The following is a 52,308-nucleotide window of genomic DNA, read 5'->3' as shown; positions in this document are numbered from 1 at the left end:
ATCAGGAAAAGCAGGATGTCCTTCTTAAGTCCGCTTGCGGGATAGTGCATGATGGCTTCCAGCAGTCCGTTGGATACCTTTGTAAAGCCCCTTTCAAACATTTGTTGTGACATTTTCAGCATCCTCGGTTATTTTAAGGTCGTCAATTGTCATTCCCAGAATTTCGGCCAGCGTCTCAAGCCTTTCGGCTGTCTTTTTGTCATAAGTAATGTATTCCCATACCTGAATTTCCCTGCATACCCTGATGAATGTCGATAAATCCGTCTCCTGATGAAAATACTCTGCCATGGAATCAAGGTTTAAGGGGTAGCCTGAACGCAGGATGCGGCAGAAACCCCTGAATACCTCGCGCAGGAAAGGATCAAAAAAGTCATCAGGCATAAGCCGGCTTAATAATTCCGCCTGGTGAAGACTGTCACCCGCCAGTGATAGGACGGATGTGAGGAATTCTTTCTCCTCGTCACCGGCATCTTTCATAGCGCCCATTCCATGCCTCCGGTGTTTTGAGACAATCCATAAAATTAAGATTAGGAAATGGTAGAGTATGATCCGATAAATTTTTCCTTAAATTTCTTTAATTCCGGTTATTGCTGAAAGATGAGGCTTTATAAAACTTGTACCCCGATTGGAACTTTACTGGTCTCAATATATAGATAAGCCTTTCCCGGCTCAGAGTAAACTTCTAAAATTAGGCTTTTTTGTGATATGCCGAACTGAAAGAAAGATATGTGTGCAGATGGAGGGGGTCTTTATGCATTAAAGCCGGTATGAGTTGGCGATAAAGTATATTCCTATGGCTAGAAACGACAGTCCCATCACGCCGGAGCTTATCTGCCTGACCCTGGTGTGGAAACCTTTTTTTGAGCCGTTGAATTCTTTAATTATTTTTGCATCCCTGCGGGCTGCCAGTCCGTCGAAGAACATGAATAAGCCCGCAATTAAAAAGAGAAATCCGGAAAACATAATATTACCCTTTTAATTTATCAGGACAGTGGAATTATCATATTATTTCTAACAGCATTAGTACTCCCGCTATGACCCACATGCTTCCGATACCAATAAGCTTTTTTTTCTGTACCCTGGGCGGGATGCCGGTCCTTACCCTGTTGTACTCTTCATATGCTTCTTCGTCGGCATGTGTGAACATTCCGGTTACGAATGTAATTATACCTATAATTAAAAAGGACACCACAGCTATTTTATGAGGATCCATAATAGATCTTATAATTTATTTTTTGGCTATTGAACGCTGTTCTCCCCGACAATGGGGCCCAAATGGGGAACAAGCATAAAAAATTATCTTTACACTTATATATATGGTGACGGAGGGCGTTTTCGGAAAATTTTTTTAATTTTTTTTGAAATTTATGAAAAACCCGCCAAAGGGCGGGTTTTTGTTTATTCACTGTCGTATGTGATTAGCGAACGGATGTCGTATTTGGAGAGCTTGTCGCGGCCTTTCAAGAATGCCAGCTCTATAAGAAATGATATCTGGACTATCTCCCCGCCTGCTTTTTCCACCAGTTTGCAGGCCGCCTCCATTGTGCCCCCGGTTGCCAGAAGGTCATCGTGAATTAAGACCTTGTCCCCTTTTTCAATGGCGTCTTCATGCATCTCAACGGCATCAACGCCATACTCAAGGACGTAGTTTTCCTTAAGCGTTGTTGCGGGCAGTTTACCCGGCTTTCTTACAGGCACAAAACCGGCATTCAGCCTGTCTGCCAGCATGGCTCCGAATACAAAGCCCCTCGACTCGACTCCAACCACCTTATCGATGTGAGTTCCTTCAATAAAGCTGTAGAGTTCGTTAAAAGCGCTTTTTAGGCCCTCTTTGTCCTTCCAGAGGGTTGTAATGTCACGGAACACGATCCCCTTTTTCGGGAAATCGGGAATGCTTCTGATCAGCTGGGATAAGTCTGTTGTCACCAATTTTTTCCTCTTATTATCTGTTGAAATGGCAGGAAAGTATATATAAAAATATTAACTGCTCTTTTGTTTTTTAAAACATAAAGCTATTTCTCTTTAGAATCAATAAGAAATATCCCGCTTTACCTTTCTCAAAAGAAACTTCCTAAAGCGCTCCAGGTCCATGCAGTTAATGACCTCTTCGGGCTGAAGCCCGCCTTTTCTGGCCACCCTTATGCCGTAATTGATTTCCTCAATTCCAAGTATTGAATGGGCATCGGGATTAATTGAGAACATGCACCCCTTCTCACGCGCGTAATAAATCATGCGCCAGTCGAGGTCCAGCCTGTAGGGACTTGCGTTTAATTCAATAGCCACGTTGTTGGCCGCGCAGGCGTCTATTACCTTTACAAGATCCACATTATAAGGCGATCTCTGAAGCAGAAGCCTTCCCGTAGGGTGGCCCAGGAGGTCCGTATACGGGTTCTCCACGGCTTTAATTATTCTGGAAGTCATTTCATCTTCACTCAGCTTAAAGCGGCTGTGGACCGAGGCCACAACGAACTGGAAGTTCTTCATGAAATCAGTATCATAATCCAGCTCCCCGTCTTTTAAAATATCGCTTTCAACGCCGTGGAAGATCGGGATATCAAGGCTGCGGCTCACCTTTTCAATTTCCTTTTTCTGCTCAAGTACTCTGGCCTCAGTAAGCCCGTTTGCATAGAAAGCCGCCTTGCTGTGGTCGCATACGGCAAGGTATGTAAACACGTTATCCTTTGCCGCCTCGGCCATTTCTGTCAAAGTGTTCTTGCCGTCTGAATAAGTGGTGTGAAAGTGAAGGAGCCCCCTGAAGTCCAGTATCCCGAGCTCCGAATTTTTCCTTAGTTTGTCCGGAGCAGAAAAGTATTCCTTCTCACGCATCTCAGGAATTACAGGCGGCATATTAAGATCGCTGAAAATTCCGCCCTCATGCTCGTGGTTAAACACCCTTCCTTCGGCATCTGCCATTTTCAGGAATTCAGGGCTTCCTGTGGTAAGGAAAAGGAAATTCTCATAATCCCTCAGGCTTTCAGTTACAATGAAATATACAGGAACGTAATATTCCTCCTTTATCAGAAAGCACTTATGCGTAAGGCTCTTATTAAGGTTATTTATTTCCAGCAGGCAGTCCTCTGCAACGTCTGTGTCGTCAAAGAAGTAGTGATTCTTAAGCTCAAGCCTGAAGTCTTCCAGGCTTGTGGTAAGAATTACAAATTCCAGCTTCGAAATGACCTCCATAGAGCGCCTGTATTCGCCCGAGGGCTCGGCTTTCTTAATCGACTTAAACTCGCCCAGAGCGGTCAGTATGAGGTCCGTTTTCTTCTTCGCGTCGTCAAGAAGTGTTAAGTTTCTTGTGGATTTAATTCGTGTAATTTCCTGCAGAATAGACTCTTGCGTCTTTTCACCGAAGCCCTTAAGTGAGGCCAGGCGGTTGCTTTTGCAGGCGTCTTCCAGCTCCTCGAGTGAGCTGATGCCGAGGCTGTCGTAGATTAATTTGACTTTCTTAACCCCGAGACCGTGGATATTCATAAAGTCCAATATCCCGGGGGGAATTTCTCCAATCAGGTTCTCATAGTCCGTGGAGAAGCCTTTTTCATGAATGTCGTATATAACGGCAAGCAGGCCCTTGCCTATTCCTTTAACGCTTTTGATGCTGCCGTCTAATATCATCTCCTGAAGGTCGCCCTCCAGGTCGCGCAGTATAGCCGCGCCGTTTCTGAAGGCGTTAATCTTAAACGGGTTATCGCCCTTGAATTCAAGGATGTCGGCAAAACTGTCAAATGTCTGAGCTACTTTTTCCTTTAATGACATAAAACCACCCGGAATGATTAAAGAAATAAAAGAACTAAAAGCTGCCGTGCTGCTTTAAGAAATTAACAATAAGCCAGATCTGCAAGTATGTGAAAGTAAAGCCCACAACGACGCCTGCAATAACCTGGGCGGGAGTGTGCATTTTGAGTTTAATTCTGGCCCAGCCTATTATTAATATAACTATTAAAAACAGTAGTCCGCCAGTACCTGCCATATACATTACAACTCCGAAAGGCCCTGCGGCACCCAGTGCGTGGGCACTAATTTTCCAGAATTTATTTATGCCTATAACAAGTAATGTATTGGAAATATAGCAGAACCAAAATGAAATAATAACAGGATCCGCCTTAGCCATGGATAAAACTATGAGGCCAAGCGTGTAGATGCCTATTGCAACAAAGAACGGGACGGTTCTTTCTTCCTTTACGGATGCATCCATATCTGCAATCATGCCTCTTTTATGGAAGTAGAAGAACATCATGATCTGGAAAGCAAATCCGAATGTTAGAGCCACGCCTATAACGAGAAGTTTCTGCCACAATTCATGTTCAAGCGCAAGGGCCAGCCATGAAAATATTATTATTGTAAAACTCGGAGGCACGCAAAGTGTGGAAATGAATCTTGCAGTTCTGTAGGATAAGGGTTTGTCGGTCAATGTAAAGAGTCCTCCAATTAAAAGTTCAAAGTTCGAAGTTCGAAGTTAAAAGTTCAAAGTTCGAAGTTCAAGGTTCGAAGTTCAAAGAGTTACCGCTTTCGGCCATTGAAGTTAACGTAGAGCCTCGGAGAGGCGTGTTATCTGTAAAAATGCCGAGCAAAGAAAAAAATTCAGAGCTCCGGAGGAGCGATTTTTAAAACGGGAATTAACGCGTATACCCTACATACAAGTCGCCTCTCCGAGGCTCTATTGGAGATTTTGGATCCCTGGTTTTCTACAAACAAGTCATCCCTCCGGGACTCTTTTCTCAAGTTAAATGCACTCCCCGCCTTCAATTTTACTTTCTTCTATGACGCCTTCGTCCTGCATTGCGGGGGCGGAATTAAGGTAATCCAGGTATTGCATCAGCCTCAATTCAACACCTTCATAATCCAGTATCTTCATCAGCTCCTGCCTTATGGCTGAGACGCCGTGGAGTCCTTTTAAGTATGATGAATAATACTTCCTGAATTCTAAAATTGCACGCCTTTCCCCTTTTACTTCGATAGATTCCTTAAGATGCCTCAAGGCAGTTTCAATCCTGACCTCGGGCGTAAGGACGAGTGAGATATAGCCTTGAGTTAAAAGCTCCTTGCTTTCCTTGAAGATCCAGGGGTTTGCAATTGCACCTCGCGCAATCATAACACCGTCGGCTTTGGTGTTCTTAAAAATGTAGTCCACATCCTGAGCCGTAAAAACCCCGCCGTTTAATACTACAGGAATTTGAATTACTTCTTTAATCCTGTCTATCCACTCCCATGCGGCGTCTCCCGAATGCCCCTGCTGGCGTGTCCGGCAGTGGACGGTAAGAGCCTTTGCTCCGGCATCTTCAACCATCTTTGCAATGTCCAGGATCAGAATATTATCGCTGTCCCACCCTATGCGGGTTTTCACCGTTACAGGCAGGCTAACAGCGTCCACAATGGACTTAACCATCTTCTGCATATACGGGGGATCTTTTAAGAGCCCCGCCCCGGCGCCGCGGTTTGCAACTTTCTTAACCCAGCATCCGGCGTTAATATCTATCATATCAGGGTTTTCTTTTTCGGCTATTCTTGCCGCCTGCACCATCGATTCTATGCTTTCACCGTAGATCTGTATACCAACGGGCCTTTCTTTATCTGTAATTTTCAGCTTTTTCTGCGTCTTCTGGACCGAGCGGATGAGCCCTTCGGAGTTGACAAATTCCGTATAAACCACGTCGGCACCGAAGCCCTTGCATATATTTCTGAACGAGAGATCTGTAACATCTTCCATCGGAGCCAGTAACAGTGCCTTTTCTATTTCAATATTCCCAACCTTGAACATACTTACATACCACTTTCAATGTTATTATAAATTACTTTATCCTTTGCCATTTTGGCATATTTCTCTGCATTTATGAATTTAATGCTGAAGAAGAAAGTCAGCACCATGAATGCAGCACCCGTTAAAAACGGGAACGGGTAGCCTAAGAACTCGAATGCAAATCCTCCCCATAAGGGTCCAAGAACTCTTCCCAGGGCTGAAAGCGACTGGTTGATTCCGAGGATTGCGCCCTGCTCGTGCTCTGAGGAGTACTTGCTTATCATGCTTAAGACAACCGGCTGTATAATGCCCGTTCCAATGGCAAGCACCGAAATTACAATTGCCACTCCCAGGAAATTCCCTCCGTATGGAAGAAGCCCCAGTCCGAAGATCATTATAAAAGTGCCGATTAAAATGAGCGTTTTCTCTGTAAACTTTTCCGTCAGCATCTTTATAAATCCGCCCTGGATTACGGCGCCCACAACGCCCATAATTCCAAAGAGGTATCCCAACTGCTGGTTCGAAAACTGATAGACCTTATATCCAAGAAGAGCGAACGTACCGTAAATTGTGGCGCCCGAAAAAGTAAGAATAAAGAATAGAAGAATCAATATCCCTACATCGGGATGTTTTAAGGTCTGGAACAGCCCTTTTATGTCCAGTATCTTTGTGCCTGAAATTTTTATCTGTTTTGTCTTTTCAACATCAATTGTTTCCTTAAGGAAAAGGAATGCAAAAGTAAGCGCCATTGTTGAAAAGGCGGCGCTGGCAAATCCGGTAAAAGCGTAACCGTAATGGGAAAGGAGTCCACCTATCATCGGGCCGAATACAAATCCCAGGCCGAATGCCATACCGATCATGCCCATCCCCTTGGAGCGTTCTTCCTTTGTTGTAATATCGGCAATATAGGCCTGTGCAACGGCAATGTTGCTGCCGCCAAGCCCCCCGAGGATTCTTGATACCAGCAAGAGCCAGAAGGAATGTGAAAAGCTGAAAATTACGTATGAGCTTGCCGTTGATACCAGTGAGAGAATTATCACCGGACGCCTTCCGTACTTATCAGAAATTCTGCCCAGAATGGGATTAAAAATAAACTGGACGAATGAGAAGCTGGCAAATAAAATTCCTATTGCAAAGTCGCTTATACCGAGGTCTTTTGAAGCAAATGTCGGAAGTATCGGTATAAGTATTCCAAAACCCATTAAATCTATGAACACAGTCATAAAAATGACTGAAAGTGACGTTTTCTTCATATTTATTGTTTATCCAATTCCCTTATTATTGCGTTTGTAATTTCCTTAGTTCCGACGTAGTTATCGGGATTTATGTCGCGTGTGACATATTTCCCTTCGGCTATAACGGCTGCAACGGCTTTTTCAATTCTCCCTGCTGTATCCATTTCGCCCATGGATTCTAGCATCATTACGCAGGCCAGAATAATTGCGCACGGGTTAGCCAGGTTCATTCCTGCAATATCAGGTGCGCTGCCGTGCACGGCTTCAAAAAGCGACACATCGGGCCCGCGGTTTGCACCCGGGGCCATACCGAGGCCGCCAACAAGTCCGCTTGCAAGGTCAGAAAGTATATCCCCGAAGAGGTTTGTTGTTACAATAACGTCAAACTGGTAAGGGTTTAAGACCATCTGCATGGCCATATTGTCAATAATTTTGTCGTTAAACTGAATATCCGGGTATTCCTTTGAAATCTCCCTTGCAATATCGAGGAAAAGTCCGCTCGTATACTTCAGAATATTAGCCTTATGGACTGCGGTAACTTTCTTTCTTCCCCTGTTTTTAGCGTATTCAAAGGCAAATCTCAGTATTCTTTCGCATCCGCGCCTGGTTACAATTCCTATTGTCTCTGCAGCAGAACGCGAAGAATCGATATAATGTTCAATTCCCGAGTAAAATTCTTCCAGGTTTTCACGGAAAATTACCATATCAATATGGTCGTAGAGAGTTTTAATGCCCTTGTAGGTTTTAGCCGGGCGTTCATTGACATAAAGGTCGAATTCTTTGCGCAAAGCCACATTTACACTCCTGAAGCCCTTGCCGACGGGAGTAGTCAGGGGTCCTTTCAGGGCAATTTTATTTTTAGCAATAGAATCCAGAGTAGCCTGAGGCAAGGGGTCCTTATATTTATCGATTGCGGCCATACCGGCCGTCTGAACGTCCCAGTATATTTTAACTCCGGCGTGTTCAATAACCTTAATTGCGGCCTCAGTAATATCGGGTCCTATTCCGTCACCCGGTATCAGTGTAAACTCGTAGCTCACTTTCCCTCCTAAAGATAGTTTTTGAGAATTCTTTCCGGATCAGTGCCCTTAATACATAGATCTTCATAATATAATAATGAAAATCCTGTATACCAATCCAATACCGAATAAAAGATATGTAATCTGTAAATTTACGAAAAAAGGGGCTCGATTTCTAGTTTAACGTTCGACGTTCGACGGAAAGACAGGTTCGACGTTGAACCTTCTTGAACTTCTCGTTTATATTTTATATTCTACTATAGTTACCCTCTATCCGCCGGATGAATATAATCAAATTAGAAAAGGAGAAGCTGTTATGAAAAGGAATAAGGAAAATCTGATAGTGGGAGTGATTGTTGGGAGTATAGCAGGCGGTGTTTTAGCCCAGATTTTAACCCCTGTCTCTGGCAGGCGCGTCAGAAGGGAAATTAAACGCGGTATGAATACCTATATGGACAAAGCTAAAACCCAGAGCCGGAGGCTGCTTGATGAAACAAAAAGCGTCACTTCAAGCTGGGTCGACAGGGCGCAGGACGTATTTACTCAGGCTAAAAGATACGCATCAGGGAAAGTTGACGTTCCGAGGGATACTATTGAAAACGAGATCAGCAGGCTCAGAGATGCACTGGCTGCCGCAATTGACGCATATAAGAATTATGAAAAAGAGACCGAAGCAACACCGCCAACCGCTGCAGGTGAAACAAGACCCTCTTCTATCGAGGTAAAAGACCAGCTTACGGCTGAATATGAAAATGAAACCCTTCCCAAACGCGAAAGCATGGGAAGAAGATATGAAAATGAAAAACCGCGCTAAAACCCGGGCCATCCGTTTTTAAAGAAAAAGGATTGAGGCTCCACCTAATGGCGCCTCAATCCTTAAATAATTATTGCAGGGCGGCTATTATAAAGAAGCCGGCCTGTGTTTCGAAGCAATATTAATTCTGTTCAGGGCACGCGAGAGTTCCGCCTGTGTCTGGTCAACTTCAAACTGCTGGCTTCTGTCCTTAAGACGCTGCTGTGCTCTTTCCATCGCCTTTTTAGCTCTTTCGACGTCAATTTCCACAGCTTCTTCAAAGCTTTCGGCCAGGGCAAGGATTTTATTGTCCTTAACCTCAACTGTGCCGCCGCCTGTAGCAAAGAAGCGCGTGCCATTGTTCTCATCAACAACTTTAATAAGGCCTATTTCAAAAGAACTGATCAGAGGAGCATGGTTATAAAGAACCTGGAAGCCCCCCAGGGTCCCCGGAATAGTTACAGATTTAATATTACCGGCGTAAGCAACCTTTGAAGGTGTTACAACCTCTAAGAATAATTCTTTCATATTTTACTGCATTTTTTTGGCTTTTTCTACTGCTTCTTCAATTGTACCAACATACATGAAAGCTGCCTCGGGAAGGTCATCATATTCACCGTTGATGATCGCCTTAAAGCTCCTTACGGTATCTTCAAGCTTAACGTATCTTCCCTGATAGCCTGTAAACTGTTCGGCTACGTGGAAAGGCTGGCTGAAGAACCTCTGGATTCTTCTTGCACGTCTTACAGTAATTTTATCGTCTTCTGAAAGTTCGTCCATGCCAAGAATATTTATAATATCCTGAAGGTCCTTATACGACTGCAGGATTTCCTTTACTCTCATGGCTACATCATAGTGTTCCTGTCCCACGATGCCCGGTTCAAGTATACGTGAAGTTGATTCAAGAGGATCAACTGCAGGATAGATACCGAGTTCCGAGATCTGGCGGCTTAACACTGTTGTAGCATCCAGGTGGGCAAAAGCTGCTGCAGGGGCAGGATCTGTAAGGTCATCTGCAGGAACGTAAATTGCCTGAACAGAAGTAACAGACCCCTTATCGGTTGAAGTAATTCTTTCCTGAAGGCCGCCCATTTCAGTTGCCAGGTTCGGCTGGTAGCCTACGGCCGAAGGCATTCTGCCTAAAAGAGCACTTACTTCACTTCCCGCCTGTGTAAAACGGAATATATTATCGATAAAGAGGAGCACGTCTTTACCTTCTTCATCGCGGAAATACTCAGCCATTGTAAGACCTGTTAGTCCAACTCTAAGTCTTGCTCCCGGCGGCTCGTTCATCTGTCCGAAGACGAGGCAGGTTTTAGCCAGAACGCCCGACTCCTTCATATCGAGCCAGAGGTCATTGCCTTCCCTGGTTCTTTCACCTACACCTGTAAAGACAGAATAGCCGCCGTGCTGGGAGGCAACGTTATGGATAAGCTCCATAATAACAACGGTTTTACCCACGCCGGCGCCGCCGAAGAGGCCTGTTTTACCGCCTTTTGAATAAGGTTCGAGAAGATCGATTACTTTGATACCTGTTTCGAAGAGTTCCTGGCTGGTAGTTAAATTTTTGAATTTCGGAGCAGGACGGTGTATCGGGTATGAGAATTTTGTTTTAATTTCACCAAGCCCGTCTATGCCTTCGCCAATTACGTTAATAAGACGGCCTAAAGTTTCAGGACCTACGGGAACTGTAATCGGGGCCCCTGTATCGATAGCTGCCATGCCCCTTACAAGTCCGTCTGTTGTATCCATAGCAACAGTCCTGACCCTGTTTTCACCTAAGTGCTGCTGTACTTCAACAACTAAAACATCTTCTTTACCTTCCACGTTAATACGCGGAATTTTTATTGCATTAAAAATCTTTGGTAAGTATCCATCCTCAAAATCAACGTCAACAACAGGGCCGATGACTTGAACAATTTTTCCTTCTTTGCCTTCGATATTGCCCATTTTTCTCCCTTAATGTTCGATAAATAAATGTTAAATTAACTAAATATCCATTTCTTTTCAATAAAACAGTAAAATTTATTCAGTTTGAAAAGGAATTTCCTGTCAGAATTAAAACATAATATGCAGAAAATCAGTTCATAGTAATTACAGCATCTGAACCCGTTAAACAGATTTTAGCTAAAACAAAGCTGCCCGCACGGGGGCAGCAAAACATATTTACAAGTCTGTGGAAAGAACAAATCTCAAGATGCGGTTATTATCCGTATCGGCCACATAGACGATCTTGTTATATACGGCAACGGCATACGGATGCTTAAAGACAGCACTTCCTCCAAATGACTGAAGCTCTTCGCCGTAGGCATTAAACTTAAAGATGCTGTCTTTAGCCGCATCGGCAACATAGATATTTCCGGAATTATCCACCGCCGCGTCCTCGGGCTGAAGGAAGCGGTTTACAGCCATCATCTTTGCCTGTGAATTTGACGGGTCAAGTTTGCTCTCATAGCCCGTATACAAATTAGTGGAAACAAACTTAAGCCATTGTGTCTTAAAGCTGTTGTCACCTATAAGCGTAACAACAAAATCCATATTGCTCCGGTTTGTAGAGCTAAGGGAGCTTATTTTATTGGCCGAAAGCAATCCTGTACCTTCTGCTGCAATGTTCGGCAGTGTACCGATAAGTGTATCTTTTTTTGCAGCTGTTTTCTGGAAAATCAGTATCGAATTATCGGGCTCAAATGTGTTCTGGTTTTCAGGGCCTTTTCTGCTTACGTAGAAAGAATTATCATAAAATACGCAGACGCCTGTATACTCGCGGCGCTTGATTTCATCAATAAACCTGAAGTCGCTGTTTGTCGGCAGGAGCCTTGTAATAGGAGCCGATGCAATGTTGTGCCCGCTTGCATAAAGGTCAATTTTGTAAACCGCACTGACGGAAACAGCACTCCCCTGGATTGTTGTGTCGAGTGAAGCGCATACGATGAGGTTATCCTGAAAGTCCTGTGCAAGTGCCACAGGATGCTTAACGCTCTTTGTGCCCAGAACGTCGCCGTTAAGGTTCATCATTACAATGCGGTCGTTGTATGTATCGGCCACATAAACAAAAGGCTCATGCCCGATAATAATATCCATCGGCCTGTTGAAGCCTTTCCAGTCGGGGTTCTGCTTTATATAAACTGTATCGCCGATTTTTCCTGCATTCTGGTCCGACTGTGAGTTAATGATATCGCTTACATCCAGCTTATTTGAATCGCACTCAACTGCGATAAAAGAAAACAGTGCCATAAAGGCAGGCAGTATAAATTTCTTATAATTCATATTTACAAACCCAGCATTAATGAAAATCTGTGAGCCGACCCGAGTCGTGTAAAGTTCGAGAAGGCATAATCAAAAGTAACGTCAGCCACCCTGAGCGGCATTCTTACGCCGGCGCCCAAAGAGTAGTTCTGTTCTTCAACATTAAACTTATATCCGCCGCGTACGAAGAAGATATTCTTCCATTTGTATTCAATACCGGTCGAGACGTTTTCGCTGTTGTCGTTCGGATGGTTAAGCTGAATTGATGTTGTAACCATCTGGTCCTCCGACTGGTAAGGCTCGAATGCAAAGCCGATGCGGAAAATTGTAGGAGGAGAAAACGACTGCCACTGTGATTCCTTCCTTCCGCCCCACAGGACAACTTCACCGTCGGGGGCCATATTGTTACCGAAATTGCTTACGGTAACGGCAAATCTTGAACTTCCGAGGCCGGTATAGTAGTAGGTTCCAAGGTCTATCATCACGCCGCGCATTTTCAGCTTATCGAGAGTCTCTTCGACGTATCTTACGGTGCCGCCGAAGGAGAACTGTTCTGTCATCTTTCTTGAATAAGAAACCGCAAAGGCAACGTCTCCGAAAGTGAAGTGTTCACCCGTTCCGAAAGGCTGAGTCTCAGTAGTTACGTCCATCTCCTTCGTATGAAGCGAGGTCAGTGCAACGCCCACTGCATCATTTGACGAGAAGTGGTAAACGCCTCCAATAAAGTCGTGCTTTAAGTCCACGAGCCACTCGTTATGAGAGAACATGACCTGGTCCGCTGGAGCCTGTATGAGGCCTGCGGGGTTCCAGTAAAGAGCCGAGACATCGTTTGCAACTGCAACGAATGCATCTCCCATTGAAGCGGCTCTGCCGCCAACGCCCACTTTAAGGAACTGGACTGCCGAGATGCCGGCCCTCTGGCCGCCGAGGGTTGGGAAAAGCTGTGCTTTAGCTTCAAAGCTCAGCATACAAACAAAAAATATTATTAATAATTTCTTCATATCAGAATTTTAAGCTTAAACCAAATTTAATATTTCTTCTAGTTAGATATCTTGCCGGATTATCCGGGTATGGATTAAGTGGAGCCTGGAGGTCCGGATACCTGGGATCGTTCCATGAGTTGGGAACAGGGTCCCCGTATTCATAAGCGCGCCCGGTTACAGGGTTAATAATTGCCGAGTTTTTGGTATCCAGGAGATTATTTACCTCCATGAATACAGACATTTTAAGTCCCGCTAAAGTAAAATACTTTTCAACGTTCAGATCCACCCAGTACCAGTCCTTTGCAATCATACCGTAGCGGTTGGAGATGTCGGTCCTGTATTCAGGTTTTCCATCCTGTGCGTAGCTGCCTGTAAAGAGTTCTGCAGTATATCTTTTGCCCGATTCATAGAAGAACTTGAGATAGATGTTGTAGTCATCCAAAAGTCCCGGTGCAAAGCCGAAGAGCGGTTCGTCCTTCTGGACGTAGAAATTCATAACCAGTGATCCGGTCAGAGGGCGGTCCCATCCGGTATAGTTTTCCTTGATCGATTCATTCAGGTCGCCTCTTACAACAAGAGCGCCTTCGTCGGCCGAAGAGCTCTTGCCTGTAACAATTGCATATGAGAGTGAGCCGACGGCATTAAATGACTTCCCGATTCTTTTCTTATACTCAAACTCAAGGCCTCTTGCGCGCGCATAATCCTGGTTTGTATAAGTTATAAAGCTCTGCGAAGCAAAGCGGGCCGAAGTAATTACGGCTGAGCGCGTTGAGATATAGTCGAAGATATCTTTATAGTATGCCGTAACTGTCATTACGTCGTTTTCCGAGAACTGTGTCTTAAGACCGAGCTCGTAGGCGACTGTTGTCTCAGGGTTCAGGTTCGGGTTGCCGAATTTCTGGAAACTGGACTTTGCGCTCGAAGGGCTCAGCTTTGCATAAACGTACTGCGGCTTGGGCCATTTGCTGAAATGCCCGTATGAGAAGAACAAGGTCTGGTTATCCGAAATCGGGTGCGATATACCAAGCCTCGGGCTAAGGCGTGCCTTGAAGCGTCTGTTGCCGAAGAACTTATATGTATCTTCATAATATTCTTTTCTTATCTGATCCGGAATTGTAACTACATCGGGATTGGCCACTGCGTCATCGACGTATTTGCCCGGGAACCAGTAGTCCATACGAAGCCCGAAGTTAAGTATCATACCCGAGAAGTTAATGTTATCCTGCGCATAGAAAGCGCCCGTTGCAGGATAGACTTTATAATAGTCGTTATTAAGACCCATCGTACCGATCCACGGCTTATATATATCCAGAAGCTGCATTTCGGTAAGCGAGAGGTTAAAGCCTGCCTTGAATTTATTCTTTTCATCAAAGAAGCTTGTAAGGTCTCCCTTAACGGAAAATTCTTCAAAGTAGTGGTCGTGCCATGTGTACGGGTTTCCCACGTCCCAGAATCCGTCACCCGGAATAACGCCGATCGTATCGCGTCCAGTATTATAGTATTCCAGCGGGAAGTTTGTAATATCTTTTGGTTCAATGTAGTCTTTCCAGTTAAGCCCGTTTGCATCAGAGCGCAGGTGAGTAAAATATTTACCCATCTTAAGCTCATAGAATGTCTTCGAATTTAATGTGTGCGTCCAGGTCAGAGTATTATAAATATTGTCGTGCGTATAGACGTTTGCATTATCCAGGATATTCTGGAATTCGTACTGGTAGCCCGGGCTCGGCTCCACGTATTCAAGGTTCGACTGCAGCGACTGTGAGTTCTGGTTAATGTCCACCGAGCGGTTATAAGAATATACCAGTTTCATGGTAGGAGTCAGCTTATAAGTAAGTTTTCCCATACCTGACCATGAATTTTCCTCCCTCGGGGAGAATCTGCTGCCGTAGAATATTGAAGAATAGAGCCTGTCGGCTGAGGCCTTTTTGTAGCCCTGGGTAATACCGTCGCTAAGGCCCATATAAAGGCTTCCGAAGAATGAGAGTTCACCTGGCAGGTTAATGCCAAGGGCCGGAAGGAGCATTCTTGTAAAGGGCTCGGGGCCTGACAGGTTAGCCTCAAGAATATCTATGTTAAAAACGTGGTCTGAAACCTTATTGCCGAAATTATCTTTTTTATACGAAACATACCCGTGGAACTTGTCACCGCCTTCTCTAGTCCTGACGTTCACGACGCCAGAGGTAGCCTGGCCGAACTCGGCGTTATAGCCGCCCGTAATAACCTCAACTTCCTCGAGGGCGTTTGAAGAAAGCTGCAGGCCGAAGCCGGTGCCGGACAAGGGGTCCTGCACGGAAACGCCGTCAACAAGAAGCGCGTTCTCGTAGGAGCGTCCGCCGCGGATGTGGATTTCGTTATCAGTTTTAATAACGCCTGCCTGCTGAGTCACGAGGTCCGATATATTTTCAACGGCAGCCATTTCAATTTCGTCACGGGAGAGAGTTTTCTTGCTCTGTGTTTCCTCAACGTCAACCAGCGGTTTCTCGCCTATAATGACTACGTCCTTATCGAGCGTGAGGGCAGATTCTTCAAGTTTAACGTCAAGAGATTTTGTTTTATTTGCTTCTATTTTGATGCCTGTAAACTGAACAGTCTTGTAGCCTATAAAAGAGACCTCAATTGTATAGGTACCGGTTGAAACGCTGTTAATTGCAAATTTACCCGAGGCATCACTCTGGGCGCCGTAGTAGGTGCCTTTAACAATAACGTTCACGCCGGGAAGCATTTCCTTTGTTTTGGCATCAGAAATCTTTCCCTCAATTCTCCCCTTTTCCTGTGAGAAGAGCTGAAATGAAAGCAAGATTGAAAAGAAAGTAATTAGTATAGTTTTTTTCATAGTGATAAACCAAAGTCCTCAAAAAAGATCTTTTCCAATAGCAGTTTCACATTCCCCTGGTTGCCGTCAGCTTTGGCAAGAGGAAGCGCGATAAAAAACAATTTCTTCTCAAGATCCCTGACACCAATTATCTTGTTGCCCGAGAGCTGTGTAGTCTCAAGGTTGTAGATTGGTACGGAGTAAGATTCCTTAGGATAAATGCTCCTTACAGAGTAAATAGATGTAATAATCTTGAGGTCCGGGTACAATGAATTGATTCCTGTAACTTTACCGTTAGAGGAAAAAAGCGTCGTCAAATAGTCTTTCTTGTAAGTACTTCCTACCGAATCGACCGGAAGAAAAGATTTCAGCAGGTTGTTGAGTAATAGACTGTTTTCTGCTGCCGAAACGGATTTATCGATCTTTTCCGGCAAAGGCATCGAAAATGCAATTTTTCCTCCAAGGTCAATAAATTTCCTTGATGAAATACTTGCCTCATTGAGGTTTGGAGCATCATCCGAATACCAGAATATATATTTAAAGAATTTAATGGTTTCAAGGAATGTCACGTTTTCGTACGGGACCTTGTTTGCACTGATATCCCACACTTCATATTTATTTGCGAGCGCCCCGCCGTGCATCGTATTAAAAACATTCTTAAAGAAGTCAGCTGCAGCAGGATCGCTTTTATTGTCATCGATAATAAGTACGCTGCCTGCAGGCTTTTTAACGTACCACTTTCTGGATTCCGAAGGAAGAGCCGTAAAGGCGCTTTTTGCTCCGGAAATGTCCTCGGCCTGGATGTAAACCTTATTGTAATCATTCAGCTTAAAGCCATCCAGTTTCTGCGAGTAAATATTTCCCTCAGAAGCATTAATTAAAATTTCTGTCTGAGCTCCGGAAGTATTAAAATCTTTCATGCGCAGCATGACAAGCCTGGTATTTCCGGGCAGTGTAACAAACTTTGTTGTATCGTTAAGTGCAATGTTGATCTTAACGATTGTCTCAACCCCATCAACGTCCGATGCATCCCAGCCGAGAGTCATAACCGGGTATGAAACCTCAGGCAGAGTAGTCAGCTGATTAAATTCCAGCTGCGGAGCCGAATTTTTCAATGGGTATTTGAGGCTTGCAGGTTTCGGGTCTATAAGTCCAATATCGTAGAACTTTTCACCGGGAGTATATTTGCCGTCGCCGTTCTGGTCAACGAATGGTTCGGGTCCGAAATCAATACCATTCTGGACAACTGAATTATCATAGACGCCGTTTCCGCCGTTATCCACTGCGGCGACCTTAAAATTGTAGCTCACATCAGAGGCTCCGATTTTTAAGGCAAATACGCTGTCATTTTTTGTTGTATATGACCAGTGTACGTCATCCCACGAAAAATAGTATCCCACGACGAGACCATCGGGGTCATCGCCCCACCAGCTGACCTTCAGTTTGCTGGGCTGTTTTGATATATCCCCGTCGGGCATGAGCGACATAAAAGTATGCGGAGCCTCATTGGGCGAGAGGATATCGGTAATCTTTTCGTTACATGCCGTAATAAACAAAGCAAGCAATAAGAAAGGTGCAAAACGTAAAAGTTTCTTCATTTTTTTATAAATGGTATTGAAAAATTATCCTTAAAATTCAACGCCCGGCAAAAAAGCCGGACAAAAGCTGAAAGTCATCTAACTCCCCTCCCCGCTTTCATCAGTTGAAAGCGGGGATAAAAGGAGGTAAATACTTAAAAAGAATAAAAGAAGAATTACTTCAGGAGAAGCATTTTCTTTACGGAATTCATGCTGCCTGAATTTAACTGGTAGAAATAAATTCCTGAAGGCATATTTGAAGCATCAAAGGTTGCCTTATAAGTGCCGCCGTTCTGGAACTGATTAACCAGAGTTTTAACTTCCTGGCCCATCAGGTTAAAGATCTTAAGGGTAACCATTCCACCCTTTGGAACAGAGTATTCAATTGTTGTAGAAGGGTTGAACGGGTTCGGGTAGTTCTGCTTTAAGCCAAAGCTCTTAGGCTGGCTGCTTACAGATTCAACTCCTGTTGTGTAGCCCTGGTAGTCGTCATTTTTTCTCGGGACAATCTTATAGTTACCGCCCGTGTAGATGAGGACACCGGTTATGCTGCTGAACTTGTCGCCCTTTGCAACTTTTGTCCAGTTAGGATAAGTAACAACAGTAGCGTCCCAACCGTTATGGTATGTACCGGCACCATCGCCAAGTTTAACTCTTGTACCCACGCCTGATTCATCAGCCACGAGCATTTCAGCATCATTATATGATGTATTGTCGTCGGCATTATCTTTTAGGACAGTAAGGTTTTTATATTTAACAAGCATGCCTTCATATTTTTCGGCATCAACCGTTCCGTTAGTTTTGGTTGCTATATCGCTTGTTAAAAGTTCAACCGGCTGAGGAACGGGGTTATTTGAAGAGCTGATAGTAATAGATGTAATAGAGTCGAGTCTAGTCAGGTTATAATCTTCAATGATGGTTCCGCTTACAGTAATCTTGTCTCCTCTTTTTACTGCCACGGTATCATTACCTGTTATTACCTGAAGAGCCTTAATTCCGTAGACCCAGATTCCGCTCCAGGGTGTTGAACCATCCTGCATGAAAATTCTCTGCAGTTCAAGATAAGTTTTCTGGTCTCCCGGGATATCAGATGTATCGGCAGTAACTACGCCCGTAAGAGAAACTTTATAGCCTGAATAAGGGCTGAAGCCGCCGCCAAGCGGATTGTACTGTACATCCCTGATTGTAACAGGCCTGTTAAGAACCATATAGAGGTAGTTGCTTCTTCCGGTATCTGCCGGGAAGTAGGATACCTGGTCATCGTTATCCTGAGCCCATACATAGAAATCTACTAAAGCTGAATCTTTTTGTATTGCAGGAACGGTTGCTTTGAATATTGTGGTATCTGCAGTCTTTGTCATTGGAACATTGCTGTAGCTGCCGCCGTTTACCCTGTAATAAATTTTTGCATCCTTTATGCTGCCGCCTTTCTGCGGGAGAATTGTAGCAGTAAGGTCTACAGATTGGCCAGGGCTGACAAGGTCAGTATTTCTTTTAAGTTTAGAGATTGCAGGAGGCTGTGAACCGATTTCCATGTCGTTCGGGTATAAAGGAGTAATTGTATAACCTGTAATTGTTCCGCTCCAGCGGTCCTGAATAACGCCTCTTATATAGTTAAGTTTTGCGTTATTCTGCGGCAGGACGTAACCGCTATAGTCCTTAAATTTATATCCGCCTATAGCATTATACCCGTTCTGGGCATACATATAGATCTGATTTCCATTTTCGTCATTTATCTTAAAAGATCCGTCGCTGGTATTTCTGTCGCTTACCCTGACATTACGGAATTCAACGTACATACCCTCGTACTTTTCAGCCAGGGGATCCATAACGCCGGCATTTGTAAAGTCACTTATCTTCATCACTTTGGCAGCAGGCCTGTTCGGAGCCTGATCAAGTGTGTTTATAGGAACCGGAACTGGCTTGGAAATAAGGACGAATTCAGTTGAAGTGAAATAATCCTTAGCATATCCTGTAAACTCAACATACTGGGCCGAGTCAACCGTCCAGAGGTTTGTTCCGCTATTCTGGTCTTCCTGGTAAACCTGAAGACCTGCCCATTCGCTGCTGGAATCCTGCACGAAAAGCACATATTTGTTTGTGCTGCTGCAGAAAATCATCGGCTGTGAAGACGAGCTGGAGGGATCCTTCAGCGTACTGTGCAGTGCAACTGCACGAATCCTCACGGTATCAGTAATAGCCGGGGATTGTTTACCTGCTTTGAGGTCTTCATCTGTACGGTACTGAATATCCTTAATGGTCTTCAAGGGATATACTTTCTGCGCAAATGAAGAAGCGCTCAACAGAATCAGAGAAATCAATAAGTATCTAAGTTTCATATAGGCCTCATAATATGTTATTAACTAAAACAAAGTATCCGGGAAAAACGCCCGGAGAAAAACTGGATTCAGGGAATAAGCATTTATTTAACGATCAGGAATTTCCCTTTTTTAATTTCGCCGGTCTGGGAATCCTTAACCGTAAAGAGATAGAGTCCGCTTGCGATTGCCTGGTCGTTGTCGCTGATAATATCCCATGCGTGTTCGCCGCCTGCCATAATCTGTGTCTGGTCCTTGGCATAAGTTTCAAACCATCTCAAGTCGCTTCCGTTACTGTTTTGGTCATGCTGTATTCTTTTAACAATATCCCCGGCAAGTGTATAAATTGTAATTTCGCATTGAGCCGGAAGATTATAGAAGTAAATTTTCCTCAACCTTTCAGAATTGCCGTCCCAGTAAGCGTTTCCGTAATAAGGATTCGGATAAACGCCAACCTGGGCCTTCTCGTCCGAAGTAGCAGGAGTGCCGGGTATAACGCGCTTTGAAGAAGCGAGCACACTGGACTCCAGGCTTTCGAGGTTATTTACCGGGTCCCCTTTGTCGAAGGCGGTTACAGAATATGTATACTGCCAGCCGTTTAAGAGGTTGTCAATTTCAAATTTATAATAGTATTTGTTTGTATCGCCCGGGAAAGTTACAGGATCGCTTAATCTTACTTTTGAAAATCCTGTATTATAGCCGACAGTGTTATTAAGGCTGTCGAATTCAGCCAGTGTAACAAGCGAACCCAGGACGTCCTGTGTTGCAGTAAGGTCGTATCCGGCGTTTGTCCTGTAGAGCCTGTAGCCTTCAAAATCCTTCTTTGAAGAGATAGGATCCACAGAGTTTTCAGCGCGTTTATCCCAGTAAATTGTTACTTTCCTGTCCTCAGGCACAACCTTAACTTCAGGTGAAGCTGGAGGTGCAGGCAGAATAAATCTTTTTATTTTTCCGTCGCCGTCGAGGTCCTCGCCCGGATCCAGGAGGCCGTTGCCGTTTTTATCCTCGCCGTTATAAGCCCTCAGGGCCCAGCCGGCGTTAGTAAAGAGGTTTTTCTTCTGTTCTTTTGTATCAAGAGCGGCGGGGTCATATCCCGATTTCTTTGCGCACACGATAGCAAAGGATACATTAATAGAATCGCCTGGGGCAATAGTTGAGAATGGGCCGGAAGTCATTAAAATTGAACGGTTGCTTGAGGCTCTGAGTGTTGCCTGGTTAATATTCTGGAATTTAATGCCATCGGCAAAGAAGCCGTTCATTTTTTCATACCTTTGCATGTCGTCCATCGGGGTAAAGAATATAAGGTCGCTCGTATTGGAATGGGTCCAGCTTACAAAGTTTGCATTGTTAACTGCCGGCGTAGCGCCCAGGTACTGAATGCCCACGTAGCTGTCTGTAAAGCCGACGTCGCCGTCGGCGTCAAATTCATAGCCTATTTTTAATGAATCTGCATAGCCGTTACCACCGTGAGTAAAGAAGTTGCTTGTTCCGGGAGGTGAAACAATTGTATTTCTAACTACGGTATCTGTCCAGAGGCCAACAAAAACGCTGTCTATATATTTATCCGAAACGTTTTTAATCCAGTAGTTCATAATAACGAAGAAGTTGGCAAAAGAGTAGTTCCAGACGTAAGATTCCTGGTGGACCGCGATGCCGAGAGGTGTATGATCGGGAATAGGTTCATTGTTTGAGCCGATAAGCACGCGGTTAGTGTCCACAAAATCCATTACAAAGTCCTGATGAGAGACTGCCTTAGGGCTGAAATTCTTGGAAGTCAGAAGGCTGGAGCGTTCAACGATACGGCTTCCCGGCAAATTGGTGTATTCAAAGCCGCCGCCGCGAGAAGAGACTGAGGACTTATCGACGGCGCCAGTAGTAACGAAGGGGCCGCTTTTTCCGGATCCCGAGGCATCCTTGCTTAAATAACCTCCCACCCACAGGCCGCCGGCAAAAATGTGTTCGATGCCGCTTCCCAAGGGGTATTCGCAGGAAGGCTGCTTGGGCCACGTTCCGCTGAATCCGTTGCCGTACATACCGAAATTTGAGAGCGTAAGGCCAAGGTTTCCGATATTGGTAAATTTGGAGTTATCGTCGTCAGTTGTCTTATAAATTCTTTTCTGATTTTCCTGCGCAAACAAAGAGCATGAGAAAAAGAATATTACTGAAAGGACTAGTATAAATTTTGTTTTCATTAAGCTAATTCATTAATGGTATATTTTAAGGCACAAAAAAATAACCATTATGATTGTCTATAGCAACAAAATTCTTTTAACTTTAGAAAATATCGAGAGGCGGTGTAAGATGCGTGGAAGTCTTTATTCTGTAAATATTTACTCGTCCACGAGGAAGAAGTAAATAAGGGCGCCGAAATTGACCTGAAGGGCGCCGAAGGCTATGCCGCTGTAGAGGTCATACCTGTTTGTCCTGTCCAGAAGAGTGTTGTCACCGGACTGGTTATACTGGTCGAAGGATTTATTTGCCTTCATTTTATAATAAGCCGCCGTTGTCCCCAAGGCCACGGCTGTACCGAGGAGGATCTTGAACATATTTGTCTTAAAGAAGCTTTCCTGCGGCTTTTTCCCCAGGAACTCCAGGTCTATTACGGGGCTATGTACCAGTTCATCTGAAGATAAGAATACAGGCTTGTAATTTGTCTTTCTAACCTCAACCTGCGGGAGGGTTCTTAGAATAGATAAGGGAGTACTTCCAAGGAGAGAATCCCTGTAGTAAACGTCGGCATTGTCGGGATTGGTTCTAAGGAAAGCTGTTTTCTTAAAGCTGTATTCCAGGTTTTTAGTCAGTCCGCAATCAGTGACAGAGATTGAATCATGTATCTCCTGCGCCCCCCATTTGCGGGCTTCATCCTTAATAAATATCTTATATCTCCCCTTTTCCACCTCGCGTGAGGCGCGGCCGCTTCCGATAAATGAATCATTGAGGAATATTGCAGCCGAGGAATCCCCGGTTGAAATATTCAGTATGGAGGTGCATTCCTTATTCTGGGCAGATGCCGCAAGAAAAGGGATGAAAAATATTAAAAGGAGAAAATATTTATTTAGCGCGTTCATAAGCCATTACCTTGCCGTTATCAACACCCAGATAAAGAGTTTCATTGTAATATACCGGGGAGAGGCGGGCCCGTCCCTCGAAGTACATTGTTTTTGCTATCTGTCCGTTTTCAACATTTATGAAATAAAGCTTCTTATTCAGATCGGGCTGCACCAGAAAATCTTTAAAAAGCAGGGGTGTAGTGTTTATCACGCCATCTGTGGAAACTTTCCAGAGGAGTTTGCCCGAACTTCCAAGAAATTTATAGATCTCGCCCCTCAGGTTCCCGATGTAGACGTATATGCCGTCATAGACCGGGAAGACGTTTATTTTGTATCCCGTCGGGTATTTCCAGAGGACGTCACCCGAGGTTAAATTCATGCAGTAGAGGACTCCAGTGTTATCTGCCGCAAAGACCGTGTCGCCTGAGGCAGTAAAGCCCCCTTCAAATCCGCTCCCTGTTTTTTTCGCGTAATTTAAGGAGCCTGTATTGGCATTTATGGAATAAACATTTCCCTTGTCGTTTCCGAACACGAGCCTGTCGCCAGAGAGTGCGGCCTGGGAGTGAATGAACCCTTTTGTATCGTATTCCCACACTTTCTGATTCCCATTGTCATATTTAATTGCCTTACCCTGCTCGGTAAGGAAAACAATCCCGTCTTTTGTCTTAACGGGTTCGCTTTCCACCTTGCCCTCAACTTCGTATTTGGCCGCCTCCTGCCCCGAATGGAAATTAAAATTATAGATAACAGAGTTATTATCCTTGTAGCCCGTAAGGGGGAAAGTGAGCACGAACTCATTTATTACGGGAGCGGGAACAATGGAGCCCCTGTATTTAATGAAGCCGATTTCTTTTCCTTCATCCCCATCAAAAGCGTAAATCCTCCCGGACAAGTCGGGAACAAATATATAATTTCCGAATGCTGTAACCGAAGTAGGGCTGAATCCCCCGTTTATATCCCCTTCCCACTTAAGGTTTAATGTGTCGCCAATACTTACGGGAACAAAAAACCTGCGCGAGGAGCTTTCGCCGAACATTGAATATGAAGGGCTTCCGAACTTTGCCTTTGGAATTGCTATATTGCTTGAGCAGCCCCCCAGGAGCATGGTAAGAATAGCAAAAGCCATATTAAGGCCAAGTATTTTCAGTTTCCATGTATTCATTAGAAGTCCCATCCAATAAAGAACTGGTAGAAAAGTCTGGGCTGCAGGCTCTTAAAGTTATTTTCTATCTTTTTACCTATATCGTAACGGAGTGTTATGATGTCAAAAAGGTTAATTCTTATTCCGCCGCCAAGGCTTCCAAGTGTCTCCTGGTATGTTTTATCCCAGGCGCCGCCGCTATCGAAGAAAAGAGCGCCGCGGATGTTCGGGAAAACGAAGTCGATAAATGGGAATCTTACGGCAAAAAGGTCAATTAACGGGAATCTCAGTTCAAGCGATGAGATCCAGAGCTTCTGTCCGCGTATGGACCATCTGGGCCAGCCTCTTAAGTCCCAGCTTCCTCCCATAAAGTAGCGCCTTGCCTCCCGTCCGTCGTTATAAAGGAGTGCGGTTCTAAGTGCAAGAGCGCTTTTATAGCTCAGGCGGAAATAGTTTCTGAAGTCAAAAATGAGCGTATAGTAGTTTACGTTGCTGTATTTAATGTCGTTCGTAAAGCTTAAGAGCACGCGGAAGCGTGTGCCGTCTACAGGTCCCGTAGGCCCCCAGAGCGAGTTATCCATCACGTATGAAATGGAATTTGTAGCCAGGAGCGCCTTTCTTTCTATGACGTTCTGTATGACCTCTTTATCTGAATTGGCCAGTGAAACGCTGGCTTCAATTCTGGAGAATTTGCTGAAGGGGTAGAAAAGCGTAAAATACCCTCCGAAGCTTCTTTCCCAGTAGTATTCATCCGAATCCATTATGTCGTAGCGCCTGCCCGAGTAGTTAAAAAGCCCGTAGGCGTAGTTAGTCCTGTTCCCGATATTTATTCTGGATATAGCGACGTTAAAGCTTTTTAATATATCGCTTTGAACCTCAGCCGTGTTATAGATGAGGAAATAATAGTTATCGTTGCTTAGAAGGTCGCTTAAGGAAAAAAGTGCTCCGCCCTGCGTTCCGTAGACGGGGTCTGTAGTAACCTGGCTCTGCGCGTAGTCGAGTGTGTACTTATTCTCATATTTAAGTTTTTCCTTAATTGAGGCGCCCTCGAGCTTTTTAGCAACCCACTTGCCGTCTGTAAGCGTAAAATCGAAACCTACGAATTTGTAGAGCGAGTCGGCGGGAGCCTTCAGTTTAATTCTGTAGAGCTGGAAAGAGAACTTCTCAAATGCCGAGGCTACAACTTCATTATTATTGATGAAGGAGTAATCGAATACGCTTGTAACAAAATTTGTCATCTGCGTCATGCCCGAGGGTTTTCCGTCCCTCATCTCCAGTTTCCAGAGGTTCTGTATGCCGTCATAGTCGGAGGTAAAATAGAGACTGGAGAAATCGGGGCTGAACTCCGGGCTTTTGTTATTTGCGTCGCAATATGTAAGATAGCGCGTGGAGTGATCGTTTAAGTTATACTCGAAGATGTTGTATTTTTTCTTAAAGATCCCCTCACTCCTGTCGGAAGAAAAGACGACCGTAGTATCGTTTTTGCCGAAAACGGGGTTTATGTCGCTATAGTAGTCGTTAGTAATTCTTTGGAGGCTGCCGTCCTGGTAGTTATAGACAAATATATCCGAGTACCCGCGTCTGTCGATGGACTGGAAGACAACTTTCTTTCCGTCGGAGGACCATCTGGGGGAAGACATGCTTATAAGTTCATTATTCTGGTAATCCCTGAGCATTTTCCCCTCACCAATTGAGTAGAAGTGCAGGGCGTCTGTGCCTCCGGTTTTTGTAATAAACGTAATAATGCCGTCTTTTGATACGCTCAGCGAGGCATCCAGGAGGTGGAAGGCCTCAAAGACCTCTTCTTTTTCACCGCGGATGAGAATATCAGGTTTCGGGCGGTCTTTTTCCTTCTCGAAATCTTTTAACGGCATCTCATAGATTGAAGAATATCCGTCCCTGTTGGCTACAAAGTAGACATTGGGCTGGCCGTTTTTATTATAAATCGAAGGAGAAAAATTAAATCCGAAGTCGGTTAATTTCTGCGCCCCATTTTCCGGCGGAATCTTATTTTTCATCAGCGGGAAGTATCTCTGCTTCAGGTAGTAGTTCCAGTCACGGTCAATTTCCTCAATTGACTTCCCTATTACATATTCCATTAGGTCGTTAAAGTTTTCGTACTGCCAGAAGTTTTCCAAGAGAAGGCCAATTTTCTCCTTACCGTAAGTATCGGAAATAAACTCCAGGAGGTTCTGCCCTTCCTTGTACATCTGGAAGGTGCCGAAAATCATATAGATATCCTTTAGGCCTACGAACTGGTCGTTAATTACAGCGTCACGCATAACCATTTCCGCCTGTTCATCCCAGGTAGTGGACCAGTACTCAGCCAGACCCTCAGTAAACCACAAGGGAGGGTATCGTTCTGTTGTAACCCTGTGGTCCGTAAGGACGCGGTAGATCTTATTGGTCATAAATACGTGCACTAGTTCGTGCCTGATAACGTGGCGGAATGCGTCAATTGAGCCCAGGTAAGGGATTACGACCCTTCCTTTTAAGAACTCGAAAAAGCCTCCTACGCCCTCGGGGATAAAGCCCGGGGTTGTATTTGTCTGCTGGAAATGGATGTGTGTGTTATAGAAAATAAGGGGGATTCTGCCGGTAACAATGTTATTGAATTTAACCTTAAGGTCGCCGAAGGCTTCCTCGGCAAAGTTTGCACCGATTTCGGCCATTTCCTCGAAGTCGTCATAAAAATAAATATCGAAGTGTTCGGTCTTGAGGACCTTCCAGTTGAAGTTATCGTACTGGACCTTATTCCTTCCGAAGAAATAAAACTGTGCCTGTGCCGCAGCCGGCAGAATGAGCAGGAACAGGACTAAGTATTTAAGTTTATTTATAAGCAAGCCATTCATCAAAATATTAATATTTTAATTGAAGAAAGACAGATGCTGATTACGAAGCCTTTACATTATGGACGGCCTAAAATTTGTCATCGTAAGGGCGAGCGCCGCCCGCCCCTACAGAAACTGGATTCAAAAGGCCATAAGGCATATGAAAACAGCCTATACCTACAGTATAAGGAAAAAATATATCGTTATGAAAGGATATTTTAGGGAATATCCCCGTTTATTTTTCCCTGCCTTACAAAAAGTTATTGGTCTGCTCAATTAAATTCTCCGAGAAGAACTTTTCAATTCTTTCCGATACTTCCTGGAGCGAGCCGTAGCCCAGGCATTCGTTAGCCATCTCCTGCGCCTTTTGATAGCTGAGGCTCCTGATGATCCTTTTAATGTACGGGATTGAAGAAGGAGAAACGCTAAGCGAATCCAGCCCCATTCCGACAAGAAGTGGTATTGCAATTGTGTCGCCTGCCATTTCGCCGCACATGCTTACAAACGCGTGGCCTCTCTGGCCGTTTTTAATTATCTGATTGATAGTTCTTATAACAGCCGGGTGGAACTCCTGGTATAGCATGGAAACAATTTCATTTCCACGGTCGACCGCCAGGACGAACTGAATGAGGTCGTTTGTGCCGATGCTTAAGAAATCCACCTCGTCGGCAAACTCCTTTGCCAGCACGGCAGCCGAGGGCACTTCTATCATAATTCCGAGCTGAAGATGGGAGTCGTACTTCAGGTGTTCTTTTTTTAATTCCTCTTTGCACTCTTTGACAAGCGCCTTGGATCTTTTGACCTCTTCCAGGGAGACCACCATTGGGAGCATGAGTTTAACGTTCTTGTGAACGCTTGCCCTTAAGACAGCCCTGATCTGTGTCTTGAAAATTTCGGGGTTATCCAGGAGAAATCTTATCCCCCTCCAGCCTAAGAAGGGGTTTGGCTCCTTGACGTCGTGCGGGAGGAACTTATCGCCCCCGACGTCAAAGGCACGGATAATGACATACTCGGGATAAATTTTCTCGGCCAGTTCGTGGTAAGCCAGGTACTGCTCGTCTTCTCCCGGGAATGTGTCCAGGCCTCCAAAGACCTGTTCAGTTCTTAGTAGACCTATTCCCTTGGCCCCGTTTTCAATTAAATAGTCCACTTCGTCTGTAATATCAATATTGCCGCGGATAATGATCTCATGGCCGTCCAGAGTAACGGCGGGCTCATCTTTCAGTCCAGCCAGTTCCTTGTCGAACTGTGTGAGCTTTTCAATTTTATTCCTGTAGAAGTTAAGCTGCGTCTCATCGGGCTTTAATATGACAATTCCGTGGAAGCCGTCCATAATAACCAGGTCGCCGTCTTTAATTTTTGCCGTTGCGTCGTGTGTTCCGACTACAGCCGGAATTTTAAGCGAACGCGATACAATTGCGGCGTGCGAGGTAAGACCGCCGAAATCTGTAATATAGCCTTTAACGTTACTTTTAGAGAAAAGTATTGTATCGGCCGGCGTAAGAGAAGAAGTAACGACAATAACCTGGTTTGTGATCTTGGACTGGAGCCTTTTTTTCTGGAGGTTCCTTATAATCCTGTTTTTAATGTCCTCAATATCCTGGCTTCTTTCCTTCATATAGAGTTCGTCAGAAGCGTTCATGAGCTCCTGGTAGCGGGTAATCTCGTCGTTTACAATAAATTCAGGGAGTCTTCTTTCAGATTCAATTCTTTTTACAATCTGATCGATTAAAACAGGGTCGTCTAAAATCATGAGCTGGGCTTCAAAAATGGCGGCCCTGTTTTTCCCCATTTTTTCAATAGCTATATCAAAGACCTTTCTGAGCTCGTACTTGGATCTTTCAATTGCCTCTTTGAGGTTTTCAATTGCCTCAGGAATATCTGTTACGATACCGTCCTTGATCTCAAGCTTTTCCTTCTCATAGAGGTAGGCATGGGCAATTGCAATACCGGGGGCGGCAGCAATTCCATTTAATATATTTGAATCCGCAACATTTAACTTTTTCACAGTTCGTCAAAGCCCCTGTTAAAGTAATTAGATATTTCCTCGGCAGCTTCGTTTTCATCTTCCCCTTCAAAAACCAGTGTGAGCTCAGAGCCTTTTTCGGCAGCCAGTGTCATAACACCAATAATGCTCTTGCCGTTTATGTTAAGTCCGTCCTTATTGATAAAAAATTCCGATTTGTACTTAGCCGCAAGTTTTACAATCGTAGCCGCAGGGCGCGTATGGAGTCCTGCGTTATTAACAATTACAACTTTCCTTTCAACCATTTTATAAGTGAAACCTTTAATGTTAAAATAATTTAAAATAATCTTTAAAAATCCGTTTAACTATAAATTTCAGTCAATATACTGAAACTATCAATTTATTTATTTCTCTTTATAAGAGATTCAGCCAGCCATTCCAGGGCGCCGCGGGCTTTTTCATCCTTAACTGCCTTAAGGCTTTTTAAGGCGAGCTGTGTATAGTGTTCAATCTCCTTTTGAGTCTCCTGGAGGACGCCTAGCCTTGAATAGATCTCTTTATATTCACCGACCCTTTTTTTCTCAATTCCCTTATTTTTTATTACCTCGAGGAGCATTTTCTTATCCTTTCCGCCTGCTTTTTCGAGAGCCTTAATAAAGAGGAAAGTTTTTTTGCCTTCGACCAGGTCGCCGCCGATAATTTTCCCGAATTCTGTCTCCTTTGCCGTAATATCGAGGAGGTCGTCCTGGAGCTGGAAAGCAGTTCCGAGGCTGCGGCCGTATAAAGAGAGGGCTTTAACCGTTTTCTTATCCCCTCCTGCAATCTGGGCTCCTACAGAGCAGCAGACTTCAAGAAGAGCAGCCGTTTTTTTATTTATCATCTCCAGGTATTCATCTAAAGATACGTCCTTTCTTACCTCAAAATCCTTATCCAGGCTCTGCCCTTCGCAGACCTCAATAACGCCCTGAGTAAAGGCAGCAAGGACAGACTTGTCGTTTTCCCTGCAGTCCTTGAGTAAAGTCAGGTACGCCACGGCAAGGAGGTTATCGCCGGTTAAAATAGCCGTTGAGAGGTCGTACTTTTTATGAGTAGTAAGCCTGCCGCGTCTTTTGTCGGCGTTATCCATAATGTCGTCGTGCACGAGTGTAAAGTTATGCAGCAGTTCCACGGCAACGGCAGCATTATAGGCCTGGTTAAAGCTGCCTCCGGCAGCGCGGGCTGAAAAGAGCACCAGAAGCGGTCTAAGTCTTTTTCCTCCGCTCTGCATAATATATTCACACGGGGCATAAAGAGATTCAGGTTTACGTTTTAACAAAAGCCTGGAAATTTTATCTTCAATTTTAATTCTCTGCTTTTCATAAAGTCCGGCAAATTCATTTTGATTAAGTTTCAATACAACTCCTCTTTATTAATCAGTTTTTGGTTCCTTAGCTCGTCCGGACTCTCAGAGCCGGTAAGATACATAACATTTTTCACGGTATTAAACCAGTCTCTAACGAGGTCTTTAACGCCCTGTATTCCATCTTTATTAAGTTTCTGAAGGACAGTCCTGGCCGAGGCAGTCATGTCTGCCCCGAGTGCGATAGCCTTAGCCGCGTCCATCCCGGAATTTATGCCGCCGGAGCCAATAAGGATGAAATCAAACTCATTTTTTAATTTTCTAACTTCCTTAATGCAGTACGAGGTTGGAAGGCCCCAGTCCCAGAAGTCTGAATTTTTCTCTTCTTTATTTCTAAGGATTTCCACTCCGGCCCAGCTTGTGCCGCCGGCTCCTGCAACGTCAATTGCCTTAACGCCTGCCTGAAGGAGCTTTTCCGCAGCTTTCAGGCTTATGCCTGCACCGACTTCCTTTGCAATTACGGGTGTTTTTACGCCACCAGCAATCCATTCAATTTTCTTCAAGAGCCCCTTAAAATTTGTGTCCCCGTCTTTCTGCATCAGTTCCTGCAGCGGGTTAAGGTGGATTACGAGCGCCTGTGCCTCAACGAGGTCTATCAGGTACTGGACGTCATGAATGGAGTTCATCTGTACAACCTGGGCGGCACCGATATTGGCTAAGACCGGGACCTTAGGCGCGTTTTTTCTTACAGTTTTGTAGGATTCGGCAAACCGGCTGTTTTCGAGCGCCTGGCGCTGGCTGCCGACGCCGATCGGAATATTAAGTTCACTGGCGGCAACGGCAAGCTGAGCGTTAATATTTTCAGCTTCGCCAGTACCCCCGGTCATGCAGGAGATAAGAAAAGGATAGTTAATCTTAAAGCCGAAGAAATCGCGGCTTAAGTCGAGTTTTTCTAGTTCAACCTCGGTTATTGCGTAATGGATAAACTCATAGCTCCCGAGGCCGCTACTTTTTTTCCTAAAGGCGACTTTATCTGTCAGGCACAGCTCAAGATGCTCTTTTTTTCTTTTTGGGATCTCTCCCGAAGAAGCATTATCCATCAGGCAAAAATATTGTTAGTAATAATAATTGAATGGAAAATATAAAAATTATCCGATAAAATCCTTATTTTGCGCGATTTTTTTCGTGTTTTTAGAAACCCGGAGCCTTGAGGATAGAGCTTAAAAACAATTTTTTTAAGAAATCCCGCGCCTAAAATTTGATTTGGAGGTTAAAATCAGCTAAATTTTCTGCCACTAAAAAATGTGTTCTTTGGGTTCAAACTTCATAAAAAGGACCGGTAAAATGGAAAAAAAGCGGTTAAATTTCTGGCAGATCTGGAATATGAGTTTTGGTTTTCTGGGAATACAGTTCGGTTTTGCGCTGCAGAATGCAAACACGAGCAGGATTTTTCAGACCTTAGGGGCAAGTGTAGACAATATTCCCATACTGTGGATTGCAGCTCCAACTACAGGTTTAATTATTCAGCCTATTATCGGTTATATGAGCGACCGCACGTGGGGGCGCTTAGGACGCAGGAGGCCTTACTTTTTAACCGGAGCCATACTGGCTTCACTTGCGCTTCTTATAATGCCTAACTCGCCTTACCTCTGGGTTGCCGCAGGCATGCTCTGGATAATGGATGCATCCATAAATGTTTCAATGGAGCCTTTCAGGGCTTTAGTAGCAGATCTTCTGCCCTCAGAGCAGAGAACGATGGGTTTTGCAATACAGAGCTTTTTTATTGGCATTGGCGCCGTTGTAGCCTCGGCACTTCCCTATATATTTGACCACTGGTTTCACGTCAGCAATGTTGCAGCTGAAGGTGAGATTCCGGCATCAGTAAAATATTCATTTTATGCCGGTGCCGCGGCCTTTATAACGGCAGTTGTATGGACTGTTGTAAAGACAAAGGAATATCCGCCAAAGGACCTGGAAGCCTTCAGGAAAGAGAAAAGTGAAAGCGCAGGCATTATGGCAGGCGTAAAGGACATATTTAAGAGTTTTGTACAGATACCGAAAACCATGGCCCAGCTGGCAGTGGTGCAGTTTTTTACGTGGTTTGCCCTCTTTGCAATGTGGATCTATACCACTCCAGCCGTTACAAAGCACATTTACCACACAGTTGACACGGCCAGCGCCGCGTACAATGAAGGCGCCAACTGGGTTGGAGTCCTTTTTGCAGCCTACAACGGTTTTGCCGCTGTATGTGCATTTCTGCTTCCATTGATTGCAAAGCATACAAGCCGCAAGTTTGTACACATGCTGAGTCTTGTAATTGGCGGCCTCGGGCTGGCATCTTTTTATGTTGTAGGAGACCCTAACATTCTCATAATTTCGATGCTTGGAATAGGGCTTGCCTGGGCTAGCATACTTTCAATGCCATATGCCATTTTAGCCGGCGCGCTTCCGCCGGAGAAGATGGGTGTTTACATGGGAATTTTCAACTTCTTTATTGTTATTCCGCAGATCCTGGCCTCAGCCATACTGGGATTTTTCATGAAGACCTTCCTTCAGAATGAGGCAATTTACGCGCTTCTGCTTGGCGGAGCCTCAATGATACTGGCAGGAATAATGGTAATGTTTGTTAAAGACGTGGATGAAAAATAGGTTATGAATGAGGGCATCTGCCCCATTTAACGTTAAAGCCTTAAAATAGAAACGTTTTAAGGCTTTTTTGTTTTCAGCGCTTCCTGATGCGGGATTTTATAAATTTTTAGCTAATTTTCCGGACATAATCCCCGCGAGACCATATGCATATGTAAAAGAAATGAGATTTATAACACAGGATTAAGTTCCGGGAATGAATATTAGTCATTGAAATAAATCACTTATTACATAAAATCTTATGCGGATAATCTTAACAGTCATTGCCTTAAACCTGCTTTTTCCCGGTGCCGCAACGGCGCAGAATCGCCCCGGGAGGCTGCAAGGGTTTGTTTTGGACAAGAAAACATCCCAGAGACTGCCGGACGTAACTATTATTATTTCGGGCACAGGAAAAGGTACTTCGACAACCCCAAAGGGATACTTTGAAATTGAGCTTCCCGGAGGCCAGTATACCGTTCAGGCCAGGATGATGGGATATGAGGCTATTGAGAAGAAGTGCAATATAATTCCGGATGAAAAAACGAGCCTTTTTTTTGAACTTGACCCGGCATCAATAAAAACAGAAGAAGTGTCTGTCGTTAGTTCAAAATATGACGAGATCAAAAGCAAGGGGTATGAACTTCAGCCCGGGGACCTAAAGAGTATTCCACAGTTTGGTGAGGCCGATCCCTTCCGGGCATTGTTCGCCCTGCCGGGAGTAAACTCAATAAACGATATTGGCAATCAGCTTTATGTACGAGGCGGTAATTTTGATGAGACAATGGTCTCGCTTGACGGGGTTCCTGTTTATAATACATATCACCTTGGCGGAATCTTCTCCAGCATAAACAGCGACATTATAAGCCGTGAGAAGATCTACCTGTCCAATTATCCCTTAAGTTCCGGCGGAAGCTTATCGGGCATTCTGGATCTTACTACAAAAACTGGCAGAAGCGATGAATACAGGACAGCGGCCTCCCTGGGGCTAATATCCTCCAGGGCATATGTTGAAGGCCCCCTGTTAAAAGGGACATTTACTGCCGCGGCAAGGAGGACATATCTTGATGCGCTTAACCTTATCTCCAGCCGTTCAATTCCCTATTACTTTTATGACGGGTATGCAAAGTATACGCTTCCTCTTGATGAAAATAATCTCCTTAATGCCAGCGCCTTTTATTCAAAAGACGTTCTTTTGCTCGGCTTTGATTCCAGGAATGAGAATGTTTCACCTTACTGGGGAAACCTGCTGCTAAACTCTCAATGGACGCACCTTTTTAACAGCATGAGCTCATTGAACGTAAAACTCTACCTGAGTAACTTTTTTATGGGGAGCAATACTGAAAACAGTTCTGTCTTTTTCGACAACCTGATTTCCGACCTGACCCTGAGGGCAGATTATGAACTCTCTTTAAGAGATCACGAATTAAAAGCCGGGGCTGAATATAAAGTACAGAAGCTAAGTTATGCGTGGAGTATCGGGCATTCAGGCCTGAGAGACTATATTAACCCGCCAGAGGAGGCATTTTTTGATTACGCTCCAAATCCATATAATTACAACGCCTCAGAAAACACGCTTAACATTTTTGCCACGGACGACATAAAACTTCAGGAGAATCTGTTCCTGAGGCTTGGGCTTAGAGGAAGCTGCCTTGAGAAGATGAAGCGCTTCTTCCCTTCTTTTTCAGCAGGAATTGACTTTAAGCCTTCAGGAAGGCTGAGCCTTAGCTTAAACTATGGCAGGTACTACCAGTTTCTTTATACAATAAAGGAAAACAGGCCCGAGAGCATATATGCCCCATTTGCCGTCTACTTCCTCTCCGACTCAAAAAGCAGCACTTCGAGCTCGGACCATTACTCGGCCGGCATAAATATTACCGGCCTGCCGCTGGAAACAGAGCTTGACGTGGAAGCATATTATAAGTCAAGGGCTAACCTGGCGTCTTCGTATAACAGTTACCCCAGGTACAGGTTTGAGAAAGGCTATGCCGCCGGAGCAGACGTACTGCTTAAAAAAGAAAAAGGGACTGTAACGGGATGGATAGGATATTCACTGGGCAGGTCTGTAAAGAATGGTGAAGAATACACCTATTACGCCAATTACGACAGAAGGCACACAGTAAAGATACTTTTGAGCTTTCAGCTTTCTGAAAAGTGGAAGCTAAGCGCATTCTGGACGTATGCCACGGGGACTCCTTATACTGATATCACAGGCAAGTACCTGGGAGGATATGATGAAAGGATAGGCATTTCCGACAGCTACTTAAGCAATTGGGGCAGCGCAATTGTATGGCGGCCTATTGACGGGGCAAAGAATCAAAGGAGAACTGAGGACCACCACAGGCTGGACCTTGGAATTACGGGTTCATTCATATGGGGCAGGTTTCTTGTAAATCCTTACCTCCAGGTACTAAATGCATATAATAACCCGAACTATGTAGTCATTAACCCCAACCTTCAGGAAGGAGGAGGAGATGACTCGGTAAAATTTCAGAACTCATTTATCATACCAACATTGGGAGTAGGAATTGAATTCTAAAAGAGCTCTGGCTTTGGCATTTCTGGCAGCATCACTTTTGATCTTCGGCTGTGAGTCGCCCATTGAGCAGGCGGCGGAGCCTGAAGAAATGAGCATAACGGGACTTCTAAGAGCAGGATCAGATGAGCCCCAGATGATCAGTGTATTCAAGACTTCCCCGCTTGGTGACCAAAACCAGAAAGATAATTTTATTTCCGATGCTGAGGTTTATCTGACCGATTCACTTGGATACTCATCCCGGTATGTGCTGAGTGATGATATAAGCTACGGGAAAGGATATAAGAATCCTGGTAAAACAGATTTTGTCCCCGGAAGGAAGTATTATCTGAGTGTAGAGACTCCCTTTGGCAAGGCACAAGGGGAAACGCGTTTTCCGGGTGACTTTGAAATTACAAGCCACAAAAATTCAGATACAATCATGGTTCCGGAAGATAAGACAGTAAACATAGAGCTTAGCTGGACCAAGAGTGAAGGAGCATATGGCTATGTTGTATATGACGGCAGCACACGAATAATAGAAAGCAGTGATGGAAACTCCCGCAATAATTACGGCGGCGGTAGAGTTTTTGCCACAGTGGATAACCGCATCGTCCTGCCCGTTTATAAAAGCGCATACGGAAAGGGAAGGATTATAAAAAGCGAAGAACTGATAACAATTACCGCATACGATAAAAACTTCAGGGCGCATCATTACGAGTCAAATAACAGTGCCGGAGTAAAAGGGGCTTACGGCTATTTTGCTTCAGCTGTAAGTAAAGCCATTAAAGTGGTAATTAAGTAGTCCGGGACGTATTCTCCTGCATGACATACCGGATCGTGAGCAGCGGGCCTTTTATTCTTTTATATTCCCGCTGCTTTGGAGAATAAATTTTGGGGTTTTGGAGAGAATTTGGGGTTTTCTTAGAGTCTCAGGCCGGGGCTTCCGGTGTAGCGGTTTTCAACCCTGGAGCCCAGGCTCTGGCTGCTGTCGTTCATATCAAAAACTTCAACAATAAACTTTTCGTTTGTCCTTTCTTTTATGCTTTCCTGAATTTTTTTCTTTAATTCTTTTGAAACCGAGCTAAAACTGGTAGAGCAGTAACTGCCCCTGGAGCTTGAAATCTTAATAATTTTCATGTTTTATGCCTGACAAATAAAAGAACGTGTACTTATTGTTTAATTTACAATAATAACACCTTGTGTCAAGTTTAATTGATGTGCATGAGTTATGAAAGGTTCGACGTTCAACGTTCGACGTTCGACGTTAAAAACTGCATGGCGGGCAGAGCCGCCCGCCTGCAGTTAAGGGAACAATCAGTGTGCCTGAGAGGCGAATTCTTTGGGTTTGGGGGCGGATTTGGATTCTTCTTTTACCATGAACCATAAAAGAGCGGAAATGGTAAGAGATACACCGCTTATTATAAATATTACGTTTTTGTCGGGCGAGTTCTGTATTAAATAACCCGAGCCGTAGCTTGCAAAAAGCTGCGGTATTACAACCGAAAGGTTGAATATTCCCATATAAAATCCCATTCTGCTCTTGTTCACCTTTTCAGAATATATTGCAAAAGGAAGGCTTACGACGGCTGACCACCCTATTCCAAGAACAGCCATCAGAATGTATAGCGTCGTGATTGTTTTGCCGAAGGCTACAATGCCGAAGTACCCCAAGGCCATAATTGCAACGCACGAGATGTGGGTTCTTATGCGCCCGATTTTCTCTGAAAGGGGTTCCAGAACAAAAGCCGGCAGAATAAAGCCTATTGTATTTAATATTGCAAATGAGATTGCAATGATCTGCCCTGTTTCATTTTCTGTTGCAGGATGGAGTTTCTGCTGAATGTAGGCAATAATATAAATAAACATGGTCTGAACGCCGAGCCATGTAAAGCCGTGGGCAAAGTAAATCTTAAAGAGCTGCGCTGTTTTAACCTTAGGCTGGACTTCATTTAATTCCTTTAATGAATCCGGGAGCTCCGAAGCCTCCACGGTCATAGGCTCTGTTATAAAGAGTGTAGGAAGGATTGAGAAAAGAAGAACAACACCCACACCGACATAAATTAAAGTATAGTTGCCGAAAATTGCGCCCACGACGTAAGCCAGTACGCCGAAAAATCCTGAGATAGTCTGCATCCAGGTATAGCCTTTTGTTCTTGCCACGCCTTCGGGTGTTACGTCGGCAATGACGGAGCGCGTAGGATTAAAGCTTATATTGATTGCAAGGTCGAGTGTTAGGGCTACAACAGTTGCAATTATGAGGAGGCTTTTTACGCCGAGCACGCCGCCGATTACGTGTATATTAGGCAGTGCAAGGAGCATTATAGCCGCCAGGGCGCCCCCGACCAGTATAAACGGCCTGCGCCTTCCTCCCCAGAGCCAGACCTTATCGCTTATAATACCGATAATCACCTGTCCTAATATACCGGCTAAAGGTCCTGCCGCCCAGACAAAGCCCACCTCGTCAATCCTGAGGTTATATTTAGTTGAAAGTATCCAGCTTAAAGCCGATATCTGGATTGAAAGCGCAAAACCCATTGCCGTAGCCGGAAGGCTAAGGACTGCGTAGAATGAATTTGTTAACCGTTTTTGAATTCCTAACATAGTTAATTCCTTGTTTTACGTTCGGCTGACAAGATTAAATTTTCACCCGGGGGAAAAGGCATCTCCGGGCATTGCCAAATTCTATAAAAAATATGTTTGTAAGATATAGAATCAAATTTATTATTCAAAGTTAAATTCTAACCAGAGAATAGTTTAAGACAAAACTGAGGCTTATCTCAGGCCGTGACATAATTTGCGGGGGCAGGCATAAAATCCTTCATTTATTCTGGAATATTTTTTACATTTAAGTTTTAAAATAGAAATTTTATAAATGCAAAATTTTCTTGCATTTATTCACCAATAAAAATAATTTTGTAGGTTTATTTCAGGATGGCAGGTACTCCCGTAGAAAAAGACGTAGCTGTAAACAGAAAAGCGCGGCATGAGTATGCAATAATTCAGACTTATGAGGCGGGAATTGTTTTACAGGGGACTGAAGTTAAGTCCATAAGGCAGGGCAAGGCGAACCTTTTGGACAGTTATGCCACGCTGAAAGATGGTGAACTCTGGCTCGTCAACTCTCACATCAGTGTTTACGATCAGGGCAGCATCAACAACCATGATCCTCTTAGAACCAGGAAGCTGCTTCTTAATAAAAGTGAAATCCGCAAGCTCATCGGTAAGGTAAAAGAAAAGGGTCTGACACTAGTGCCGTTAAGGCTTTACCTGAAACAGGGAAAAGTCAAGGTTGAGCTGGCTCTGGCCAAGGGCAAAAAGGTTTACGATAAGCGTGAAGACATAGCAAAGCGCGATTTCAACCGTGAGATGGAAAGAAGGGTCAAATACTGAAATATTTTTTGGTTAGACATTTAGATTGAAATTTTGAAGTTTAATAATAAATCATTCATATGAATGTAATTTTCAACATTGAAGGCAATAAATTTTCTTAAGAAATGGCAGATAAAATAAGTTTTCCCCCCATTAATGAGCAGATGGACCTGATTAGACGCGGGGCCACTGAGATCATTCCAGAAGATGAGTTAGTAAAAAAACTAGAAAATTCGTTAAAGAAGAACAAGCCGCTGAACGTTAAACTTGGCTGTGATCCGACCAGACCCGACCTTCACCTTGGCCATTCGGTTGTTTTAAGAAAGTTAGCACAGTTCCAGAGCCTGGGGCACCAGGCGATACTTATAATCGGGGATTTTACCGGCATGATCGGCGACCCGACCGGGCGGAACACCACACGCCCCCCTCTTACGCTTGAAGAGTCGCGTGCTAACGGACAGTCATATTTAGAACAGGCTTCCAAGATACTCAACAGAGAAAAGACCAAAATTGTATACAATTCGCAGTGGCTGGGAAAAATGACATTTGAGGATGTCATAAAGCTGGCATCAAAGTATACTGTTGCAAGGATGCTTGAGCGTGACGATTTCACAAAAAGGATGAAGGCTTCGGAGCCGATAAGCCTGCATGAACTTTTATATCCACTTGCCCAGGCAATGGATTCAGTTGCAATTGAAAGCGACGTTGAGCTTGGGGGAACGGATCAGAAATTCAATCTCCTCGTGGGGCGCGACATACAGAGGGAGTTCGGCATGGAGCCGCAGGTTATTCTTACGATGCCCCTTCTTGTCGGGACCGACGGCGTGGAGAAGATGAGCAAATCATACGGAAACTACATAGGAATAAGCGAGCCTGCAAAAGACATATTCGGCAAGACGCTTTCAATTCCGGACAACCTCATCTACACATATTATGAGCTTGCAACAAACATTCCTAACGCGGAACTGAAGGAACTGGAAAAGTTTCTTGAAACCCCGGGGAACAATCCGCGTGATGCAAAGCGCAGGCTGGCAAAGACAATTGTAGCCATGTATCACGACGAGGAAGCAGCCGAAAGTGCAGAGAAGGAATTTGACAGAATTTTTGTCGACAAAGGACTGCCTGATGAAATTGAAGAATACAAGTTTGACCAGGGTGTTAATGAGATCGGGATACTGGATCTGATTCTTACGGTGAAATTTGCGCCTTCGAAGCAGGAAGCCAGGAGACTTGTATTACAGGGAGGAGTTACTGTTGACGGGGAAAGAGTTGATGATATTGCCGCAGTAATAGTATTAGACAAAGAGAAGATACTTAAAGTAGGAAAAAGAAAATTTATTAAAATAACATGTTAAAAAGGAGATGATAATTTGTATGTACCAACAAAAATATTTTTTACCAAAGGGGTAGGCCGGCACAAAGAATATCTGCATTCATTTGAAATGGCGCTCAGGAGCGCCGGGATTGAGAAATGCAACCTGGTTACCGTAAGCAGCATTTATCCGGTTGGATGCAAACGCATTTCGAAGGAAGAGGGTCTCAAAGAAATTAATCCGGGTCAGATCACATTTTGTGTTATGGCCAGGAACTCCACAAATGAGCCCAACCGTCTAGTAGCTGCTTCACTGGGTGTTGCACTGCCTGCAGATGCATCGCAGTATGGCTATCTCTCTGAACACCATCCCTATGGGGAGACTGAAAAGAATGCCGGTGATTATGCCGAAGATCTGGCTGCTCAGATGCTCGCGACGACATTGGGTGTTGATTTCAATGCTGATACAGACTGGAATGAAAGAGAGCAGGTGTTTAAGATGTCTGGTAAAATAGTTCGTTCATTTAATGTAACACAGTCTGCCGAAGGCGAAAAATCGGGTTTGTGGACCACGGTTATTGCCGCAGCAGTCATGCTTCCATAGAAATACATATAAATTAATAGATGGACAATCACTTAATTTTTTGGGTGATATTTGCTGTTGTAGTTTCAGTTATGTTTTATGTGGATCTGTACCGCACAGAACACAGAAAAGGTAAAGTCGGTATAAAAGCAAGTCTAATGTGGAGCGGCATCTGGATAGGTGCCGCTTTGCTCTTCAACCTTGCAATTTATCTCTTCATGGAACAGGGCCACAGTCTCTCCGTAGAATTCCTGACCGGCTATATAATTGAAAAATCCCTTTCGGTTGACAACCTGTTTATATTTATCATGATCTTCAAGGTTATGGGGATTCACGAGGCAAATCAGCCGCACGTGCTTAAATGGGGAATTTTAAGCGCCATAGTAATGAGGGTAATCTTTATACTTGCGGGTGTGGCGCTGGTAAACATGTTTCATCCCATCATTTACATTTTCGGCATACTTTTGTTTTATGCCTCATACAAGATGGCATTTGGAGGCGAGGGTGAGATAAATCTTGAACACAATCCTGTCTTCAGGTTTGCCTCGAAAAGATTTAACCTGGTTTCAAAATACAACGGGAAAAAGTTTTTTATAAAGCAGAACGGCAAGAGGTATGTTACTCCCCTGTTTCTTACTTTTCTGCTGATTGAGTCGGCTGACCTGATATTTGCAGTTGATTCAATTCCGGCGGTAATAGCGATAACAAAGGATGTTTTTGTTATCATTACGTCTAACATTTTTGCAATTCTGGGTCTGAGGGCGCTTTATTTCGCTCTTGCGGGGATTGTAAAGCTGTTTACTTATCTGAAGTACGGAGTAGCTGTTATTTTATTTTTCGTTGGGATAAAAATGGTTCTTTCGGATATTTTTCCAATTCCCACAGAACTTTCATTGATCTTTATTGTTTTCTGCCTTGCCGCATCCATCATTCTTTCTCTGGCTTTTCCGCCGAAAGAAAATGAGGCACGGCAGTGACCGCCTTTTTAGCTTCCGGGCACAGATAAAAATAAAATAAATATCGTATATTTAATTAAGGAAATGTTTGTTGGCTTTCAGGCGCAAAATACTTATTTTTTGCCATAGAAAGGTTTTATGATTGAGAAATGCCGGTTATCAGATATTTGTAAGAAGAAAAATTGTTCTGAAGCGTAATAAAACTAAGAAATTGATAATTAAAACAAGAAGCGTTATAAATAGTGGGGTTTTGAGATTGTGATACCAAAACTTTTGGTGATTCCTTCTATTGACATCAAAGACGGCCAGACCGTCCGAGTAGTTCAGGGCATACCTGATCTGGACTGTCCTGAATACGGCAATGATCCTGTTGAAATGGCGCTCATCTGGAGGGCGGAGAATGCGAAGTGCATTCATGTGGTGGATTTCAATGCAGCCTGGGACAGCTCGGTTCAGAATCTGGAGATAATTGAAAAGATCTGTTCTGCGGTTGTAATTCCGGTGCAGCTTGGAGGCGGCATAAGGACGCTGGACGCCGCAAAAAGGGCCATGGATGCCGGGGTATACCGTCTGGCAATCGGGAGCCTAGCGATGGAAAATCCTGAAGAGTTCAAGAAAATACTGGAGACATTTGGTCCCAAGCACGTAGCGGCAGCAATTGATACGGTGGATAATGAAGTGGTAATAAAAGGAAGACAGGTCAGGACCCATGTGACACCCCTGGAGTTCGCAAAAAAGCTGAGTGAATACGGGGTAGAAAGGCTTATTGTAACAGACGTCAAAAGAAACGGTATGCTCTTAGGGCCGAACATTGAGCTTTCGAAAAGCATTGCCGAGGCAACGGGCAAGAAGGTTACGCTCTCAGGCGGCGTAAGGGATAAAGATGACCTGATGAAAATACAGGATTATGTGGACTGCGGCATTGATTCTGTTATTGTAGGGCGTGCGCTTTACGAAAATAATTTCCCCTGCCAGAGATTATGGCGGGTAGCTGAATTCGGCATATTTACATGAGGATTTAATGGAACCGGAAAAAAAGCTCAGGAGGCAGAGCAGTTTTTTTTCAAACCTGTTTAAGACTCCGGCTGAAAAAAATGAAATACTGGATCTTTTTACGTCCACTCTCCCCTTTGAGAGCTTTAGCGCAAAAGATGTGGACTTATTAATGCCGATTATGCATAACAGGATTTATGCCTCAGGTGAATATGTTTTCTTTCAGGACGACCCGGGAACGGCGTTTTATTTTATACAGGAAGGTGAAGTCTCTCTGGAGATGACATTTAAGGACGGCAAGAAGCTTAATGTGGGGCGATACAGGAAGGGGGACTTTTTTGGTGAGCTGGCGATGCTGGAAAATGAAAAGCGCTATGCCTCGGCAATTGCACAGAAGGACTCAAAACTTATAGTCATCTTTAAGCCGGATCTTGACGAGTATATAGACAAGTATCCCAAAAAAGGGATAAAAGTCTTAAGGGGTATTTCACAGATTTTTGCTCACCGTTTCAGACAGTTAAGCCAGGATTACGCTAACTTTTTCCTGGATAAATAGATCATAACACTCTTTTTTTATAAGGAGGTACTGTTATGGGAAGCCTGATTAAAAAGATACTAGTTCCCGTGGATTTCTCGGAATTCTCTAAAAATGCGCTCAAGTACGCCGTGGATTTTGCACAGGAGAACTCAGCCGAAACACTATATCTCATCTATGTAGTTGAGCCGGTCATATATCCGGCAGATTTCAGCATGGGGCAGGTGGCACTTCCCTCGGTGGAGCTTGAAGTTAATTCAAAAGCCAAGGATGAGCTTCTGAGCCTGGCTAAAAAAGAGATACCTGAGACACTTTGTTACGAGATTATAATTAAAACCGGGAAGCCTTTTGTTGAAATCAATGAAACCGCACAGGAAATTGACGCCGACCTCATTATCATCGCCTCGCACGGGCACACTGGTATGGAACAGATACTCTTCGGAAGTACGGCAGAGAAGGTAATAAGGAAAGCCCCCTGCCCTGTTTTGAGCCTCAGGACACCGATAAAAGGTTTCAGCTATAAGACAGAGAAGAAAGGATAGCCGCGGTCAAATCCATGCAGATGTCCTTTGATATGAAATGATTTTTTTTTATGTTATCCCCCGTAAAAAAAACAAATCAATGGACAAAATTGCATGAAGAAAAGACTGATTTTAATTCTGCCGTTACTTATGGCTCTTGCCGCAGGATGCTCATCCTCACAGAAAGCAGCGGGAGAAGATGTTAATATAATTCCGCGTTCGGCCTGGGGCGCTCTGGATCCCAAGCCATTTAAGCCGCATGTTCCAAACAGGATTACCATCCACCACGAGGGTGAATATTTAAGTCCCGACAGCAGCGCTGCCGAGAAGATCAAGAAAACCCAGGTATGGGGAATGGGCAAGGACAGGAACTGGGCAGATATCCCCTATCACTTTATGATTGACGCGCACGGAAATATATTTGAAGGGCGCAATGTTTTTACCGCCGGTGAGACAAATACGACTTATGATCCGACAGGCCATCTTTTAATTACGTGCCTCGGGAACTTCGAGGAGCAGAAGGTAACAGAAGAGCAGCTGAAGTCGCTTGTAGACCTTCTGGCATACTGCTGCAACAAGTACAATATTTCACCTGAGACGATAAAGGGACACAAGGATTACGCAGATACTCTCTGCCCCGGGAAGGATCTTTATAAGTACCTTCAGGACGGCTCTTTAATTAAAAGGGTCAAGGAAGTTCTGAAAGAAAAGTACGGTAAATAATTTTTTACTTTAAAAAGCGGGATTATGGGCGGTCAAAATGGCCATAATCCCGCTTTTGTTTTTTCAGGTTTTATAAGTCATCCCCGGGCATTCCGGGGGCAAGCATATCATCGGGCGCTCCCGGATTTTCATAAAGGCCCGGGCCCTTGTGCATCCCTCTTCCGGGAGAAAAAGACCTATCATCCATCTCAGGCCTTCTGTTCTTCAGGTCCTCAAATTTCTTTTTTTGATCAGCATTAAGGTGAGCTCCGGGGAATTTCTTCTTTATAAATTGCTCTTTAAGAATTTTTTCTTTTATTTACCCAGTATGAATTTATTAAGAAGATTTTCCCTTATTATAATTTTATTCCCGGCTTTTCTTTCTGCACAAACATACCCGGGAAACTTCACCTCTTATTCTGCCGCGGGCAGGGTAACGCTTGTTAATGCAGGCAGTGCGGCCTTCCGCTTTACCTTTTACAAACCCGAGATCGTGAAGGTGGATTTCATCCCCTCTCCCGGCACCAAGTTTGATTCCTCTCTTGTTGTCATACAGGATACCTCTGAGGCAGTTCCAATTATAAGATCTGAAACGGATTCCACGCTCGAGATTGCATCAGCGGGATTAAGGGTCAGGGTGTCAAAGTATCCCTTAAGGATTACGTATTATGACCTGCAGGGGAATCTTCTCTTAAAAGATAAAGGGGGCTTTTCCTTTAGCGGCAGCACAAGGAGCGTTGAATTCCGGATTCAGCAGAACGAGCACTTTTACGGCACGGGTGAAAGAGGGACAGATCTGGACAAGCGCGGGCAGGCATTTTCCAGCTACAACACACAGATGGGCGGCTACACGTCACCTCTTGACGTAATGATGATTAACATTCCTTTTGCGGCTTCAACAAACGGATACTCCATTTACTTTGAAAACACTTATCCCGGCTATTGGAATTTCGGGCAGAACGGGACTCAGGCCTTTTCCTACAGTGTTTCCGGAGGAGAGCTTTCCTATTATCTTATTGCCGCACGGGGTATTCCGGAGCAGCTAAGCAAATACACCTGGCTTACAGGACGGCAGCCCTTGCCTCCAAGGTGGGCCCTGGGCTACATACAGTCTAAGTACGGCTACCGCGATGAATCTGAGGCAAGGACTATGGTTCAGACGATGAAGGAGAAAAATATTCCGCTGGACGCCATAGTGCTGGACCTCTACTGGTTTAAGGCGATGGGAGACATCAGCTGGGACCTATCAAAGTGGCCTAACCCGTTTAAGATGATGAATGACTTTCTGGCGCAGGGGGTAAAAACGGTTGCAATTACTGAACCATATATTACAGAAAGCTCGCCAAACTTTAGTGAGGCGGCATCCAAGGGTTACTTTGCCAAAAACAGCCAGGGAAGCCCTTTTGTATTCTCTGGCTGGTGGAGCTGCGGCTGCAACGCCGGACTTTTAGACATTACGAACCCCCAGGCACAGCAGTGGTGGTGGAACATGCATCCTTCCTTTTTCGGAAGCCAGATGGCCGGGATCTGGACGGATCTTGGTGAGCCGGAACGTGACAACGCGCAGATGCAGTATTATTTGGGGCCTTCGACTAAAGTGCACAACGTATATAACCTCCTCTGGGCCAGGACAATTTTTAACGGGTTTAAGAGTTTCCGTCCAAACGAGAGGCTGTTCGACCTGACACGTTCGGGCTACGCCGGGATCCAGAGGTATTCAGCTATAACGTGGTCTGGGGATGTTGGAAGGAGCTTCGGGGGTCTTGCGGTGCAGCTTCCAATTATGTTAAGCATGGGGCTTTCAGGGCTGGGATACCACAATTCAGACATTGGGGGCTTTACCGGGGGTTATACGACGCCGGAACTGTACGCGAGGTGGATGGAGTTCGGGAGCTTCTGCCCCATTACGCGGGCGCACGGGACTGGACAGGATACAGAGCCGTGGATATTCGGAACCGAAACCGAAGAAATAAGCCGGAAATTCATTCGGTTAAGATACCAGCTTATACCATACATTTACACCATGGCTTACGAAAACCACACGACCGGCATGCCGCTTGCGCGCCCATTGTTCTTCGATTACCCCACGGATGAGAAGCTTTACAACTTAAGCACTTCGTACATGTGGGGAAGTTCCATGCTAGTCTCCCCTGTTGTTTCACAAGGGCAGACTTCAAAGAGTGTTTATCTTCCTGAAGGATTATGGGTTGATTTTTTTGATGACCACATTTATAATGGAAGCCAGACAATTACGGTGCCCTCTCCGATGGAGAAGATGCCGGTGTTTGTAAAAATGGGAAGCATTATTCCTATGCAGCCAGTAGTTAAGAATACAGAAGAGATCCCTACCGACACTCTACTTCTAAGGATCTATCCCTCATTAGATAATCCGGGGAATTTTAAGCTTTATGAAGATGACGGGAAAACTCTTTCTTATCAGAATGGGCAGTTCAGCCAGACAGTCTTTACGCAGAGGACTCTGACTTCAGACAAAGGAAACTCACTGGAGCTGACAATCGGGGAGACGCAGGGGAGCTACACGGGAAAACCGTTTTTCAGGACTTACATTGCAGAAGTGCATTTAATTTCGGATAAGCCGGAATCTGTAGTGATAAACGGCAGAAGTGCCACTATCCAGCCTTCACTAATGGAGCTGAAGATGAGCACGGGAGGGTTCTATTTTGATAATGCGTCGCACACCCTGTTTATTCAGCTAAAGGCGTATGCTGACAGCGCGTACAAAGTAACAGCAAACAACATCAGTCTTCTTACAGATGTCCGCGACAACAGCAAGGTGATGAAGTTCAGCCTGGAGCAGAACTATCCAAACCCTTTTAATCCCACTACAAAAATCAAGTTCACGATTGCTGAAAAATCTCTGGTAAAGCTTACGGTTTATGACATTTTAGGGCGCAAAGCAGCAAGGCTAATAGATAAAGAAATGCCGCGGGGAGATTTTGAAATAAACTTTGATGCCGGAAGCCTTCCAAGCGGCGTTTACATATATGAGCTTAATTGCGGGAGCTACCGTGAGGTGAAGAAAATGAATCTGGTGAAGTAGAAATAATTTTGCAGTTAACCCGCAGATTTATTATAATAATGGCCTATTTTTGGATAATTTTTAGAGAAGAAAATGGATTACAAGTTATTAGCAGAGAAAGCCGTTGAGGCAAAAGGACGGGCGCTGCCGACATACTCAAAGTTTCATGTTGGCGCTGCACTTCTGACCGCAGAGGGTAAAGTTTACTTAGGCGGCAACATTGAGACCTCCTCATACGGGCTTACAATATGTGCGGAAAGGACCGCAGTCTTTAAGGCAATTTCTGAAGGCGAGAGGAAATTTACGGCCATAGCAATTGCAAGTGACGCTCCGGGATTCTGCCCTCCGTGCGGTGCCTGCCGTCAGGTAATGCAGGACTTGTGCGGAAACATCGACGTAATTATGATTAATCACAAAAATGAATTAGACATAAAGAAACTCGATGAACTTCTTCCCTACGCTTTTAAGGATGAGGATCTGGAAAGCGCCAAAAAATAAGATTTACAAATAAGACGGGGGCTCGTAAAAGAGATGATGGAATTTACACCGCATTCAACTCCAAAGGGAACAGGCTGGATTGAGGTTATAGCAGGATGCATGTTCAGCGGTAAAACCGAAGAGCTGATAAGGCGCCTTAGAAGGGCCAGGATAGCCAAGCAGAACGTTAAAATATTCAAGCCGCGCATTGATACGAGGTATTCGGATACAGAAATCGTATCGCACAGCGAGCAGTCGCTTCCTTCCATACTTATAGACAACGCGCAGGAGATCTTAAAGCTTTCTTCTGACGCGCAGGTTATTGGAATAGACGAGGCGCAGTTTTTCTCAAATGACCTGGTTGACGTATGCAACACGCTTGCAGACGAGGGAAAAAGGGTTGTTGTAGCAGGCCTTGACCTGGATTACAAGGCTCAGCCATTTGAGCCGATGCCTCAGATGCTGGCGATAGCCGAATACATCACTAAAACGCTTGCCATATGTGTAGTATGCGGAAACCCTGCTGACAGGACGCAGCGTACGATCCACTCGGCCGAGAGGGTCATAGTTGGTGCATCAGACAGCTACGAAGCGCGCTGCAGAAAGTGCCATTATATTCCGGAATAAATAACTTCAGGCGCGCAGTTTCTTTAATAAGGATAATTGTTAAACATGATAAACTTAAACAATAAATATCACAACCTTTCAGATGCGGTAAAAGATCTTGCTCCCTTTACGCCTGATGCTGCTCTTATTCTTGGAAGCGGACTTGGTGAATTTGCAGAAAGCGTGGATACAATAAAAACCATCAGCACCACTTCCCTGCCCGGATATCCCCCTTCCACAGTGCCCGGGCACGAGGGGAAGATTCATTTTTCGGAGTACAAGGGTAAAAAGCTGATGCTCTTTCAGGGAAGGATCCACTTCTATGAAGGCTATAAGATAAGCGAGTGTGTCCTGCCGGTTTTCCTGGCTCATAAGCTTGGGTGCAAAAAAGTTATTTTAACGAATGCGGCCGGAGGAATTAACCCGAATTTTGTTCCGGGCGACCTGATGCTTAACGTTTCTTTTAATTCAGTGAACATTAAAAAAGAGCTGAGCCAGCTGATAGGAACAATTTCCAAAGAAGCAAAAGACCGGGTACTCTCGTTTCCCTCCCCCATACTGAATGAGAAGATACGCAAGGCAGCGCTTGAGGAAAGAATTTACTTGAGGGAAGGGGTATATTATTACGCAAAGGGACCGAGTTATGAGACTCCTGCTGAAATAAAGATGATGGGAGCCTTTGGCGGGGATGCCGTCGGGATGTCGACAGTTCATGAAGCCGTATATGCCTCATACCTGGGCATGGAAGTAGCGGCAATTACATGCATTACAAATTACGCAGCCGGAATTTCACCGGTAAAGCTTTCGCACAGTGATGTAACTGAAACCGCCAACAGAGTAAAACATACATTTGAGAGTCTGATAAAGAAGGTTATTACGCTGGTTGATTAAACAGGGTTTAATCAACCAGCCGGTAATATGGGGGGATTAAAAAGTGTTTCCGGCAAGGCTTAAAAGTGCTGGATTTTCAGCACAACGGCCAGAATAACTGCGAGCAGTACGAGTCCAGAAATAAAGGCTCTTAAAAGAGGGCTCATTCTGCTTTTGTAAATCATATCCTGCTTTGAAAGGTCCTTTCTGACGTAGTCTCCTTTTTCAATTGACCATTCATTGTAAGCTGATTTTTTAAGTGACATTTCCATTTCCGATTTATTTAAAAAGAACAATTAGGTCCGGATCAAGTAATTCCTTTGAAGTATTATCAGGTTAAAACAAAAACATATCATTAAGGAAAGGGAGCCTTTTTCTCACGTCCATGAGTGTGTCCAGGCTGATATCCGTTCCGGATATGGTTTCGTCGTTAACGAGTGTAATCAGTTCATCGCCCAGGGGAGAGATAATGCTGCTAAAGCCGTTATAGTCATTACCCGGATCGGTGCCGACGCGGTTAACAGCTGCGATGTAGCACTGGTTTTCGATAGCTCTTGCCTTAAGGAGAGCCTTCCAGTGTTCAATTCTTTTAACGGGCCAGTTTGCAATTACAACCATGAGTTCAGTGCGTTCCCTGGCATATGTGCGGAATAGTTCCGGGAACCTGAGGTCGTAGCAGATAGACAAGCCTATTTTCCATTCACCTATAGAAGAGACGACCGGTTTTTCACCTCTGGAGTAGTGTACATTTTCGCCTGAGAATGAAAAAGGATGAATCTTCCTGTATTTATTTTTTAAGGCGCCATCAGTGCCGTAATGGACAAGGCTGTTATAGATTTTGGAATCAGCCTTTTCAATAAAGCCCGCAATAACTTCAGTATTCAGCCTTTTGGCAAGGTCTGAAAAGTACCGGCAGGAGGTGCCGCCATCTTCCCCGGCGAACTTTACGGAATTCATGGTAAAGCCCGTGAGGGACATTTCGGGGAAAATTAAAAGAGAATAATTTTCCTGGCATTTTGAAACCAGTTCATCCAGTTTTAACTTATTTTCTTCTATATTTTCCCATGTGGGGTTATATTGTACTAAACCGATTTTCATTAATTTTATAAATTTTGTATGCAAATATACAAATTACGGCATAAAAGTTAAACACTCCGGGGGTAAAAGTAAACGGAAATTTCAGGTATGGCCCATTTGGGCTATGAATATCGCAGGAGAAAAAGTGTTTATGTCAGAGGTGGAAGACGCTGATTAAAATCACGTACGCAAAGAAAATTACGACGAATGTGGCAGCAACGATTCCAATTACAACAGGTGTGCTGATTCTTTTTTCTTCCGAATTATTTTCCGGGGCATAAGAGGGTTTTGGCTCTTCCCTTTCGCTTTTGAACAATGGAGTTTCGGGCGCCTTTACAGAGGGTTCGGGGCTCATGGGCGGGTTATCCATAAATTCGTCCACGTTTACCTTATCCCCCATATCGTAGAAAACTTTATCCTTAAGAGAGCCGTCCCTGTTGTACAAGAGGTTAATGCCGTTTTTAATTCCGTTAACGAAGTTAATTTCTTCCTTCAGCTTTCCGTCCTCGTAATAGATTTGTGTCAGGCCGTCGTCGCGTCCATCGAGGAAGTTTTTAATTGCAAGGAGTGCGCCGTTTTCGTAGTAGAATCTGGAAGTGCCGTCGGCGACGCCGTTTCTGTAGTTCCACTCCCCTTTAAGGGCGCCGCTTTTATAGAAAGTTTTGCTGATGCCTTCTTTTTTTCCATTTACCAGGTTTTCGTCGCTTTTAACCGTACCCGAATGGAAGTAGACTTTTGTAGATCCTTCGCGGACTCCGTTAGAATAGCTGATTTCGCTTTTAAGCTGGCCGTCCTCATAGTAATAGCTGGTCAGACCGTGCTGGAGGTCATCCTTAAACTCAATTTCAATTTTAGGCAGGCCGTTATCATAAAAGACTTTTGCCGTGCCGTTTTTCTTTCCATTCTTATACTGTATGAGTTCCTGGATTGTACCGTTTTCATTTAAGAGTTTAACCTCACCTTCGAGCTTGCCGTTTGAGTAAAACTTTTCCGTGCGGACGGCTCCGCTGGTATAGTACGTCCTGAACAGGCCATTTTTAAGCCCTTTTTCTATCTCGTATTCTGAAGGTTTATTCATAAACAGGATCAACACATATTATTTTTTGAAAAAGAATGGATTGTTGTATTATTATCGAAATATACTTGCGTAAATTAAGCAAATTTATTGAAAGTGCGGAATCTCACATTTTACTTTATTTAATTATTACTTATTTTAGTGATAAAAAAGACTCAACATGAAATACCTTTCAGCATTGCTGATGCTAATAATATTCACCGCGGCAGCCCGTGCGCAGGACAAGCAGGAAGCCTGGGTAATGGTAAAGAATTCCGCGGGCAACCTTCTGCAGGTAGACGTTACGACGCTGAAGGCACGGGAGAAAGCGGATATTTACGTCTGGGGCCTCCAGTCCTTCAAAGAGCCTATTATAATTGAAGGCATAAGCGGAAGAATATTCAAGGTAAAGACGTATTATCTTATCAACACTGAGCTTTCGAAATACAGCATACTAAGGATTGCCTACTATGGAAGTGAAAACCGAATGCTAAGGGAGTTCAGTTACTTAGACGAGGTACAGGAAGAGAGCGTAAGGTATAACTATCCGATTCTTCCGGGGTCGGACGTTGAGGCAATTTGCAGTAAAACAGTAAAATATTTAAGGAAGTAATTTTTGAAAAGCAGCGACAAGTCAAATCTGATTGAAGTAAAAAGTTCAGGAATTCATGGCTACGGCCTTTTTGCAGTTGAGAATATTGCCCCGGGTGAAATGCTGTTCATAATAAAGGGAGAGGTAATTGACGAAGATGAAGCTATAAGGCGCGAGGAGGAAGAGGAAAACGTTTATATATTTTATAACGGGGACACCTACATTGACACGGTTAAGACCGAGAAGATCAAATACATAAACCACTCCTGCGAGCCGAACTGTGAGGTAATGGATGGTGATGAAGCCTCGCTTAAGCTTGTATCTGCAAGGGCGATTGAAGAAGGTGAAGAGATAACGATTGATTACGGCTATGATGAGATTTATGAGCAGTGCAATTGTGTTGTGTGCACGGAGAAGAAGGCGGAATAGTA

Annotated in this window: 48 protein-coding genes; 18 read left to right on the top strand and 30 right to left on the bottom strand. The window is 44.3% G+C overall.

Annotated features, from left to right (window positions below):
• The 10 genes from HF312_16240 to HF312_16195 form a co-directional block, all read right to left on the bottom strand.
• Window positions 1–113, bottom strand: a 113-nt coding sequence (locus HF312_16240; GenBank protein MCU7521765.1) for a replication protein, incomplete at its 3' end; no start/stop codon positions are given.
• A complete protein-coding gene (locus HF312_16235) occupies window positions 94–486 on the bottom strand; it encodes a hypothetical protein (protein MCU7521764.1) in 393 nt (130 codons plus the stop codon). The genes HF312_16235 and HF312_16240, both read right to left, overlap by 20 nt.
• Window positions 487–756: 270 nt before the next feature.
• Entirely contained in the window at window positions 757–963 is a 207-nt protein-coding gene (locus HF312_16230) for a hypothetical protein (protein MCU7521763.1), read from the bottom strand.
• A gap of 37 nt (window positions 964–1,000) precedes the next feature.
• On the bottom strand, window positions 1,001–1,213 hold the full coding sequence (locus HF312_16225) for a hypothetical protein (GenBank protein ID MCU7521762.1): 213 nt from the start codon (window positions 1,211–1,213) through the stop codon (window positions 1,001–1,003).
• Window positions 1,214–1,398: 185 nt separating this feature from the next.
• Window positions 1,399–1,926: an adenine phosphoribosyltransferase gene (locus HF312_16220; GenBank protein MCU7521761.1), complete on the bottom strand. Its 528-nt coding sequence runs from the start codon at window positions 1,924–1,926 to the stop codon at window positions 1,399–1,401.
• 102 nt (window positions 1,927–2,028) lie between these two features.
• Window positions 2,029–3,756 carry a hypothetical protein gene (locus tag HF312_16215; protein MCU7521760.1) on the bottom strand — a complete coding sequence of 576 codons (1,728 nt, stop codon included), beginning with the start codon at window positions 3,754–3,756 and terminating at the stop codon, window positions 2,029–2,031.
• Window positions 3,757–3,790: 34 nt separating this feature from the next.
• A complete protein-coding gene (locus tag HF312_16210; GenBank protein MCU7521759.1) occupies window positions 3,791–4,411 on the bottom strand; it encodes a hypothetical protein in 621 nt (206 codons plus the stop codon).
• 312 nt (window positions 4,412–4,723) lie between these two features.
• Window positions 4,724–5,758: a tRNA dihydrouridine synthase DusB gene (dusB, locus tag HF312_16205; GenBank protein MCU7521758.1), complete on the bottom strand. Its 1,035-nt coding sequence runs from the start codon at window positions 5,756–5,758 to the stop codon at window positions 4,724–4,726.
• Between the two features lie 2 nt (window positions 5,759–5,760).
• The gene (locus HF312_16200; GenBank protein ID MCU7521757.1) at window positions 5,761–6,990 is read right to left on the bottom strand and encodes an MFS transporter; all 1,230 of its coding nucleotides are present in this window, start codon (window positions 6,988–6,990) and stop codon (window positions 5,761–5,763) included.
• 2 nt (window positions 6,991–6,992) lie between these two features.
• Entirely contained in the window at window positions 6,993–8,012 is a 1,020-nt protein-coding gene (locus HF312_16195) for an NAD-dependent isocitrate dehydrogenase (protein ID MCU7521756.1), read from the bottom strand.
• 295 nt (window positions 8,013–8,307) lie between these two features.
• Here HF312_16195 and HF312_16190 point away from each other — a divergent pair, with 295 nt between their 5' ends.
• Window positions 8,308–8,805 (top strand): YtxH domain-containing protein, encoded by a 498-nt coding sequence (locus HF312_16190; GenBank protein ID MCU7521755.1) that lies wholly within the window; start codon window positions 8,308–8,310, stop codon window positions 8,803–8,805.
• Between the two features lie 87 nt (window positions 8,806–8,892).
• On the opposite strand, the gene atpC is transcribed toward HF312_16190, so the two are convergent.
• From atpC to HF312_16115, 15 genes are all read right to left on the bottom strand, one after another.
• Window positions 8,893–9,312 carry an ATP synthase F1 subunit epsilon gene (gene atpC, locus HF312_16185; GenBank protein ID MCU7521754.1) on the bottom strand — a complete coding sequence of 140 codons (420 nt, stop codon included), beginning with the start codon at window positions 9,310–9,312 and terminating at the stop codon, window positions 8,893–8,895.
• A 3-nt stretch (window positions 9,313–9,315) separates the two neighbouring features.
• Complete coding sequence (gene atpD / locus HF312_16180) at window positions 9,316–10,734, bottom strand: F0F1 ATP synthase subunit beta (GenBank protein MCU7521753.1); 1,419 nt, start codon at window positions 10,732–10,734, stop codon at window positions 9,316–9,318.
• A 216-nt stretch (window positions 10,735–10,950) separates the two neighbouring features.
• Window positions 10,951–12,051 (bottom strand): hypothetical protein, encoded by a 1,101-nt coding sequence (locus tag HF312_16175; GenBank protein ID MCU7521752.1) that lies wholly within the window; start codon window positions 12,049–12,051, stop codon window positions 10,951–10,953.
• 2 nt (window positions 12,052–12,053) lie between these two features.
• The gene (locus tag HF312_16170; GenBank protein ID MCU7521751.1) at window positions 12,054–13,031 is read right to left on the bottom strand and encodes a UPF0164 family protein; all 978 of its coding nucleotides are present in this window, start codon (window positions 13,029–13,031) and stop codon (window positions 12,054–12,056) included.
• 1 nt (window position 13,032) lies between these two features.
• Window positions 13,033–15,846: a TonB-dependent receptor gene (locus tag HF312_16165; GenBank protein ID MCU7521750.1), complete on the bottom strand. Its 2,814-nt coding sequence runs from the start codon at window positions 15,844–15,846 to the stop codon at window positions 13,033–13,035.
• On the bottom strand, window positions 15,843–17,423 hold the full coding sequence (locus tag HF312_16160; protein ID MCU7521749.1) for a hypothetical protein: 1,581 nt from the start codon (window positions 17,421–17,423) through the stop codon (window positions 15,843–15,845). Before HF312_16160 ends, HF312_16165 begins: the two co-directional genes overlap by 4 nt.
• A 155-nt stretch (window positions 17,424–17,578) precedes the next feature.
• Window positions 17,579–19,741, bottom strand: coding sequence for a T9SS type A sorting domain-containing protein (locus tag HF312_16155; GenBank protein MCU7521748.1), 2,163 nt, complete (start codon window positions 19,739–19,741; stop codon window positions 17,579–17,581).
• Between the two features lie 83 nt (window positions 19,742–19,824).
• Window positions 19,825–21,912, bottom strand: coding sequence for a hypothetical protein (locus tag HF312_16150; GenBank protein MCU7521747.1), 2,088 nt, complete (start codon window positions 21,910–21,912; stop codon window positions 19,825–19,827).
• Between the two features lie 138 nt (window positions 21,913–22,050).
• Window positions 22,051–22,788: a hypothetical protein gene (locus HF312_16145; protein MCU7521746.1), complete on the bottom strand. Its 738-nt coding sequence runs from the start codon at window positions 22,786–22,788 to the stop codon at window positions 22,051–22,053.
• Window positions 22,772–23,932: a PQQ-binding-like beta-propeller repeat protein gene (locus HF312_16140; protein ID MCU7521745.1), complete on the bottom strand. Its 1,161-nt coding sequence runs from the start codon at window positions 23,930–23,932 to the stop codon at window positions 22,772–22,774. The genes HF312_16145 and HF312_16140 overlap by 17 nt, the downstream gene beginning before the upstream one ends.
• Entirely contained in the window at window positions 23,932–26,763 is a 2,832-nt protein-coding gene (locus HF312_16135) for a hypothetical protein (protein MCU7521744.1), read from the bottom strand. Before HF312_16135 ends, HF312_16140 begins: the two co-directional genes overlap by 1 nt.
• A 229-nt stretch (window positions 26,764–26,992) precedes the next feature.
• On the bottom strand, window positions 26,993–28,750 hold the full coding sequence (ptsP, locus tag HF312_16130; protein MCU7521743.1) for a phosphoenolpyruvate--protein phosphotransferase: 1,758 nt from the start codon (window positions 28,748–28,750) through the stop codon (window positions 26,993–26,995).
• Entirely contained in the window at window positions 28,747–29,013 is a 267-nt protein-coding gene (locus tag HF312_16125) for an HPr family phosphocarrier protein (protein ID MCU7521742.1), read from the bottom strand. Before HF312_16125 ends, ptsP begins: the two co-directional genes overlap by 4 nt.
• Window positions 29,014–29,108: 95 nt before the next feature.
• Window positions 29,109–30,101 (bottom strand): polyprenyl synthetase family protein, encoded by a 993-nt coding sequence (locus HF312_16120; GenBank protein ID MCU7521741.1) that lies wholly within the window; start codon window positions 30,099–30,101, stop codon window positions 29,109–29,111.
• A complete protein-coding gene (locus HF312_16115) occupies window positions 30,098–31,147 on the bottom strand; it encodes a type 2 isopentenyl-diphosphate Delta-isomerase (protein ID MCU7521740.1) in 1,050 nt (349 codons plus the stop codon). Before HF312_16115 ends, HF312_16120 begins: the two co-directional genes overlap by 4 nt.
• Before the next feature lie 244 nt (window positions 31,148–31,391).
• On the opposite strand from HF312_16115, the gene HF312_16110 reads away from it, so the two are divergent.
• The 3 genes from HF312_16110 to HF312_16100 all read left to right on the top strand — a co-directional run bounded on the left by HF312_16110 (window position 31,392) and on the right by HF312_16100 (window position 35,992).
• Complete coding sequence (locus HF312_16110; protein MCU7521739.1) at window positions 31,392–32,696, top strand: SLC45 family MFS transporter; 1,305 nt, start codon at window positions 31,392–31,394, stop codon at window positions 32,694–32,696.
• Window positions 32,697–33,027: 331 nt separating this feature from the next.
• Window positions 33,028–35,211 carry a TonB-dependent receptor gene (locus HF312_16105; GenBank protein MCU7521738.1) on the top strand — a complete coding sequence of 728 codons (2,184 nt, stop codon included), beginning with the start codon at window positions 33,028–33,030 and terminating at the stop codon, window positions 35,209–35,211.
• Window positions 35,201–35,992 carry a hypothetical protein gene (locus HF312_16100; protein ID MCU7521737.1) on the top strand — a complete coding sequence of 264 codons (792 nt, stop codon included), beginning with the start codon at window positions 35,201–35,203 and terminating at the stop codon, window positions 35,990–35,992. The genes HF312_16105 and HF312_16100 overlap by 11 nt, the downstream gene beginning before the upstream one ends.
• 119 nt (window positions 35,993–36,111) lie before the next feature.
• On the opposite strand, the gene HF312_16095 is transcribed toward HF312_16100, so the two are convergent.
• Window positions 36,112–36,327, bottom strand: coding sequence for a hypothetical protein (locus HF312_16095; protein MCU7521736.1), 216 nt, complete (start codon window positions 36,325–36,327; stop codon window positions 36,112–36,114).
• 177 nt (window positions 36,328–36,504) lie between these two features.
• Complete coding sequence (locus HF312_16090; GenBank protein ID MCU7521735.1) at window positions 36,505–37,791, bottom strand: SLC45 family MFS transporter; 1,287 nt, start codon at window positions 37,789–37,791, stop codon at window positions 36,505–36,507.
• 330 nt (window positions 37,792–38,121) lie between these two features.
• Here HF312_16090 and smpB point away from each other — a divergent pair, with 330 nt between their 5' ends.
• From smpB to HF312_16030, 12 genes are all read left to right on the top strand, one after another.
• Window positions 38,122–38,580: an SsrA-binding protein SmpB gene (gene smpB, locus HF312_16085; protein MCU7521734.1), complete on the top strand. Its 459-nt coding sequence runs from the start codon at window positions 38,122–38,124 to the stop codon at window positions 38,578–38,580.
• Between the two features lie 104 nt (window positions 38,581–38,684).
• Window positions 38,685–39,914, top strand: coding sequence for a tyrosine--tRNA ligase (locus HF312_16080; GenBank protein MCU7521733.1), 1,230 nt, complete (start codon window positions 38,685–38,687; stop codon window positions 39,912–39,914).
• 15 nt (window positions 39,915–39,929) lie between these two features.
• Entirely contained in the window at window positions 39,930–40,475 is a 546-nt protein-coding gene (locus HF312_16075; protein MCU7521732.1) for an arginine decarboxylase, pyruvoyl-dependent, read from the top strand.
• Window positions 40,476–40,495: 20 nt separating this feature from the next.
• Window positions 40,496–41,431 carry a TerC/Alx family metal homeostasis membrane protein gene (locus HF312_16070; protein MCU7521731.1) on the top strand — a complete coding sequence of 312 codons (936 nt, stop codon included), beginning with the start codon at window positions 40,496–40,498 and terminating at the stop codon, window positions 41,429–41,431.
• A gap of 237 nt (window positions 41,432–41,668) precedes the next feature.
• A complete protein-coding gene (hisA, locus tag HF312_16065; GenBank protein ID MCU7521730.1) occupies window positions 41,669–42,424 on the top strand; it encodes a 1-(5-phosphoribosyl)-5-[(5-phosphoribosylamino)methylideneamino]imidazole-4-carboxamide isomerase in 756 nt (251 codons plus the stop codon).
• 7 nt (window positions 42,425–42,431) lie between these two features.
• On the top strand, window positions 42,432–42,959 hold the full coding sequence (locus HF312_16060; protein ID MCU7521729.1) for a cyclic nucleotide-binding domain-containing protein: 528 nt from the start codon (window positions 42,432–42,434) through the stop codon (window positions 42,957–42,959).
• A gap of 35 nt (window positions 42,960–42,994) precedes the next feature.
• The gene (locus HF312_16055) at window positions 42,995–43,480 is read left to right on the top strand and encodes a universal stress protein (protein MCU7521728.1); all 486 of its coding nucleotides are present in this window, start codon (window positions 42,995–42,997) and stop codon (window positions 43,478–43,480) included.
• 93 nt (window positions 43,481–43,573) lie between these two features.
• A complete protein-coding gene (locus tag HF312_16050) occupies window positions 43,574–44,182 on the top strand; it encodes an N-acetylmuramoyl-L-alanine amidase (GenBank protein ID MCU7521727.1) in 609 nt (202 codons plus the stop codon).
• Window positions 44,183–44,489: 307 nt separating this feature from the next.
• Window positions 44,490–47,222 carry a DUF5110 domain-containing protein gene (locus tag HF312_16045; GenBank protein ID MCU7521726.1) on the top strand — a complete coding sequence of 911 codons (2,733 nt, stop codon included), beginning with the start codon at window positions 44,490–44,492 and terminating at the stop codon, window positions 47,220–47,222.
• 72 nt (window positions 47,223–47,294) lie between these two features.
• Window positions 47,295–47,699, top strand: a complete 405-nt coding sequence (gene cdd, locus HF312_16040) for a cytidine deaminase (protein ID MCU7521725.1) — start codon at window positions 47,295–47,297, stop codon at window positions 47,697–47,699.
• A gap of 36 nt (window positions 47,700–47,735) precedes the next feature.
• A complete protein-coding gene (locus HF312_16035; GenBank protein ID MCU7521724.1) occupies window positions 47,736–48,305 on the top strand; it encodes a thymidine kinase in 570 nt (189 codons plus the stop codon).
• Window positions 48,306–48,350: 45 nt separating this feature from the next.
• A complete protein-coding gene (locus tag HF312_16030; GenBank protein ID MCU7521723.1) occupies window positions 48,351–49,175 on the top strand; it encodes a purine-nucleoside phosphorylase in 825 nt (274 codons plus the stop codon).
• Between the two features lie 59 nt (window positions 49,176–49,234).
• On the opposite strand, the gene HF312_16025 is transcribed toward HF312_16030, so the two are convergent.
• The 3 genes from HF312_16025 to HF312_16015 all read right to left on the bottom strand — a co-directional run bounded on the left by HF312_16025 (window position 49,235) and on the right by HF312_16015 (window position 51,309).
• Entirely contained in the window at window positions 49,235–49,420 is a 186-nt protein-coding gene (locus HF312_16025; GenBank protein ID MCU7521722.1) for a hypothetical protein, read from the bottom strand.
• Between the two features lie 70 nt (window positions 49,421–49,490).
• Entirely contained in the window at window positions 49,491–50,252 is a 762-nt protein-coding gene (locus HF312_16020; protein MCU7521721.1) for a hypothetical protein, read from the bottom strand.
• 133 nt (window positions 50,253–50,385) lie between these two features.
• Window positions 50,386–51,309 carry a toxin-antitoxin system YwqK family antitoxin gene (locus HF312_16015; GenBank protein MCU7521720.1) on the bottom strand — a complete coding sequence of 308 codons (924 nt, stop codon included), beginning with the start codon at window positions 51,307–51,309 and terminating at the stop codon, window positions 50,386–50,388.
• Between the two features lie 157 nt (window positions 51,310–51,466).
• Here HF312_16015 and HF312_16010 point away from each other — a divergent pair, with 157 nt between their 5' ends.
• On the top strand, window positions 51,467–51,898 hold the full coding sequence (locus HF312_16010) for a hypothetical protein (protein MCU7521719.1): 432 nt from the start codon (window positions 51,467–51,469) through the stop codon (window positions 51,896–51,898).
• Window positions 51,899–51,901: 3 nt separating this feature from the next.
• A complete protein-coding gene (locus tag HF312_16005) occupies window positions 51,902–52,306 on the top strand; it encodes an SET domain-containing protein (protein ID MCU7521718.1) in 405 nt (134 codons plus the stop codon).
• Window positions 52,307–52,308 lie beyond the last annotated feature (2 nt).

It is taken from the genome of Ignavibacteria bacterium, from assembly GCA_025612375.1.
Lineage (GTDB): Bacteria > Bacteroidota > Ignavibacteria > Ignavibacteriales > SURF-24 > JAAXKN01.
The sequence above is the reverse complement of the archived record's forward strand: the minus strand, read 5'-3'. Positions and strand labels throughout refer to the sequence as shown.

Bases quoted from the DNA above. Each gene is read 5' to 3' on its own strand.
- HF312_16235 (MCU7521764.1), bottom strand. From the start codon at position 486: ATGGGCGCTATGAAAGATGCCGGTGACGAGGAGAAAGAATTCCTCACA.
- HF312_16230 (MCU7521763.1), bottom strand. From the start codon at position 963: ATGTTTTCCGGATTTCTCTTTTTAATTGCGGGCTTATTCATGTTCTTC.
- HF312_16225 (MCU7521762.1), bottom strand. From the start codon at position 1,213: ATGGATCCTCATAAAATAGCTGTGGTGTCCTTTTTAATTATAGGTATA.
- HF312_16215 (MCU7521760.1), bottom strand. From the start codon at position 3,756: ATGTCATTAAAGGAAAAAGTAGCTCAGACATTTGACAGTTTTGCCGAC.
- dusB (MCU7521758.1), bottom strand. From the start codon at position 5,758: ATGTTCAAGGTTGGGAATATTGAAATAGAAAAGGCACTGTTACTGGCT.
- HF312_16200 (MCU7521757.1), bottom strand. From the start codon at position 6,990: ATGAAGAAAACGTCACTTTCAGTCATTTTTATGACTGTGTTCATAGAT.
- HF312_16190 (MCU7521755.1), top strand. From the start codon at position 8,308: ATGAAAAGGAATAAGGAAAATCTGATAGTGGGAGTGATTGTTGGGAGT.
- atpC (MCU7521754.1), bottom strand. From the start codon at position 9,312: ATGAAAGAATTATTCTTAGAGGTTGTAACACCTTCAAAGGTTGCTTAC.
- atpD (MCU7521753.1), bottom strand. From the start codon at position 10,734: ATGGGCAATATCGAAGGCAAAGAAGGAAAAATTGTTCAAGTCATCGGC.
- HF312_16175 (MCU7521752.1), bottom strand. From the start codon at position 12,051: ATGAATTATAAGAAATTTATACTGCCTGCCTTTATGGCACTGTTTTCT.
- HF312_16170 (MCU7521751.1), bottom strand. From the start codon at position 13,031: ATGAAGAAATTATTAATAATATTTTTTGTTTGTATGCTGAGCTTTGAA.
- HF312_16165 (MCU7521750.1), bottom strand. From the start codon at position 15,846: ATGAAAAAAACTATACTAATTACTTTCTTTTCAATCTTGCTTTCATTT.
- HF312_16160 (MCU7521749.1), bottom strand. From the start codon at position 17,423: ATGAAGAAACTTTTACGTTTTGCACCTTTCTTATTGCTTGCTTTGTTT.
- HF312_16155 (MCU7521748.1), bottom strand. From the start codon at position 19,741: ATGAAACTTAGATACTTATTGATTTCTCTGATTCTGTTGAGCGCTTCT.
- HF312_16150 (MCU7521747.1), bottom strand. From the start codon at position 21,912: ATGAAAACAAAATTTATACTAGTCCTTTCAGTAATATTCTTTTTCTCA.
- HF312_16145 (MCU7521746.1), bottom strand. From the start codon at position 22,788: ATGAACGCGCTAAATAAATATTTTCTCCTTTTAATATTTTTCATCCCT.
- HF312_16140 (MCU7521745.1), bottom strand. From the start codon at position 23,932: ATGAATACATGGAAACTGAAAATACTTGGCCTTAATATGGCTTTTGCT.
- HF312_16135 (MCU7521744.1), bottom strand. From the start codon at position 26,763: ATGAATGGCTTGCTTATAAATAAACTTAAATACTTAGTCCTGTTCCTG.
- HF312_16125 (MCU7521742.1), bottom strand. From the start codon at position 29,013: ATGGTTGAAAGGAAAGTTGTAATTGTTAATAACGCAGGACTCCATACG.
- HF312_16115 (MCU7521740.1), bottom strand. From the start codon at position 31,147: ATGGATAATGCTTCTTCGGGAGAGATCCCAAAAAGAAAAAAAGAGCAT.
- HF312_16110 (MCU7521739.1), top strand. From the start codon at position 31,392: ATGGAAAAAAAGCGGTTAAATTTCTGGCAGATCTGGAATATGAGTTTT.
- HF312_16095 (MCU7521736.1), bottom strand. From the start codon at position 36,327: ATGAAAATTATTAAGATTTCAAGCTCCAGGGGCAGTTACTGCTCTACC.
- HF312_16090 (MCU7521735.1), bottom strand. From the start codon at position 37,791: ATGTTAGGAATTCAAAAACGGTTAACAAATTCATTCTACGCAGTCCTT.
- smpB (MCU7521734.1), top strand. From the start codon at position 38,122: ATGGCAGGTACTCCCGTAGAAAAAGACGTAGCTGTAAACAGAAAAGCG.
- HF312_16080 (MCU7521733.1), top strand. From the start codon at position 38,685: ATGGCAGATAAAATAAGTTTTCCCCCCATTAATGAGCAGATGGACCTG.
- HF312_16070 (MCU7521731.1), top strand. From the start codon at position 40,496: ATGGACAATCACTTAATTTTTTGGGTGATATTTGCTGTTGTAGTTTCA.
- HF312_16060 (MCU7521729.1), top strand. From the start codon at position 42,432: ATGGAACCGGAAAAAAAGCTCAGGAGGCAGAGCAGTTTTTTTTCAAAC.
- HF312_16055 (MCU7521728.1), top strand. From the start codon at position 42,995: ATGGGAAGCCTGATTAAAAAGATACTAGTTCCCGTGGATTTCTCGGAA.
- HF312_16050 (MCU7521727.1), top strand. From the start codon at position 43,574: ATGAAGAAAAGACTGATTTTAATTCTGCCGTTACTTATGGCTCTTGCC.
- HF312_16045 (MCU7521726.1), top strand. From the start codon at position 44,490: ATGAATTTATTAAGAAGATTTTCCCTTATTATAATTTTATTCCCGGCT.
- cdd (MCU7521725.1), top strand. From the start codon at position 47,295: ATGGATTACAAGTTATTAGCAGAGAAAGCCGTTGAGGCAAAAGGACGG.
- HF312_16035 (MCU7521724.1), top strand. From the start codon at position 47,736: ATGGAATTTACACCGCATTCAACTCCAAAGGGAACAGGCTGGATTGAG.
- HF312_16030 (MCU7521723.1), top strand. From the start codon at position 48,351: ATGATAAACTTAAACAATAAATATCACAACCTTTCAGATGCGGTAAAA.
- HF312_16025 (MCU7521722.1), bottom strand. From the start codon at position 49,420: ATGTCACTTAAAAAATCAGCTTACAATGAATGGTCAATTGAAAAAGGA.
- HF312_16020 (MCU7521721.1), bottom strand. From the start codon at position 50,252: ATGAAAATCGGTTTAGTACAATATAACCCCACATGGGAAAATATAGAA.
- HF312_16015 (MCU7521720.1), bottom strand. From the start codon at position 51,309: ATGAATAAACCTTCAGAATACGAGATAGAAAAAGGGCTTAAAAATGGC.
- HF312_16010 (MCU7521719.1), top strand. From the start codon at position 51,467: ATGAAATACCTTTCAGCATTGCTGATGCTAATAATATTCACCGCGGCA.